Annotated in this window: 53 protein-coding genes (2 of these 53 running past the window's edge); 21 read left to right on the forward strand and 32 right to left on the reverse strand. The window is 36.9% G+C overall.

The window, feature by feature from the left end:
• A protein-coding gene (gene ettA, locus G504_RS0107490) for an energy-dependent translational throttle protein EttA (RefSeq protein ID WP_019669538.1) crosses the window boundary here: on the forward strand, nt 1-424 show its end. It extends 1,268 nt beyond the left edge of the window; the window shows 424 of its 1,692 coding nt (coding positions 1,269-1,692); its start codon lies off the left edge, out of view; its stop codon occupies nt 422-424.
• Nucleotides 425-447: 23 nt separating this feature from the next.
• Here the strand turns inward: ettA and G504_RS0107495 are convergent, their stop codons facing one another.
• Both G504_RS0107495 and G504_RS0107500 read right to left on the reverse strand, forming a co-directional pair.
• Nucleotides 448-1,257 carry an MBL fold metallo-hydrolase gene (locus G504_RS0107495; RefSeq protein ID WP_019669539.1) on the reverse strand — a complete coding sequence of 270 codons (810 nt, stop codon included), beginning with the start codon at nt 1,255-1,257 and terminating at the stop codon, nt 448-450.
• 54 nt (nt 1,258-1,311) lie between these two features.
• Nucleotides 1,312-1,770: a GNAT family N-acetyltransferase gene (locus tag G504_RS0107500; RefSeq protein WP_019669540.1), complete on the reverse strand. Its 459-nt coding sequence runs from the start codon at nt 1,768-1,770 to the stop codon at nt 1,312-1,314.
• 180 nt (nt 1,771-1,950) lie between these two features.
• Between G504_RS0107500 and G504_RS0107505 the strand changes: the two genes are divergently transcribed.
• On the forward strand, nt 1,951-2,838 hold the full coding sequence (locus G504_RS0107505) for a hypothetical protein (RefSeq protein WP_019669541.1): 888 nt from the start codon (nt 1,951-1,953) through the stop codon (nt 2,836-2,838).
• 171 nt (nt 2,839-3,009) lie between these two features.
• Here G504_RS0107505 and fumC read toward each other — a convergent pair whose 3' ends face one another.
• A complete protein-coding gene (fumC, locus tag G504_RS0107510) occupies nt 3,010-4,407 on the reverse strand; it encodes a class II fumarate hydratase (RefSeq protein WP_019669542.1) in 1,398 nt (465 codons plus the stop codon).
• A gap of 150 nt (nt 4,408-4,557) precedes the next feature.
• Here fumC and G504_RS19770 point away from each other — a divergent pair, with 150 nt between their 5' ends.
• Nucleotides 4,558-4,731, forward strand: a complete 174-nt coding sequence (locus tag G504_RS19770) for a hypothetical protein (protein ID WP_019669543.1) — start codon at nt 4,558-4,560, stop codon at nt 4,729-4,731.
• 44 nt (nt 4,732-4,775) lie between these two features.
• On the opposite strand, the gene G504_RS0107520 is transcribed toward G504_RS19770, so the two are convergent.
• The 7 genes from G504_RS0107520 to G504_RS0107550 form a co-directional block, all read right to left on the reverse strand.
• The gene (locus tag G504_RS0107520; protein WP_157473129.1) at nt 4,776-7,310 is read right to left on the reverse strand and encodes an outer membrane beta-barrel family protein; all 2,535 of its coding nucleotides are present in this window, start codon (nt 7,308-7,310) and stop codon (nt 4,776-4,778) included.
• Between the two features lie 273 nt (nt 7,311-7,583).
• Nucleotides 7,584-8,075: a hypothetical protein gene (locus G504_RS0107525; protein ID WP_019669545.1), complete on the reverse strand. Its 492-nt coding sequence runs from the start codon at nt 8,073-8,075 to the stop codon at nt 7,584-7,586.
• A 140-nt stretch (nt 8,076-8,215) separates the two neighbouring features.
• Complete coding sequence (arsC, locus tag G504_RS0107530) at nt 8,216-8,560, reverse strand: arsenate reductase (glutaredoxin) (RefSeq protein WP_019669546.1); 345 nt, start codon at nt 8,558-8,560, stop codon at nt 8,216-8,218.
• A 49-nt stretch (nt 8,561-8,609) separates the two neighbouring features.
• Nucleotides 8,610-9,705, reverse strand: a protein-coding gene (gene prfB / locus G504_RS0107535; protein WP_157473132.1) for a peptide chain release factor 2 whose coding sequence is annotated in 2 segments (ribosomal slippage) — nt 8,610-9,641 and nt 9,643-9,705 — 1,095 coding nt in all. Because the reading frame shifts where the segments join, the coding sequence is not laid out codon by codon here.
• A 72-nt stretch (nt 9,706-9,777) separates the two neighbouring features.
• Nucleotides 9,778-10,635: a transglutaminase-like domain-containing protein gene (locus G504_RS0107540; RefSeq protein ID WP_019669548.1), complete on the reverse strand. Its 858-nt coding sequence runs from the start codon at nt 10,633-10,635 to the stop codon at nt 9,778-9,780.
• A gap of 43 nt (nt 10,636-10,678) precedes the next feature.
• Nucleotides 10,679-11,626, reverse strand: a complete 948-nt coding sequence (locus tag G504_RS0107545) for an alpha-E domain-containing protein (protein ID WP_026348454.1) — start codon at nt 11,624-11,626, stop codon at nt 10,679-10,681.
• Nucleotides 11,627-11,633: 7 nt separating this feature from the next.
• Complete coding sequence (locus tag G504_RS0107550) at nt 11,634-13,097, reverse strand: circularly permuted type 2 ATP-grasp protein (RefSeq protein WP_019669550.1); 1,464 nt, start codon at nt 13,095-13,097, stop codon at nt 11,634-11,636.
• A gap of 193 nt (nt 13,098-13,290) precedes the next feature.
• Here G504_RS0107550 and G504_RS0107555 point away from each other — a divergent pair, with 193 nt between their 5' ends.
• Nucleotides 13,291-15,690 (forward strand): zinc-dependent metalloprotease, encoded by a 2,400-nt coding sequence (locus G504_RS0107555; protein WP_019669551.1) that lies wholly within the window; start codon nt 13,291-13,293, stop codon nt 15,688-15,690.
• Nucleotides 15,691-15,707: 17 nt separating this feature from the next.
• On the forward strand, nt 15,708-16,730 hold the full coding sequence (locus G504_RS0107560) for a threonine aldolase family protein (protein WP_019669552.1): 1,023 nt from the start codon (nt 15,708-15,710) through the stop codon (nt 16,728-16,730).
• Here the strand turns inward: G504_RS0107560 and G504_RS18390 are convergent.
• Both G504_RS18390 and G504_RS0107570 read right to left on the reverse strand, forming a co-directional pair.
• Nucleotides 16,716-17,048: a YegP family protein gene (locus G504_RS18390; protein WP_019669553.1), complete on the reverse strand. Its 333-nt coding sequence runs from the start codon at nt 17,046-17,048 to the stop codon at nt 16,716-16,718. The genes G504_RS0107560 and G504_RS18390 overlap by 15 nt on opposite strands.
• A 111-nt stretch (nt 17,049-17,159) precedes the next feature.
• Nucleotides 17,160-17,486, reverse strand: a complete 327-nt coding sequence (locus G504_RS0107570; protein WP_019669554.1) for a YbaB/EbfC family nucleoid-associated protein — start codon at nt 17,484-17,486, stop codon at nt 17,160-17,162.
• A 62-nt stretch (nt 17,487-17,548) separates the two neighbouring features.
• Here G504_RS0107570 and G504_RS0107575 point away from each other — a divergent pair, with 62 nt between their 5' ends.
• The 3 genes from G504_RS0107575 (at nt 17,549) to G504_RS0107585 (ending at nt 22,182) form a co-directional block, all read left to right on the forward strand.
• Nucleotides 17,549-19,690, forward strand: coding sequence for a S9 family peptidase (locus tag G504_RS0107575; protein WP_026348455.1), 2,142 nt, complete (start codon nt 17,549-17,551; stop codon nt 19,688-19,690).
• A gap of 69 nt (nt 19,691-19,759) precedes the next feature.
• Complete coding sequence (locus tag G504_RS0107580; protein WP_019669556.1) at nt 19,760-20,800, forward strand: PLP-dependent cysteine synthase family protein; 1,041 nt, start codon at nt 19,760-19,762, stop codon at nt 20,798-20,800.
• 122 nt (nt 20,801-20,922) lie between these two features.
• Nucleotides 20,923-22,182: an aminotransferase class I/II-fold pyridoxal phosphate-dependent enzyme gene (locus G504_RS0107585; RefSeq protein WP_019669557.1), complete on the forward strand. Its 1,260-nt coding sequence runs from the start codon at nt 20,923-20,925 to the stop codon at nt 22,180-22,182.
• A gap of 53 nt (nt 22,183-22,235) precedes the next feature.
• Here G504_RS0107585 and G504_RS0107590 read toward each other — a convergent pair whose 3' ends face one another.
• Both G504_RS0107590 and G504_RS0107595 read right to left on the reverse strand, forming a co-directional pair.
• A complete protein-coding gene (locus G504_RS0107590; protein WP_026348456.1) occupies nt 22,236-23,354 on the reverse strand; it encodes a GNAT family N-acetyltransferase in 1,119 nt (372 codons plus the stop codon).
• Between the two features lie 107 nt (nt 23,355-23,461).
• Nucleotides 23,462-24,544, reverse strand: a complete 1,083-nt coding sequence (locus G504_RS0107595; RefSeq protein WP_019669559.1) for a transporter — start codon at nt 24,542-24,544, stop codon at nt 23,462-23,464.
• Nucleotides 24,545-24,630: 86 nt separating this feature from the next.
• On the opposite strand from G504_RS0107595, the gene G504_RS0107600 reads away from it, so the two are divergent.
• Genes G504_RS0107600 through G504_RS0107615 form a run of 4 tightly spaced genes read left to right on the forward strand, consistent with a single transcriptional unit; the run spans nt 24,631 to nt 30,097 of the window.
• Nucleotides 24,631-24,900 (forward strand): DUF4834 family protein, encoded by a 270-nt coding sequence (locus tag G504_RS0107600; protein ID WP_019669560.1) that lies wholly within the window; start codon nt 24,631-24,633, stop codon nt 24,898-24,900.
• A gap of 21 nt (nt 24,901-24,921) precedes the next feature.
• Nucleotides 24,922-27,357 (forward strand): YfhO family protein, encoded by a 2,436-nt coding sequence (locus G504_RS0107605; protein WP_019669561.1) that lies wholly within the window; start codon nt 24,922-24,924, stop codon nt 27,355-27,357.
• Complete coding sequence (locus tag G504_RS0107610) at nt 27,357-28,643, forward strand: glycosyltransferase (protein ID WP_026348457.1); 1,287 nt, start codon at nt 27,357-27,359, stop codon at nt 28,641-28,643. The genes G504_RS0107605 and G504_RS0107610 overlap by 1 nt, the downstream gene beginning before the upstream one ends.
• Complete coding sequence (locus tag G504_RS0107615; RefSeq protein WP_019669563.1) at nt 28,634-30,097, forward strand: lipopolysaccharide biosynthesis protein; 1,464 nt, start codon at nt 28,634-28,636, stop codon at nt 30,095-30,097. Before G504_RS0107610 ends, G504_RS0107615 begins: the two co-directional genes overlap by 10 nt.
• Nucleotides 30,098-30,221: 124 nt before the next feature.
• Here the strand turns inward: G504_RS0107615 and G504_RS0107620 are convergent, their stop codons facing one another.
• Together G504_RS0107620 and uvrA are read right to left on the reverse strand one after the other, a co-directional pair.
• The gene (locus G504_RS0107620) at nt 30,222-31,448 is read right to left on the reverse strand and encodes a hypothetical protein (protein ID WP_019669564.1); all 1,227 of its coding nucleotides are present in this window, start codon (nt 31,446-31,448) and stop codon (nt 30,222-30,224) included.
• A 183-nt stretch (nt 31,449-31,631) separates the two neighbouring features.
• Nucleotides 31,632-34,412 (reverse strand): excinuclease ABC subunit UvrA, encoded by a 2,781-nt coding sequence (uvrA, locus tag G504_RS0107625; RefSeq protein ID WP_019669565.1) that lies wholly within the window; start codon nt 34,410-34,412, stop codon nt 31,632-31,634.
• A gap of 245 nt (nt 34,413-34,657) precedes the next feature.
• Between uvrA and G504_RS0107630 the strand changes: the two genes are divergently transcribed.
• The 3 genes from G504_RS0107630 to G504_RS19775 all read left to right on the forward strand — a co-directional run bounded on the left by G504_RS0107630 (nt 34,658) and on the right by G504_RS19775 (nt 36,607).
• A complete protein-coding gene (locus G504_RS0107630; RefSeq protein ID WP_019669566.1) occupies nt 34,658-35,239 on the forward strand; it encodes a sigma-70 family RNA polymerase sigma factor in 582 nt (193 codons plus the stop codon).
• Between the two features lie 571 nt (nt 35,240-35,810).
• Nucleotides 35,811-36,392, forward strand: a complete 582-nt coding sequence (locus G504_RS0107640; protein WP_019669568.1) for an RNA polymerase sigma factor — start codon at nt 35,811-35,813, stop codon at nt 36,390-36,392.
• A gap of 71 nt (nt 36,393-36,463) precedes the next feature.
• Nucleotides 36,464-36,607, forward strand: a complete 144-nt coding sequence (locus G504_RS19775; protein WP_169336903.1) for a hypothetical protein — start codon at nt 36,464-36,466, stop codon at nt 36,605-36,607.
• Between the two features lie 17 nt (nt 36,608-36,624).
• Here the strand turns inward: G504_RS19775 and G504_RS0107645 are convergent, their stop codons facing one another.
• A complete protein-coding gene (locus tag G504_RS0107645; RefSeq protein ID WP_019669569.1) occupies nt 36,625-37,287 on the reverse strand; it encodes an endonuclease III domain-containing protein in 663 nt (220 codons plus the stop codon).
• A 54-nt stretch (nt 37,288-37,341) separates the two neighbouring features.
• Between G504_RS0107645 and bcp the strand changes: the two genes are divergently transcribed.
• On the forward strand, nt 37,342-37,791 hold the full coding sequence (gene bcp / locus G504_RS0107650; RefSeq protein ID WP_019669570.1) for a thioredoxin-dependent thiol peroxidase: 450 nt from the start codon (nt 37,342-37,344) through the stop codon (nt 37,789-37,791).
• A gap of 57 nt (nt 37,792-37,848) precedes the next feature.
• Here the strand turns inward: bcp and G504_RS0107655 are convergent, their stop codons facing one another.
• A complete protein-coding gene (locus G504_RS0107655) occupies nt 37,849-39,306 on the reverse strand; it encodes a hypothetical protein (protein ID WP_019669571.1) in 1,458 nt (485 codons plus the stop codon).
• Between the two features lie 87 nt (nt 39,307-39,393).
• Between G504_RS0107655 and G504_RS0107660 the strand changes: the two genes are divergently transcribed.
• Together G504_RS0107660 and G504_RS0107665 are read left to right on the forward strand one after the other, a co-directional pair.
• Nucleotides 39,394-40,158, forward strand: coding sequence for an MBL fold metallo-hydrolase (locus G504_RS0107660; RefSeq protein WP_019669572.1), 765 nt, complete (start codon nt 39,394-39,396; stop codon nt 40,156-40,158).
• Nucleotides 40,159-40,207: 49 nt separating this feature from the next.
• A complete protein-coding gene (locus G504_RS0107665) occupies nt 40,208-40,702 on the forward strand; it encodes a hypothetical protein (protein WP_019669573.1) in 495 nt (164 codons plus the stop codon).
• On the opposite strand, the gene G504_RS0107670 is transcribed toward G504_RS0107665, so the two are convergent.
• The 8 genes from G504_RS0107670 to G504_RS0107705 all read right to left on the reverse strand — a co-directional run bounded on the left by G504_RS0107670 (nt 40,699) and on the right by G504_RS0107705 (nt 49,582).
• Nucleotides 40,699-41,358 (reverse strand): alpha/beta hydrolase, encoded by a 660-nt coding sequence (locus G504_RS0107670; protein ID WP_019669574.1) that lies wholly within the window; start codon nt 41,356-41,358, stop codon nt 40,699-40,701. The two genes, G504_RS0107665 and G504_RS0107670, sit on opposite strands and share 4 nt — an antisense overlap.
• Nucleotide 41,359: 1 nt before the next feature.
• Nucleotides 41,360-41,689, reverse strand: a complete 330-nt coding sequence (locus tag G504_RS0107675; protein WP_019669575.1) for a hypothetical protein — start codon at nt 41,687-41,689, stop codon at nt 41,360-41,362.
• A 39-nt stretch (nt 41,690-41,728) separates the two neighbouring features.
• Nucleotides 41,729-42,982: a dihydroorotase gene (locus G504_RS0107680; protein ID WP_019669576.1), complete on the reverse strand. Its 1,254-nt coding sequence runs from the start codon at nt 42,980-42,982 to the stop codon at nt 41,729-41,731.
• Complete coding sequence (locus G504_RS0107685; protein ID WP_019669577.1) at nt 42,979-44,901, reverse strand: BatA domain-containing protein; 1,923 nt, start codon at nt 44,899-44,901, stop codon at nt 42,979-42,981. Before G504_RS0107685 ends, G504_RS0107680 begins: the two co-directional genes overlap by 4 nt.
• Before the next feature lie 161 nt (nt 44,902-45,062).
• Entirely contained in the window at nt 45,063-46,070 is a 1,008-nt protein-coding gene (locus G504_RS0107690) for a glycosyltransferase family 2 protein (RefSeq protein WP_019669578.1), read from the reverse strand.
• Between the two features lie 94 nt (nt 46,071-46,164).
• Nucleotides 46,165-46,854: an SGNH/GDSL hydrolase family protein gene (locus G504_RS0107695; protein ID WP_019669579.1), complete on the reverse strand. Its 690-nt coding sequence runs from the start codon at nt 46,852-46,854 to the stop codon at nt 46,165-46,167.
• Between the two features lie 160 nt (nt 46,855-47,014).
• On the reverse strand, nt 47,015-47,875 hold the full coding sequence (locus G504_RS0107700) for a hypothetical protein (RefSeq protein WP_157473135.1): 861 nt from the start codon (nt 47,873-47,875) through the stop codon (nt 47,015-47,017).
• Between the two features lie 219 nt (nt 47,876-48,094).
• Nucleotides 48,095-49,582: a S10 family peptidase gene (locus tag G504_RS0107705; protein ID WP_026348458.1), complete on the reverse strand. Its 1,488-nt coding sequence runs from the start codon at nt 49,580-49,582 to the stop codon at nt 48,095-48,097.
• A 144-nt stretch (nt 49,583-49,726) separates the two neighbouring features.
• On the opposite strand from G504_RS0107705, the gene G504_RS0107710 reads away from it, so the two are divergent.
• Nucleotides 49,727-50,857, forward strand: a complete 1,131-nt coding sequence (locus G504_RS0107710) for a Gfo/Idh/MocA family protein (protein ID WP_019669582.1) — start codon at nt 49,727-49,729, stop codon at nt 50,855-50,857.
• Between the two features lie 125 nt (nt 50,858-50,982).
• Here the strand turns inward: G504_RS0107710 and G504_RS0107715 are convergent, their stop codons facing one another.
• Both G504_RS0107715 and G504_RS0107720 read right to left on the reverse strand, forming a co-directional pair.
• Nucleotides 50,983-51,747: a TIGR02757 family protein gene (locus tag G504_RS0107715; protein ID WP_019669583.1), complete on the reverse strand. Its 765-nt coding sequence runs from the start codon at nt 51,745-51,747 to the stop codon at nt 50,983-50,985.
• Nucleotides 51,748-51,811: 64 nt separating this feature from the next.
• Nucleotides 51,812-52,477, reverse strand: a complete 666-nt coding sequence (locus G504_RS0107720) for an ABC transporter ATP-binding protein (protein WP_019669584.1) — start codon at nt 52,475-52,477, stop codon at nt 51,812-51,814.
• A 196-nt stretch (nt 52,478-52,673) separates the two neighbouring features.
• Between G504_RS0107720 and folE the strand changes: the two genes are divergently transcribed.
• Together folE and G504_RS0107730 are read left to right on the forward strand one after the other, a co-directional pair.
• Nucleotides 52,674-53,273 (forward strand): GTP cyclohydrolase I FolE, encoded by a 600-nt coding sequence (folE, locus tag G504_RS0107725; RefSeq protein WP_019669585.1) that lies wholly within the window; start codon nt 52,674-52,676, stop codon nt 53,271-53,273.
• A gap of 60 nt (nt 53,274-53,333) precedes the next feature.
• The gene (locus G504_RS0107730) at nt 53,334-53,627 is read left to right on the forward strand and encodes a hypothetical protein (RefSeq protein WP_019669586.1); all 294 of its coding nucleotides are present in this window, start codon (nt 53,334-53,336) and stop codon (nt 53,625-53,627) included.
• A 67-nt stretch (nt 53,628-53,694) separates the two neighbouring features.
• Here the strand turns inward: G504_RS0107730 and G504_RS0107735 are convergent, their stop codons facing one another.
• From G504_RS0107735 to G504_RS0107750, 4 genes are all read right to left on the reverse strand, one after another.
• Nucleotides 53,695-55,938, reverse strand: a complete 2,244-nt coding sequence (locus G504_RS0107735; RefSeq protein WP_019669587.1) for a TonB-dependent receptor — start codon at nt 55,936-55,938, stop codon at nt 53,695-53,697.
• Between the two features lie 419 nt (nt 55,939-56,357).
• Entirely contained in the window at nt 56,358-56,675 is a 318-nt protein-coding gene (locus G504_RS0107740) for a DUF6787 family protein (RefSeq protein WP_026348460.1), read from the reverse strand.
• Nucleotides 56,676-56,701: 26 nt separating this feature from the next.
• A complete protein-coding gene (locus G504_RS0107745; protein ID WP_040443992.1) occupies nt 56,702-57,163 on the reverse strand; it encodes a DUF6146 family protein in 462 nt (153 codons plus the stop codon).
• Nucleotides 57,164-57,248: 85 nt separating this feature from the next.
• Nucleotides 57,249-57,671: the 3' portion of a DUF937 domain-containing protein gene (locus G504_RS0107750; protein WP_019669590.1), read on the reverse strand. It continues 210 nt past the right edge of the window; only the last 423 of its 633 coding nucleotides appear in the window; its start codon lies beyond the right edge, outside the window; its stop codon occupies nt 57,249-57,251.

Below are 57,671 nucleotides of genomic sequence, written 5' to 3' on the forward strand. Positions count from 1 at the left end.
GATTATGATGGGAGGGAGGCAGGTTAACTCCCGGGCATATCTAAGCAGATTTAATTTTTCCGGAAGTGAACAGAATAAAAAAGTAAGCATGCTTTCCGGAGGAGAACGAAACAGATTGCATCTCGCAATGACTTTAAAAGAAGAAGGCAATGTATTGCTATTGGATGAGCCAACAAATGACCTGGACGTAAACACTTTGAGGGCATTAGAGGAAGGTTTGGAAAATTTTGCAGGTTGTGCAGTTGTAATTTCCCATGATCGCTGGTTTCTGGATCGTATTTGTACACATATACTGGCCTTTGAAGGGAATTCTCAAGTTTACTTCTTTGAGGGATCTTTTACCGAGTATGAAGAAAATAAAAAGAAGCGCCTGGGGGCAGATATTATGCCCAAAAGAATTAAGTACAAGAAATTAATTCGATAAACTCTATTTTTAATGATTATTTCCTAGAATTCGTCATTAGGATACCAGTCCAGCTGTATAACGCTAATCTCCGGATTACCCTGATTTACCAATGCTTTAAATTTAATTACGTCACTAACATCCGGTCTGCCACGGTAATGATAAGGATAAACTTCCTTTGGTTGAAATTCAAGTACGGCTGCCGCAGCACTTTCTTCGGTCATGGTATAGGGCAGGTTCATACAAATAAATGCCTTGTCAATATTTTTTAATGCGCGCATTTCCGGAATATCTTCGGTATCGCCGGAGAAATAGTATCGTTGATTACCCATATTTAAAACATATCCATTCCCTCTTCCCTTTTCATGAAATGCTTTAGCTTCTTCCCGCAGATTATACATTGGGATGGCTTCAACAGTAAGACCAAATCGCTCTTTTGAGTCGCCGTTATTCAGTACATCGATTTGGGGTGCAAATTTTGACGGGATTTCATCTGCAACGGCCTGAGGCACCAATATCTTTGCATTGGCCGTATTTAATCCTTCAATTGTTTCCACGCTTAAATGGTCTCCATGTACATCTGTGATCAGAATTAAATCGGGTTGTTTTTGATTTTTAAACACATCAGGTCCGCCAACAGGGTCAATATAAATTGTAATATCACCCCACTCAAGAACTGTGGTGGCGTGTTCTATTGGAATAATTTTTATTTCGGACTGTGTTTCAGGCGGTGCCTGCATTTGCTCACCATAATTAAGATCCGAATCTGCAGTGGATGCTGTTTTAGCCTTTTCTTTGCATCCGGTATTGAGTAAAAAGCAAATAAGAGTAATAGAAATCAGGAAGTTTCTCACGATATTGATTTAAGTTTATAATGCTGTGTTTAATTAAAGATATTTAATAATTATTTAATACAAAACAAGCTGCATCTTTATATTGCTTCTTGCGTAAGGTGTATCCTTTTCCAGGGCTACTTTTCTGAATCCAAATTTTTTATAAATATGAATGGCAGGTTCCAGGATAGTGTTTGAATACAGAATTAATTCTTTCCAATTTTGACTTTTTGCAAAAGCAATTCCATGAAGCATAAGTTTTTGACCAATTTTTTGTCCCTGATATGACTGATCAACAGCCATTTTTCCAAGTTCGTATATAGAATCGTTTAACTTAATCATCGAATAACACCCCACAATTTCGTTGTCTATCTCCGCAAAAAAAATGTAGCCACCTTTGTTAATTATACTGTTTTCGCAATTCTCCAGTAATTCGGTGTCCTTATTTTCTACGTAAAAATACTTCTCCAGCCATGATAAATTCAAATCTCTGAAGTATTTGGCAAGGCCTGGTCTGAAAGGTATGATTTTCATAGATAGATAGTATTTGTATCGAATTTTAGGACTACCAGACCTAATATCAGGAAATACGCGTTAAAATTAATTAATAAATTTTGGCAAGAAAAATCTAAAAGCAAATCTAAACCGTATATAGACTGATACAAACAACTACTTTATAAAAAGTAATAAAAAAGGTTAATTAATATTTACATTATGACTGAAACAAAAAGTAACAATGGATTAAAAGTTATAGCTGGCTTATTAGGCGTAGTTCTATTAGCAACTATTATTTACACTGTTAGTCTCTATCAGGATAAGAAAAAGACAACTATGGCTCTTACGCAGGAGAAAGATCTTGTTGTAGAGGATTTAAATAGTTTAAAATCTGAATACGATAAGGCTATCCTGGAAAGCAATGCTACAAATGAGGAATTGGTATCCGCAAGAGATAGAATTGCTAAATATATTGACTCTGTTAAGACAATGAAAGCTGATATCGCTTCTCTTTCCAGGTATAGAAGGCAGGTAAATGTACTTAAGGCTGAAAGAGAGGAATTATTACGTCAGGTAGATTCTTTGACCCAGTCTAATACTTTAATTGCAATGCAGAGAGACAGTACTTTTGTTGAATTAGAGAAGCAAACGGTATTTAATGATTCGTTAGTTGTTCAAAATACGCAATTGGCCGATGCTGTGGAAAGAGGTTCAGCATTGAATCTGTCTTCTTTCACTGTAGATGCAGTTAGAGAGCGCAACAATGGTAAATTGGTTTCTACTTCAAGAGCAAAGAGTACGGATAAATTTAAAATCTGTTTTACGGTTGCTGATAATGTAATAGCCGAAGCTGGTGACAGAGAATTTCTGGTTGAGGTTTTAGATCCTCAGGGTAACGTTCTGGGCGGTGGATTAAGTAAGTCCAGTGAAGACGGAGCTAGCGTATCTTATAGCAAAGAAACTGCATTCTATTACGAGAATAATAATTTGGATGTATGTGATTTTATAAATAAGCCATCAGGAGATTTCCAAAAAGGAAATTACATGGTGAATGTTTATGATGACAAACTAAAATTACTTGGAACATCTAAGTTCGCATTAAAGTAATAAACACTATCCATAAATATAAAAGGGTCAATCTTAGGGTTGGCCCTTTTTTATTGGAATTATACTAAATCAAATCTCTTTCTCCCGTGATTTGAAACAAATTCACTAAATATTCCCCTGTACATCAATGGAATGCTGATAACTAAACAGGTAAAGCGACAATAGAAAATTCTATTTAAGACCACCGACCATTTCTTCCGGTTTAACCCATTCATCGTATTCTTCTTCGGTAACATATCCCAGATTAACAGCTTCTTCTCTTAAGGTGGTACCATTCTTATGTGCGGTATTTGCTATTTCGGCGGCCTTATAATATCCAATTTTTGTATTTAAGGCTGTTACAAGCATTAAGGAATTATTTAATAACTCTTTTATTACGTCATGGTTGGGTTCAATACCCACCGCGCAATTTAAATCGAAACTTACAGCAGCATCTCCCAATAGCTGAGCAGATTGTAAAACATTTGCAGCCATTACCGGTTTAAAAACATTTAACTCATAATGCCCCTGTGTTCCTCCTATAGTAACAGCAACATCATTGCCCATAACTTGCGCACAAACCATGGTAAGTGCTTCACATTGGGTTGGATTTACCTTACCCGGCATTATTGAACTTCCCGGTTCGTTAGCAGGAATTATGATTTCTCCTATACCGGATCTGGGCCCTGATGCCATCATTCTAATATCATTGGCAATTTTATTCAGGGAGACGGCCAATTGTTTTAAAGCCCCATGACTTTCAACTAGGGCATCATGTGAAGCAAGCGCCTCAAACTTATTCGGAGCTGTTTTAAAGTTAAGTCCCGTAAATTCCGATATATATTTAGCCACAAGAACATCGTAGCCTTTAGGCGTGTTTAATCCTGTTCCCACTGCTGTCCCGCCTAATGCCAATTCACTTAAATGATCCAAAGTATTTTTAAGAGCTTTTAATCCATGGTCTATTTGAGAAACATAACCCGAAAATTCCTGGCCTAGTGTTAATGGAGTTGCATCCATTAAATGCGTCCTGCCAATTTTAACCACATTATTAAATGCTTCTGCTTTTTTATTTAGGGTATTTCGCAATTGTTTCAGTCCCGGGATAGTAACTTCTACAATTTTTTTATAAATGGCAATATGCATACCCGTTGGAAAGGTATCATTAGATGACTGCGATTTATTTACGTCATCATTTGGCTGTATTGTTTTTTCTCCTTCACCAATAGTTTTTCCTGCCAATTCATGAGCCCTGTTTGCAATTACTTCATTTACATTCATATTACTCTGAGTTCCGGAACCGGTTTGCCATATCACAAGAGGAAATTGGTCATTATGGTCTCCCTCAAGGATTTCATCGCAAACCCGGGCTATAAGATCCCTTTTTTCAATAGTTAAAACCCCCAATTCACAATTGGTATATGCTGCGGCCTTCTTCAAATAGGCAAATCCCATGATCACATCCAGGGGCATGGAAGCAGCAGGGCCAATTTTAAAATTATTTCGCGATCTTTCAGTTTGTGCACCCCAGTATTTATCTGAAGGAACTTTTACTTCACCCATGGTGTCTTTTTCAATTCGGAAGCTCATATTTGCATATTTTTATATACCTGCAAAGATAAGATACAAAGGGTTATTTTGACCGTTGCAGCTTGAAATTTCGTGTGATTCAATTTTTTTTGACTTTGATTTGTTGAAATCACTATTTTCAAACTATCTTTGTATTCCAAAGAATAAGATATGTTCGAATTTGATCAGTATTTGGGATTTTTAGCTTTTTTAACCATTGTTACTATAGGATTTTGGTTAATGATGTTTTTATTATTATTTGTTGTTCCATATTGGCTGGGAGGCAATCTTATGGAATTATGGAAAGAAAAACGCGAAGCAAGAAGAGCCGAACGTACTAAATAAAAAAAGAAGCCGACAGGCTTCTTTTTACTTTAAGGATACTCCATTTAAGATCCTTCAAATTCAAAATCTTCACCATTACCATTTCTTCTTCCGCTACCGTTCCTTTGGTTCTTTTGTTGATTGAACCGATATAAAAAAGATAAAGTTATTTGTCTTTCCCGCCCCTGGAATTCACTGTAGGTAAACACGTTTTCTGTTCGGGTTTCACTTCTTCTTTTTCTGCTGTTAAAAAGATCACTTACGTTGAGTGAAAGGGTGGCCTTGTCTTTGATTACGTCCTTGCTGAACGCCAAATTGGTACTTAAAATTCCTTTACTCAGGCTTTGGGCATTTTCCGTAGGGCCTCTGTAAAACAGGTTGGCCTGAAAATCTATTTTCCCCGGGAGCGGAATTTTAGCGCTAAACCTGGTAAACCATGCCAGGTTGTCCGCATCAAAGACCTGTGTTATTTCCTCATCCTGAGAATTGGTATAGGTATAGTCTCCACGTAATTTTTGATCAAATATATTGAAATTCAAAGTAAAGCGCCAGTTCCTTTTAGGAACGTAGACAGTTGTAAATTCCATTCCATAGCGAGTATCCGTTGCCAGATTAATGGGGGTTCTGACCTGTACAGGTACGAAAACCGGATTATCAGGATCATCGGGGTTTTCAATTTCTACAAAATCTCCCGTTTCAAGGGTTATAAATTGAAATACACCTGTTGAATAGTTGTAATAGACCGAACTTGTAAAAGTTACCTTTTCCCATCGTTTCAGATATTCTAAATTAAAGGCATTCGTATAAGTAGGATTAAGATCCGGGTTACCAAGAAATAAATTGGTATTGCTTGATCTGGAAGGAAATGGATTGATAAATCGTGAGCGGGGCCTTCTTAACCTTCTGCTGTAACTCATACTTATTTTATCCATTTCAGAAAAATCATAACCTAGAAAAAGGGATGGAAACCAGTCCACATAATTTTTATTATTTACTTCATTGGTAGTTACCAATTCTATCCCTATATCAGAAGCTTCCATACGCAATCCCCCAAGAGCATTGAATTTATTGAATTTTCTACCTAATTGTACGTATGCCGCATTTACGTTTTCCGTGTAAATAAGCCGGTTACTGAAATTGGGATCACTTATTAAATTGCCGTCCTCAAATAGTCCGAATTTGAAATCTGTATCAAAGGTGTTAAAAGTCCCTCTGTAACCTAATTCAAATTGTGACTGCTTATCCTTGCTAAAGGGAAGCACATATTCCATTTGGACCAATTGATTTATTTGACTTTCATCATTAATGGTCTGCTCTGTCGGAAGTCTCTCGTTCTCATTGAGCACTATTTCATTTATAATGGCATTTTCAACTTCTGAACCCGTTGAAAACTGGTAATCAATTACTAATTCGTGTCCTTCATCATCAAACTTCTTTGCAAAATTGAACGAGTATTGAATGTCATTTTCATCTTCTCCCTCAGTTGTAAACCTATTACGCTGAACAGTAGGATCCCCAATAGAGTCAAAATTAAAAAAATCAATATTTATAGTGTCTTCACCAGTAGAAGTCCTGTAAACAAAAGAATTGGTAATACTTGTCGAAGAGTTTATAAATAGTTCAAAACCAAAATTATTATTAAATCCTTCATTTTGCCTTTGGTAGTCACGGATTTCATTTTGAAAACTATCCGTAGAGCCATCAGGATTATAGTTTTCCTGCTCAAACAAGGCATTGCCAGGTGCATTTCGGTATCTATAAGTTGTATTGAAGAAAAAGTTAAATTTTTCCCGCCTAAGATTTAAACTTAGGGCTCCACCATAATTATCAGGGTAGCCGGCAAAAAGATTCACAGATCCGTTTAAACCTGAACTTTTTCCTTGTTTCAGTATTATATTAATAATACCTCCCGTACCCTCAGCATCATAACGAGCGGATGGATTTGTGATAACCTCCACTTTTTCAATCGTTTCAGCCGGTAATTGCTGCAATGTTTCAGGATTAATTCCTGATAAGGCAGAAGGCTTACCATTAATAAGTATCCTGACACTTTCATTTCCTCTCAAACTAATATTTCCTTCAACATCTACCGTAACAGATGGGATATTGTCCAGAACATCTGTTACAGACCCGCCCCTTACTGTAAGATCCTGGCCTACATTGTATATTTTCTTATCAAGTCGAAGCTCTATAGTTGTTCTTTCTCCTATTACTTCTACTTCCTCTAATTGCTCGGCATCAATTTGTAATTCTATGGTTCCCAAATCTGTTGATTGCCTTATGCTCTGGGCTTTGAGTTCAAATGTTTTATAGGAAATATATTCAATTCTTATGTTGTATTGACCAGGCGCGGTTTCTACACTAAACTGGCCGTTGGCATCAGTTAACCCGCCGGTAATACGCTCCGGATTTTCCGCGGATTGTAAAACCAGGGTTGCATATTCAAGCGATTCGCCAGTTTCAGAATCAATTACTTTTCCGGTAATTGTAATTGGATCCGGTCTTTGGGAATACACATTCAAATGGATAAATAAGCAACTTAAGGCAATTAGAAAACTTATTTTGAATGCTCCTGCATTTTTTTTGGTTTTTCTTCCCATAATTTTATTAATCCAAAATATATATTGATCCATAGTTATTAATAATGACCCAGGCATGTATTATCCTGACTCAAAGTTGTTATAAATAACTAAAGAGCGGAAACATTCTTCCTTAAACGACATAAGGATTCCAGTGAACGGCAGGTTTGCACCTTAAGCTGGCTAAGTGCAATTGTGATTATTGATTAAGAAATGTGCGATTAAATGTATTTAGAACTTGTATGATAGGCAATAACACGGAATAAAGAAATAGTTACTTCGGATTTAGAATTATTATTCTATATCGTCAGAATTCTCTTTCTTTTTCTTTTTCTTTTTCTTTTGCTTTTTTAATTTTTTATACCCTTGCTTTTGAAGTTCTACCAATTTGTTAAATTTTTCTTCCGGAAGACCAGCCTGCAATTCATCTTTTTGATTTTCGCGTATTTTTTCAGCCGCTTCTCTGGCTTTATCTGCCGGTAACTTCAAAATTTGGAGTTCAATGCTTTGTTGCACATACTTCGTAAGTATAGCCGAAACTACAGCCTGCTCAAAATCATTCAGGTCTATTGCCTCAATTATTTTTGGCATTTCTCTATCCACGATTTCTTCTGCGGTAAGGTTTTCAGGCTTTCTTTCAGGTTCCGGGGTGCGAGGTATTGGACTCTGCCGACCCCGGTTATATGGATTGTTATACCCATTATTATAACCGTACTGAGCGTTTGCTAAAGGCATTATTGCCAGGAGCAAAAAGACTAAAACAAAATAGTTGCGATCAAACTTCATTATTTTCAATATTCGATAAAATTAAACTATGTATTATTACCCTGTGCTTAAATCAATGTTAAAAGCACTGGGAGATCAGACAAAATTATAATATAATTACCATTATTACAGGACACCTCTTAAATTTTTCTACTATAGCCTCACTTTAATAGTTCAATTATTTTTTCGGGGGGTCTGCCAATTACTGCCTTATCTCCTTTAATTACTATTGGCCGTTCTATTAATTTAGGGTATTCAAGCATAGCGTCAATAAGTTCATCATCAGATAAAACTCTTCCTTTGAATTTTTCTTTCCAGATTGCTTCATTTTTTCGTATTAACTGCTCCGGACTTAAAGACAAATAACCTAAGACTTTCCGAAACTCCTTCTTTCCGGGTACTTCCTCAAGATAGTTAATAATTTCAAAATCTTCCCCTGAAGCTTCAACTATTGCCAATCCCTCCCGGGATTTTCGACATCTTGGATTGTGATAGATTTTTATCATTATTGGCTAATTATTGTATGCTTGTGTCCTATATTGATATTTTTTTGATCTAAACCTCCTTTTGGCCCATCGCCATAAGGTAGGCCTTTAAGAATTCATTAATTTGGCCATCCATTACAGCATCCACATTACCGGTTTCTTGTCCTGTACGAACGTCTTTCACTAATTTGTATGGGTGCATAACGTAATTTCTTATCTGCGATCCCCATTCTATCTTCATTTTTGAAGATTCTATTTCGCTTCGGGCTTCTTGCTTCTTGCGCAATTCAATCTCGTATAGTTGAGATTTTAGCATTTTAAGTGCAGTAGCTCTGTTATCGTGCTGCGACCTGGAATCGGAACATGAAATTTGAATGCCTGTAGGTTTATGTACCAGTTGTACTTTTGTTTCTACCTTATTTACATTCTGTCCGCCAGCTCCGCTTGATCTGGAAGTGGTAATTTCTATATCCGATGGGTTTATTTCTATTTCAATACTATCATCAACCAATGGATAAACGTACACAGATGCAAAAGAGGTATGCCTTTTGGCATTGCTGTCGAATGGCGAAATACGCACCAGACGATGAACACCGTTTTCCCCTTTAAGCCAGCCAAATGCATATTCACCATCAATTTCTAAGGTAACAGTTTTAATACCTGCTACATCACCTTCCTGATAGTTCAGTTCTTTTACCTTAAAGCCATTTTTCTCACTCCACATCATATACATCCGCATTAGCATGGCAGCCCAGTCGCAACTTTCAGTCCCCCCCGCACCAGCGGTAATTTGTAGAATTGCGGTCATATTATCCCCTTCTTCAGAGAGCATATTTCTGAATTCGAGATTTTCTATGGCCTCTAAGGCAATTTGGTACTGATTGGTTACTTCTTCATCCGAGACTTCACCTTCCTTCGCAAATTCCATCAGAATTTCCAGATCGTTTACGAAACCTTCTGCGGCATTAAAATCTGTAACCCATTTTTTTTTGGATTGTACAAGTCTCATTTGCAACTGCGCACTTTGGGGATCGTCCCAAAAATCCGGAGCCAGGGTTTTTTCCTCCTCGTTTTCTATTTCTATTAGTTTGGCATCTATGTCAAAGATACCTCCTCAACGCGCCAAGGCGTTCAAAAAGATCCTTCTGCTGATCCGTTGTTACCATCTATTTAAATTTTCATTCAAAAATAATAATCTTTTATTTGGTATTTGATGATTATTAAATCATTTACTTTTATTACTGCTGCTGTTGAGCAACAACCTGCACAGAATGTTTGGTTTTATTTTTTCCACTTGCGTAAACTACTCCTTTTAATGGAGAACAATCATTATAATCTTTTCCATGTGAGACTTTAATATGGTTGTCACTTGCAATTAGGTTATTCGTTGGATCAAAGCCTAACCAGCCTATGCCCGGAACATAAGCTTCGGTCCAGGCATGCATTTGTGAATCTCCAAAATATCCATTTCCCTGATGGAGATATCCCGAAACATACCTAGCAGGGATTCCATTTTGCTTGGCTAAAGCACAAAACAAATGGGCAAAATCCTGACAAACCCCATGTCTGTTACTGATAATTTCTATCAAAGTAGTATTGACATCCGTAACATTGGTTGTGTAATAGATGTGATTAAAAACCCATTGATTGAGATCCTGAAGATTTTCAAAAATAGACTTGGATTCATTAAAGCTGAATATTTTGTCATGATTTGACGGAATGGCCGTAAAATGCGTTGTTCTTAGAAAGGGTTCAAAGTCTACTTTAAATTCCAATTCCTGAACTTTCTTAAAAGCTTGTTCCCTGCTGAATTCATCTGCAAAATCAAAAGGATTAACCTTCTTTTTTACTAAACTGAATTTGGCTTCAAAAGAAATGTCTTTAAATTTTTCCCTTGGTTGTACACGGATAGTGTTGAAACCATAACCGTTTACAGAATGTTCATTAATAGCATGAACGGAGTTTTTAAAATCTATTTTGATATGAGTTTGTGTATCATTTTCTTCAGGAATGATGAGAAATTGCCAATGTGCATCTGTAATCCATGAATCATAATGGTTTTCAGCTCTATAAACAATGGAATATTCTAATGACATAAGTATTTTATAGCCGTACTAAGGTAGGTGATAGAAAATGATTTTAGTAGTTGAAATACTCCTTTTCCATTTTTGTGCTGATTTGCACTAAACTGCTAAGTATATCTTCAATAAAACTCTGAATATCCCCTTCTATTTCTTCAATGTGTTTATATTCATACTCTGATCTTACTTTGCCAACCAGGAATGCCGTAGCATTTTTATTGTAGTGTTTGCTTGTGTCTAACTCCCTAATATGTTTATAAACCTGGTTTAGGCTATTCATAATAGATCTTGGGCAGTTTGGGTTTAAAATCAAGAATTCCAAAGTTGAGATGCTGTTAGGAGGTTTTTTATACAAACGCCTCATCATATCATATGATTCAGCACATTTTAATAAGGTAGTCCACTCAAAACTATTGCTAAACTTATCTCCATAGCTGCCTTGTGCTTCCAGTGCATCACGATATTTGGCATTAATCATTCGAATTATCTGAGTAGCTCTTTCAATATTTACGCCCATCATTATTATTGCATAAGCCTCATTGTGTAATAATGTGCCGCGAATTTTACCACGTAAAATGGCCGTCATTTCGGTAACATTTGTTGTAAAGTCATGAAGACCATTTTTTACAAGAACAGCGGGATCGTAGTTTATTATAAAATGATAAAATTTATTTATAGACTCATATAGCCCGGTAGAGATAAGATCCCGGGCGCTATTGGCATTTTCGCGTGCATTTTTTACATTGTTAATTATTGAATATGCTGATTCGGGGTTCAGACCAATATTAAAAAGTACTTCCTCTTCACTAATATCTGCGGATTGATCTAGTTGCGGCTCGCCAACCATAAATAGCATAGATCGCAATACAAATTGCCTGGATTGAGACAAATCATTAGGAGCATCAAGGGAAGAAAAATAATTAACGCTTAGATATCTGGCAATATGTTCAGAGCGTTCAATGTATCTGCCCATCCAAAAAAGGTTATCTGCTACTCTTGCAAGCATAATTTATTTATTTTTTTAGAACCCAGGTGTCCTTGGAACCACCTCCCTGCGATGAATTAACTATTAAATTTCCTTTTTTTAAAGCCACCCTGGTCAAACCTCCCTTAAGTACAAACTCTTTATCTTTACCTAGTACGGTAAATACTCTAAGGTCTACATGCCGTTGTTCAAAGGATTCGTTTTCTGCAATATAGGTAGGGTGCACAGAAAGAGACATAATGGGCTGTGCTACATATCTTCTTGGATCTGACTTAACCTGTTTTTTTACCTTTTCAATTTCTTTTTTGGTCAATCTATTGCCAATTGAGATTCCGTATCCGCCAGCCTCGTCTACAGGCTTGATGACCAGTCGTTGAATGTTGTCCAAAACATATTTTAATTCGTCCGGTCTGTTGCAATGGTATGTATGAACATTATTCAAGATGGGTTCTTCATCTAAATAGTACCTGATTATTTCCGGCAAGTATGTATAAACTGCCTTATCATCAGCGACTCCTGTTCCGGGAGCATTGGCTATCGTTACATTGCCTTTTTTGTATGCTGCGAATAAGCCGGGAACCCCTAATGTAGAATCGGGTTTAAATTCTAAGGGATCAATAAATAAATCATCAATACGGCGGTAAATAATATCTACCTTTTGAGGACCTCTGATAGTTTTCATATACACAAAATCATTCTCTACAAAAAGATCACGGCCTTCAACTAATTCAACACCCATTGTTTTTGCCAGATATGAATGCTCATAATAGGCAGAATTGTACATCCCCGGAGTAATAACAACAGATACCGGTATATCAACCCCATGGGGTTTAGTTGTTTCAAGTAGTTCCAATAAATTTTCGGCATAATCAGTGACCGTATGGGTTTGATAATGGTTAAAAACTCCAAATAGAGCCCTTTTAAGAGCGGTACGGTTACAAATAACATAACTTACCCCGGAAGGACAGCGAATATTATCTTCCAATACATAATAATTACCATCATTGTGTTTGATAATATCTATTCCGGAGATATGATTATATATATCGCCCGGAGGATCTACTCCCATCATTTGGTGCAAGTAATTCCCTGAGGAACTTATTAGTTCCATTGGTATCAGGCCTTGCTTGATTATTTTTTTTTCATGATAAATATCCCAAAGAAAAAGATTAAGTGCTTTACTGCGTTGAATTGCACCACGCTCTATAAAGTCCCATTCTTTTGGATCAATTATTCTGGGAAATAAATCAAATGGGAATATTTTTTCCTGAGACTTTTTCTTGCTATAAACCTGAAATGTAATACCCTGATTAAAGAAAGAAGACCTGGCTTTGACGTTAAGGCTGGCATAATCTTCTATGGAATGCTCCCCATATAAATCAAAAAGCTTTTTGTAAACCTCTTTTACATTTCCATCATTATCATAAATTTCATCATATAATGATGGATTTCTTAGGTAGGATGAAAAGATCTGATTTTTGATTTTTGTCATACAAATTACTTTTTATCAATATAGTGGATTTTACTAAGCTTATGAATGGATAATTCAAAATAATCGTACTTGTTTTTTAGTTATAAATTAAAATAACCCACAAATTAATGCGGATTTAATTATTTTCAATAAGTAGCAAGTTTCGTTAAGTTATTAGTGGAATTTATCTAAATTTAGCCCTTAATTTCCGACTATGAGAAACATTTTGTCCTTTATTATGGCGCTTGCCATATGTCAATTTACCAATGCGCAATTCACTGAAGGAAGCAAAGCATTTCAAAAATTTGAAGGGTTTTATGATTTTTATTACGATGCAGCCAGTGATAAGATTTTTCTGGAAATTGATGATCTTCAAAAGCCTTTTCTATATGTTTATTCCTTGAGTAGTGGCATAGGAAGTAATGATATAGGTATGGATAGGGGGAAACTTGGAAATGAGCAAGTTGTGTATTTTAAAAAGGCGGGAAATAAACTTCTTCTGATTCAACCCAATTTAAAATACAGGGCACTTACGGACAATAATCTGGAAAAAAAATCTGTGGAACAGGCTTTTGCCAAATCTGTACTTTTTGGTTTTGAAATAGTGGAAAAAGTAAACGGTAAGTACATCATTGATCTAAGCGACTTTTTAATTCAGGATGCTTTTGGGGTGGCAGATACCCTCGTGCAAAAAAAGCAGGGGACTTACAAGCTTGATAAGACCAAAAGTGCCATGGCACTTGAAAGAACGAAGGCCTTTCCAAAAAATATGGAGTTTGATGTAACACTTACTTTCAAGGGAGAACCCAAAGGAAACTTTATCAGATCAGTTACCCCGAACCCAAATCTGGTCACTGTAGCGCAACATCATTCATTCATTGAATTACCCGATGAAAATTATAAAGAACGGGTTTTTGACCCAAGAAGCGGATCCTACCCTTTTTCATATTATGACTATGCTACACCGGTCCAGGAATCTATTTTAAAACGATTCATTACCAGACACCGTTTGTCTAAAAAAAATCCGGAGGCTGCAGTAAGTGAAGCCGTTGAGCCTATTGTTTATTACCTGGACAACGGCACGCCCGAACCGGTAAGATCGGCTTTATTAGAGGGGGGCAAGTGGTGGAATGAGGCATTTGAGGCCATAGGCTATAAAGATGCATTTCAGCTAAAGATGTTGCCGGATGAGGCAGATCCTTTGGATGTCAGGTATAATGTTATTCAATGGGTACACCGATCTACAAGGGGCTGGAGCTATGGCAGCAGTATTACAGATCCCAGGACAGGTGAGATAATAAAAGGTCATGTAAGTTTGGGAAGTTTAAGGATCAGACAGGATTTTTTAATAGCGCAGGCTTTGATGAACCAGTCTTTTAAAGAGCGGGATGATAATTACAATGCAATGCTGGATTTGGCATTGGCAAGAATCAGACAATTGTCTGCTCACGAAATAGGTCATACACTTGGCTTTACGCATAATTTCGCGGCAAGTACCAATCAAAGAGCCTCTGTAATGGATTATCCGCATCCTAAGTTTAAAATTGTGAATGGGGAGATTGATTTTTCCGAGGCTTATGACACAGGAATAGGAGAATGGGATAAAACAACTGTAGCCTATTCCTATTCTGAATTTGCAAAAGGAACGGACGAAAAGCAAGCCCTGAACAAAATACTGGAGGAGTCCATCAATAATGGATTTCGCTTTATTTCCGACCAGGACGCAAGGCCTCTGGGCGGGGCACATGCATTGGCGCATTTGTGGGACAACGGTGAGAATGCAGGTGCGGAGCTGGAAAACGTATTGAAGATCAGGGAAATAGCCATTGGGAATTTTTCTATAGACAATATTCGAAAAAATGAACCAAATACCACTTTGGAAGATGTTTTTGCCCCACTTTATTTTTTTCACAGATATCAGACAGAAGCAGTAGCCAAAATGATTGGTGGCCTGGACTATAACTATGCTTTGAAAGGCGATGGTCAGAAAACGGTTGAAACTGTGGATAAAGCTCTGCAGGTTAAAGCGCTTAAAGTGTTACTAAAAACATTAGATGCAAATGAAATTGCCATCCCGGAGGACAAATTATCATTGTTTCCGCCTAGAGCTATTGGATATCCCAGGACCAGGGAATCATTTAAAGGCAGGACAGGAGTTTCTTTTGATGCCCTTTCTGCCCCTGAGACAGCTTCGGATATGACCTTAGGGGTATTGTTGCACCCTGAAAGGACATCGCGATTAATCCAACAGAAAAGCCTGGATACCCAGCAAATTGGATTGGAGTATGTCCTTGACCAATTGGTTCAAAATACCATTGCCAAAGACCTGAAAGACCCATATTTTAATGAAGTCCAGAGGTCAATCAATTACCGGGTACTTTATCATATTATGAACCTGGCAGCCCATAAAGCTGTTCATCCCCAGGTAAATGCCATAGCAAATCACCAACTTAAATCAATTAAGGCAAGCCTGCAGGCCGGCAAAGATGATTTGGATGTCCGGGAAATGATCAGAAGGATTGATTACTTTTATAGCGAACCGGCAGAATTTAAGGTTATAGAAGCACCTAAAATACCGGATGGATCTCCCATAGGGATGGCTTGTATGGAATAGAAAGAAACACCAGACACATGAAAATTAATTTAATCAGTGATACGGTTACCAAACCCTCACCCGGAATGCTGGATGCTATGATGTCTGCAGAGGTAGGTGATGACGTTTTTAAGGCAGACCCCACAGTTAACAGGCTGGAAGAAAAGGTGGCTGCTATGTTTAACAGGGAAGCAGCACTTTACTTTCCCAGTGGCACTATGACCAATCAAACTGCGATAAAACTGCATACCAATCCCGGAGATCAATTGATTTGTGACAAATATGCCCATGTTTATAATTATGAGGGAGGGGGAGTGAGTTTTAATAGCGGAGTTTCCTGTAAATTAGTAGATGGTTACCGGGGCATGATGACCTCAGCCCAGGTGGAGGAAGCTATAAACCCTCCGGATTTTTATCATAGCCCTTTGACTTCTCTTGTGTGCGTAGAAAATACTACCAATAAGGGCGGCGGAGCATGTTGGGATTTTTCTGAACTCGAACGTATTAAAAAGGTTTGTGAAAAGCATGGTCTTGCTTATCATTTGGACGGGGCAAGGATATGGAACGCAATGGTTGAAAAAGGGGAATCTGCAAAACAATATGGCGAATTATTTGATACCATCAGTGTTTGCCTGAGCAAGGGGCTGGGATGCCCTGTGGGCTCTGTTTTGGTAGGCGACAAAGAAATGATAGACCAGGCATTACGAATTAGAAAAATTTTGGGGGGAGGTATGCGCCAGGCTGGTTTTATGGCCGCGGCGGGCATTTACGCACTGGATCACCAAATTGAGCGACTAGCGGAAGATCATAGAAAAGCTAAAGAAATTGGTGTTATACTACAAGGTTTGCCTTTTACAAAGAAAGTGGAACCCATAGAGACCAATATTATAATCTTTGAAATAAACGAAGATTATTTGAGGGAGCAGGCTTTTATTGAAAAACTTCTGGAAAAGGACATACATTTAATTGGAATGGGTAGTTCGAAACTTCGAATAGTAACTCATATGGACTATACTGATCAAATGCACGATACTTTGCTGAAAACTTTAAAAACCCTCTAAGTAATCAGACTTGTTAAGGGTAGCTATTCTTTTTTTAAGGTTTTTTATGCCATTTTCCATTCCCGCTTCGGATCCATAAAGCTGGCTATTTCCAATGAGTTGTCCATTTTTGTTTTTCAGATTAAAAAGAAAGTTTCCATCATGGTCTGTCTTCCGTTCAAAGATGTAATGCTGTTTATCGAGCTGATCCAAACTACTGACAACATTCCTAATCTCCTCTTTACTAGTAAATCCAACACTATAAAACAAGGTGTTGCCATTGGTGGTATTTAAAGAAAAATTATAGGTGTTGTTATCTTCCTTATTAATCTTAATCATGTAGTGCTTTTTTTTAAAAGTATTAAATAATTACCAACTATCATACATAATTAACAAACAAGGAAACGCACAATTCACCTTGTGATCAGGCGTCTAAACCCTATGGACCAATCATTTAAAAAAGGAATCCATACCCGGAATATTAGGCATTCCATCTTTGGCCACTGCTGCCAATTCTGTTTCATTTACCCGTGTTGCTTTATCTATTGCCTTATTTAAAATGAGTACGAGATAATCTTCCAATTGCTCCTTGTCTTTCAGCAGTTCATCATCAATATTAATAGCTTTCAAAGTTCTATTGGCCGTAATGGTTACGGAAAGAAGGTTATCAGACGATTTTTCTTCAACAATGACAGAATTCAATCGTTCTTTTGTTGCTTTTACCTTTTCCTGGGTTTCTTTTAGTTTTCCCATCATTCCTGCTAAGTCTCCAAACATATTTTACGTTTTATTATTACTAAAATCAAAATTACTAAATTGCGCCTTCAAAAATTGCTATAATGACCCACTTTCTTAAGAGGAGAATCGTTTTGTTCTTTGCTCTAATAGTGGCCATTGCTTGTCAGAATCAAAATCAAAATATGGAAGTTATTGAGGCCCCCAAAGCTAATAGTATACCTGTAAAATTAGAAAAACATGGTGATATTCGGGTGGATGACTATTATTGGCTAAACCAGCGTGATAATAAGGAAGTAATCGCCTATTTGGAAGAAGAAAATAAGTTTTACAATGCCTTAACCGAGCATACAAAAACTTTTCAGGAGGAATTGTTTGAAGAAATGAAGGGCCGTATCAAGGAAGACGATACATCATTACCTTATAAACTTAATGGATATTGGTACATAACCAGGTATGAAAAAGGAAAGGAGTACCCTGTTTATTCCCGAAAAAAGGATAACCTGGAAGCCGCAGAAGAGATAATTTTTAATTGTAATGAGCTGGCAATGGGGCACGAGTATTTTGATCTTAGAGGTATCACCGTAAGTCCCGATAATAAACTTGCTGCATTTGGCACAGATACAATAAGCAGGAGGCAATACCACATTCAGATAAAGAACCTTGTTACAGGGGAAATTTATCCGGATAAAATAGATAATACCACAGGAAGCGCCGCCTGGGCGAATGACAATAAAACCATATTTTATACAAAGAAAGATCCGGTTACTTTGCGATCAGATAAAATATATAAGCATGTACTGGGTAATTCTGGTGTGGAGGATGAATTAATATTCCATGAGCAGGATGATACCTTCAATACATTTGTTTACAAATCCAAATCCAGAAAATATATCATTATTGGTTCTTATAGCACTTTAACATCGGAATTTCAAATACTTAACGCGGATGAGCCCAATGGGAATTTTAAATTGTTCTCTCAAAGGGAAAAGGGCCTGGAATATTCTATCTATCATTTTGAAAGCAATTTTTATATCCTCACAAACAGGGATAAAGCCACCAATTTTAAATTAATGAAGGTTGATGAGAAAAATACATCTTCTGAAAATTGGGAAGAGTTTATTGCGCACAGACCGGATATTCTATTAGAGGATATTGAAATATTTAAGGATTACTATGTCCTCACGGAACGAGATAATGGCCTTAATAAACTAAAAATTACCAAATGGGATGATACTGACAGTTATTATATCCCATTTAATAGTGAAACCTATGTTGCATATCCTTATGCAAACCCTGATTTTGATACGGAAAGTTTTCGTTACGTATATAATTCTATGACTTCACCATATGCCATAATTGATTTTAATATGAATACTAAGGTGGAGGAAATAAAAAAAGAACAAGAAGTTTTGGGAGGTAAATTTAATAAAGAGAATTACCTTTCTAAACGAATATGGGCAGAGGCACGCGATGGGGCTAAAGTGCCAGTTTCATTGATCTATCATAAGGACACCAAATTAGATGGGACCAGCCCGCTTTTACAATATGGCTATGGTTCTTATGGCAGTACCTCAGATCCGTATTTTTCTTCGGCAAGGTTAAGCCTCTTAGACAGGGGATTTGTTTATGCCATTGCCCACGTGCGAGGTGGAGAATACCTCGGCCGGCCTTGGTATGAAGAGGGGAAGCTCCTGAATAAGAAAAACACGTTTACAGATTTTATAGATTGCTCCAGGTTTTTGATTGAAAAAAAATACACGAGTAAGGAACATTTATATGCATATGGCGGTTCAGCCGGCGGTTTACTCATGGGTGCTATAGTTAATATGAATCCTGAACTTTATAATGGGGTAATAGCTGCTGTGCCATTTGTAGATGTCATCACAACTATGCTAGATGATACAATTCCACTAACCACCGGAGAATTTGATGAATGGGGGGATCCCAATAATAAAGAGCATTATGACTATATGAAATCGTATTCCCCATATGATAATATTGTGGTTCAGGACTATCCTAATATGCTCGTAACCACAGGTTTACATGATTCTCAGGTCCAATATTGGGAACCTGCAAAATGGGTGGCGAAAATTAGAGTTTATAAAACGGATGAAAATAAACTTTTTCTTTATACCAATATGGATGCAGGACATGGCGGTGCCTCCGGAAGATTCGAGGCATTGAAAGAAACAGCTAAAGAATATAGTTTCCTGATAGATTTAGAAGGTAAAACAGGTAAATAAAAAAAAAATAGTAATTTTGTCGCCAGATAATATTTTGGCAGAAAAGATATATCGACCTAACCTTTCTTTATGAAAAATAAGATAAACGCGCATAACTCGATCCTGGATTTAATAGGAAACACACCTCTTGTTAGGCTAAACCAAATTACAAAACCTTTTAAAGGTAATTTTTTTGCAAAGATAGAAGCCTTCAACCCCGGACATTCTTCCAAAGATAGGATAGCTTCTTATATAATAGAACAAGCTGAAAAGACGGGGATTCTTGAGCCCGGAAATACAATTATAGAGACTACCTCAGGCAATACAGGTTTTAGTATTGCGATGGTGAGTATTATTAAAGGATATGAATGTGTATTGGCTGTAAGTTCAAAATCCTCCAAAGATAAAATTGATATGCTGAGATCTATGGGGGCAAAAGTTTATGTGTGTCCTGCTCACGTAAGTGCAGATGATCCCAGATCATATTATCAGGTGGCAAAACGTTTGCATGAAGAAATCAAGGGATCAGTCTACATTAATCAATATTTTAATGCACTGAACATCTTAGCACATTATAAATCTACAGGTCCTGAAATATGGGAGCAAACAAATGGAAATATAACTCATTTAATTGCGTGTAGTGGAACGGGGGGTACTATTTCCGGTACTGCAAGATTTTTAAAAGAGCAAAACCCCAATATCAGGATCATAGGAGTTGATGCTTATGGATCCGTGTTGAAAAAGTTTCATGAAACCGGCGAATTCGATAATGATGAAATATATCCATATAGAATTGAAGGACTTGGTAAGAACTTAATTCCTGAAGCAACTGATTTCAAGGTTATTGATGAATTTATAAAAGTAACAGATGAGGAAAGTGCCCATACGGCAAGGGAAATTTCTTGTAAAGAGGGTATTTTTGTGGGGTATACAAGTGGCGCAGTTATGCAGGCGGTCAAGCAATTGAGCTCCGAGAGTGAATTTACCAAAAATAGCAATGTAGTTGTTATTTTTCCTGATCATGGTTCAAGATACATGAGCAAAATATACAATGATCAGTGGATGAGTGACCAGGGCTTTTTTGACAGTAAAAATGTTGAGGAAGAGCAAGCCGTTGAATATGTAAAATAGGTTAAATAGTTTATATTTTGAAGGCAACAGTTAGTAACTGTTGCCTTTTTATTTAGAGTTAAAATAATTTATGAATCGTGATCAAAATTCCATAATTTTGTGCACTAACCAAACTAGGCCAGATGAAAGATTTATTTGCCAGAATCATAGAGAATAAAGGACCTTTGGGTAAATGGGCATCCCAGGCCGAAGGATATTTTGTTTTTCCAAAATTGGAAGGCCCTATTTCAAATAGAATGAAATTTCAGGGTAAAGATGTAATTACCTGGAGTATTAATGATTATCTGGGAATGGCTAATTTACCGGAAATTAAGAAGGTGGATGGGGAAACAGCAGCGGAATATGGAGCAGCCTACCCTATGGGTGCCCGAATGATGAGTGGTCATACAGATTTTCATGAGCAACTGGAAAGAGAACTAGCCGATTTTGTCCATAAAGAATCTGCTTATCTGCTTAATTTTGGCTATCAGGGAATTTTATCTACAATTGATGCCCTTGTTTCTAAAGATGATATCATTGTTTATGATGTAGATTCACATGCATGCATAATTGATGGGGTACGTCTGCATATGGGCAAACGATTTACATTTGTCCATAACGATATAGATAGCTTAAAAAAGAATTTGGAGCGCGCCAGTAAAATGGCAGAACAAACCGGTGGAGGAATTCTGGTTATTTCTGAAGGTGTTTTTGGAATGCGCGGGGAACAAGGTAAGCTTAAAGAAATTGTGGCTCTGAAGAAGGAATTTAATTTTAGGTTATTAGTGGATGATGCCCATGGTTTTGGGACATTAGGCAAGACAGGTGCCGGAGCGGGTGAAGAACAGGGGGTTCAGGACGATATAGATGTATATTTTGCGACATTTGCAAAATCTATGGCAGGAATTGGTGCTTTCCTGGCTGCTGACAAGGAAATTATAGATTATTTGAAGTATAACCTTCGGTCTCAAATGTTCGCAAAATCACTTCCAATGATTTATGTTAAGGGTGCCTTAAAACGCCTTGATATGTTGCGTACGAAACCTGAATTGAAAGAAAAGCTATGGGAAAATGTGAACGCCCTTCAAAATGGACTTAAAGAAAGGGGTTTTGATATTGGAACAACTACAAGCTGTGTAACTCCTGTTTATCTCAATGGCAGTATACCTGAAGCTATGGCCTTGGTTAAGGATCTAAGGGAAAATTATGGTATTTTTTGTTCCATAGTAGTATATCCGGTTATTCCAAAAGGAATGATCTTATTGAGAATGATACCAACATCTACCCATACTTTGGAAGATGTCGCTGTAACACTGGATGCATTTTCTGCGATTAGAGATCGATTGGAAAACGGCACCTATAAGAGATTATCTGCCGCGGTTGCTGCGGCTATGGGGGAATAAGTTCAGACGCGATTTCAATTCAAGGTTAGGTCTGGTATTCAATAGGCAGGTTACTATAGCTGTTTTCTGTATGTGCGCCTTCGCTTGTATATTTTAGGGTCAAAGTGTTTCCACATTTGGCGGATAGCAACGTTTTCCTCTAATTCAGGGGTTCTGTAACAATTCCTTATTTTTTTCTCCTGAAAAACTTTGTGGTATTCATTCATAATTATAGCAGTAACTCCCTTGTTTTGGTACTCAGGATGAACTCCAATAAGGTAGAAAATAACATCTCTGCTATTTTTCTTTGCATTTAGAAGATACAAAAAGCCAAATGGAAAAAGCCTGCCATTTGCTTTTTGCAGGGCAGACCCATAGGAAGGCATTACTATAGCAAAAGCTACCAGCCTGTTATTGCTGTCAATTACAAACTTTATATATTCCGGATTAACTAAGCCAATATATTTATTCTTAAAATAGGCTTTTTGCTCATCGGTTAAAGGAACAAATGAAGATAACTTTGCATAAGTCTCATTAAAAAGATCAAACATCTGATCGGCCCAGGGCATGATATCTGCAGATTTTGTAAAATTCATTTCTTTTAAACCATACCGCTTTTTTATCAGGGCTTGTATTTTAACAAAGTGTTCAGGTTTAGTATTACTTGCAGGAAATCTATTCTCCATATATTCCTTCTCTTTAACAAAGCCGTGTTGTTCGTAATGATCTTTATAATAAGGATGGTTATACCATGTAATCATTGTTCCCATATCTTTAAAGCCTTCAACGAGTACTCCTACTTTATCCAGATTCGAAAAACCTACCGGTCCCTCCATAAAAGCCAGGTTATTATTTTTTCCAATTTCAGCTACCTTGTCCAGCAATGTTTGTGAAACTTCATAGTCATCAATAAAATCAAACCACCCAAAGCGCATTTTAGAGTTTTGTTGTTCATTAACCTCTATCCAATTAATAATGGCGGCAACTCTGCCGACTAGTTTATTTTCTTTGTAGGCAAGAAAAAACCTGGCTTCTGCACTGTTAAAGTTTGGATTTTTTTCTCTGTTAAATGTTTCGAATTCGTCGGAAATAAGTGGTGGTACCCAATAAGGTGATTTTTTATAAAGGGCAAAAGGGAATTTTATAAATTTTTTTAGATCCGATTTTGTAGTAGCTTCTTTGAGCCTTACCATACCATTTATTTGTGTGGTCAAGATAAGAGATATTTGATAAAGGAGTCAAATTTTAAGACAAATTTGACGAATTCAGATAACAATGAACTTATAAGAAGAAGTGGTTATCAGAAGTCAATCACTCCATTGTCGGAAGATTTCTTCAACTTTCTCAAATCTTTCTTAGATGGTCCAAGATCTATATCCTCAGCTCCTTTTCCTTTATTTCGCCCTTTGGATTTTTTGTTATTTTTACTTTTTCGCATAGAGTTCTTTTTAATTTCCCCGCCATTTTCACCGGCCTTCTGATCTTCAATAGGGATAAGGACATCCTTATGAAGGTCTAGTCTGTATGACGCTCCAACGGAAACGAAAAGGCGACTTGGAGAATCCTTGAAACTGCCTCCCAGAAATGCATCAACCTGAAAATTTTCATTGACCAGATAAGCTCCACCACCTCTTAACAATACGTCGGAATATCGATCACTGCTTATACCCTGATTTTCCAAAAAAACACTCCATTTAGGATTTCTAAGTGCATGAGAGAGGGAAATAGTGTAACCTAATTCCGGATCATCCGTGGCAATCCTGTCATAGGAAATATTCGAAATCAATACAAATCTGGGCGTAAGCCTGCTCTGTGTTGCAACCATTGCCCTTGGAGAAACCGTGGGATCGGTTGGATGAAATGGATTGTCTCCAATGTTAAAATTGGCTCCTGCATATACGGAAATTGCCGGAAGTAAATTTTTAAACTGAAATTTGTTATTGGCCCTCCAGCTATATAAGTTTGGCTTATTTCTTTCCGGATCTTTGAACGGATCAAATAACAAATATTTGGCACCAATGCGATTTCTTGAAAAATTGGTCCTGGATTCATTAAATCCTAAGGAATTGTACGTGATATTCTGGTTTTGGTAAGTGCCTTCCCAATTAAGTTCCAGAGTTTCGAATAACAATCCATAACGAACCGAAAAATCTAAGCCGTATATATTAGAATCATAATTCAGATCTGAGTGGTCCCGCTTTTCATAAGAAAATCCCAATTCTAACTGGGGCACTCCTTTGCCTACGGCATAGGCACTTACAGATAAACCCGGACGGTTAGAATTTATGACATCTGTGTATTGGCAGATACCTAATAATGGGACTAATAATGCTACTAAAAAGAGAGCATTTTTAGGATTTTTTAGTTCAACAACTCGAAACATTAGGCAGATTTTATTATTATTTTATGAATTTTGTAATGTTAATACAACGCTGGAATTGTATTTTTGATATATAGAATAGAGACATTATGGGTTTTTTAAGAACTATTTTAATAATTCTTCTGGTCTACTATATGTTCAAATTATTTGCTAAATGGTTTGGTCCTAAAATATTTGCTTATGCTGCACGAAGGACTGAGAAGCATTTTAAAGAAAGATTTGAACAGTTTCAAGGCTATCAAAATCACGAAGAAACTATTAACGAAGGTGAAATACGTATTGACAAAAAAACAGTTCAAAAAAGGAAAAAGGATTCCGAACATCTAGGGGAGTTCATAGATTTTGAAGAAATTGAATAACCATTACCACTGAAGCAACCAATGAATAAAGGTACAAAGGCTTTATTTTATCATTTTTTTGCGCTTGTTTTTTTTGTTGTTGCCTCCCTGGCATACTTCTATCCTGTGCTACAGGGTAAAACAATTGTCCAATCCGATATTATTCAATATACCGGGATGGCCAAGGAACAAAATGATTTTAGAAAATATACGGATGAGGAACCCTATTGGACAAATAGTGCTTTTGGAGGCATGCCAACATATCAATTAGGGGCATATTATCCTCATGATTACGTCAAAAAGTTAGACAGGACCATTCGATTTCTACCTCGCCCGGCAGATTATTTATTCCTTTATTTTGTGGGTTTTTATGTTTTGCTATGCTGCTTAAAAGTGGATTATCGGTTAGCTGTCTTTGGCGCCCTGGCTTTTGGTTTTTCTACCTATCTCATCATCATACTTGGAGTGGGCCATAATGCAAAAGCACATGCTATAGGTTATTTGCCACTGCTGTTAGGGGGTATTGTACTTACCTTCAGGAAAAAGTATTTCTGGGGTTTTATTCTTACGGCTATAGCAATGGCATTGGAAATTGGGGCAAATCATTTCCAGATGACCTATTATTTTATGTTGCTTGTACTAGTTCTGGGCGTTGCATACTTAATTGACGCTATTAAAAAAAAGAAAGTAAAGCACTTTTTCATTTCTACAGGCCTGCTTATTGCAGCGGTAGTTTTGGGTGTTTCAGCTAATGCAACATCCATTATGGCTACCAAAGAATATGCAGATTGGAGCACACGGGGGAAATCGGCACTTACCATAAATCCGGATGGGAGTCCCAAAGAAAATATAGAAGGGTTAGACAAAGAGTATATTACGCAATACAGCTATGGAATTGTTGAATCCCTCAATTTATTTGTTCCAAGACTTTTTGGAGGCAGCAATAATGAAGACCTTGGAACCGAATCCAAAGCATATGAATATCTGGTAGAACAAGGATTGCCCCGAACAAGGGCTCTTGAATTTAGCAGTGCTCTTCCCCTGTATTGGGGAAATCAACCCGGAGTCGCAGCACCTGCATATATTGGTGCAATTGTAATTTTTTTATTTGTTCTCGGTCTTTTTTTAGTAAAAGGTCGTCTAAAATGGTGGTTATTAGGAGGGACTTTACTTTCACTTTTTCTATCCTGGGGCAAGAATTTTGGTCTTCTTACGGATTTCATGATAGACTATTTTCCGCTTTACAATAAATTCAGGGCTGTTTCATCTATTCAGGTAATAGTAGAACTGTGTGCCCCTGTCCTGGCGGTAATGGCATTAGCGCAGGTATTTAAACCCTCTGAAGAAAAAAGTAAGAAACTCAGGGCTTTAAAAATGAGTTTCCTTATTGTCATTGCAATTGGCATTGGCCTCTTTTTAATAAAAAGCGTTTTTGATTTTTCGGGATTAAATGATAGTACATATCAAAAATATTTCGGGGATGAGGTAATGACCATGATTAAAAGGGATAGGGAGGCTGTTTATGTTAATGATACTATACGTTCTCTAATCTATGTGTTTTTAGCTGCATTGGCTATATGGCTATACCTTAAGGGTAGGGTTAAGCAAAATTTGGTTATTTTGACGCTAGCCCTGCTTGTGGTTTTTGACCTGGTTGGTATTGATCAGAGATATGTAAATAAGAAAGATTTTGACAGACAGAAAAGAATGAACCAGCCTTTTCAGCAATTGTCAATGGATAAGCAAATTGCCCAAGACAAAGGTGTATTCAGGGTTTATGATCCTTCGGAAGGCCTTAACGGGGCAAGGACATCGTATTTTCATCAGTCCATTGGAGGTTATCATGCTGCCAAACCCGCAGGGATGCAGGATCTATTTGATTTCCATATTTATAAAAATAATCTGCGCGTCCTGAATATGCTTAACGTAAAGTATATAATTCAACAAGATGAAGAAGGTGAGAAATATGCACTGGCAAATCCTGAAGCCAATGGTAATGCCTGGTTCATTAGAAGACTCATTGAGGTGCAGAGTTCCAATGAAGAAATTATGGCACTGGATAGTTTGGATGTCCTCAACGAAGCAGTTGTAAATACAAATGATTTTACCGAAATAGACCGGTTTAATTTTCCAAAGGATTCCCTGGCCTCTATTAGCTTAACGGAATATAAGCCCAATCATTTAAAATATAGCACGAACAATGAAAATGATGGACTTGCAGTATTTTCAGAAATGTACTACCCTGTGGACTGGAAGGCCTATATTGATGGTAAACTGGTAGATCATATTAAGGTCAATTACGTGTTAAGGGCTTTGCATATACCTGCCGGTAGCCATACCGTAGAATTGAAGTTTGAGCCAAAAGTAATTGAAACAGGTAGTAAGATTACTTTAGCGAGCTCCATTTTAATGATTATTTTGTTTTTAGGAGGGGGTGTGGTTTCAATATTTCGTTGGCGAAAAAAGGAGGAGGGATAATGCATAAGGTGCTTATCATTAGTTATTATTGGCCCCCTGCAGGAGGGCCCGGAGTTCAGCGATGGCTTAAGTTTGTTAAGTATTTACCAGAATTTCAAATTCACCCCGTTGTCTATATCCCCGAAAATCCAAAGTATCCTATTACCGATATCAGTCTAAGTAAGGAAATTCCGGACCATGTCATTATTTATAAAAATAAAATCTTCGAGCCTTATCATTTAGCCGGATTTTTAAGTAAAAATAAAACCAAACAGATAAGTGCCGGTATCATTAGTGATCATAATCCTTCTTTATTGGAAAAAACCCTGCTTTGGATAAGGGGAAATATGTTTATTCCCGATGCAAGAAAGTACTGGGTTAAGCCCTCAGTAAAGTTTTTGAAGGATATAATTAATAAAGAACAAATAGACACTGTAATTACTACTGGTCCTCCCCATAGTCTTCACTTAATTGGTTTGGAATTAAAAAAAAGCCTAGATCTCAAATGGCTTGCAGATTTCAGGGATCCATGGACCTCTATTGGTTACCACGGCAAGCTTAGGCTTACTAATGCTTCAAAAAGAAAACATCGCGAATTGGAAAAAGAAGTAGCAAATTCTTGCGACAGGCTTTTGGTAACGAGTAATACCACAAAGGCCGAATTTGAATCAATTACCTCAAAACCAATCCACGTTATTACCAATGGATATGATATTCCTGAAAGCGACCTTCCCTTTAGTGCCCTGGACAAAAAATTTACGCTCTCCCATATTGGTTCATTGCTGACCGGTAGAAACCCGGAAAACCTTTGGAAAGTATTGGCAGAGATCATTGATGAAAATGAAGATTTTCGCAATGCCTTTCAATTGAACCTTATAGGTGTTGTTGGCCACGATGTTTTAAAATGTATTATGGATAATGGTTTAAAACCCTATACAAGTATTAAGGAATATGTATCACATAAGGAGGCGGTGAATTACCAGAGGCATTCTCAATTATTGCTTTTAGCTGAAATTGATTCACCAGATACCAGGGGTATTATTCCGGGAAAGCTATTTGAGTACCTTGCTGCCAAAAGACCAATCCTTGCCATAGGGCCCGAGGATTGGGAAGTATCGGAAATTGTAAATAGCACAAACTCCGGTTTTGTTTTTAATTACATGGCTTTATCAGATCTTAAAACTGTACTTTTAAATTGGTTTCATCTTTATCAGGAAGGTAAATTAATGGTCTCTTCAGTAAATATAAAAGCGTATAACAGAAAGATGCTAACCGCAAAACTGGCCGAACTGTTAGAATGGGAATAATTTTTAAACAATCCTTAAAGAATACTACTATCACTTATCTTGGATTTGCGATAGGAGGAATTAATGTTCTTTTCCTTTATACCCGTTTTCTCACCGAAGAGTACTATGGCCTTGTAGGAGTAATTTTATCCACATCTGCAATTCTAATGCCTTTGATGGCCTTTGGCGTGCCAAATACACTGGTTAAATATTATAGTAATTTTAATGATGCAAAATCCACCGATGGTTTTCTCACCCTGATGGTTCTTCTTCCATTGGTTATTGTAATCCCACTGGCAGGCATAAGTTATTTTGCCAATGAAATAATAGGCAATTTCCTGGCCAGAGAGAACATTATTGTTAAAGACTATGTCTGGAATATTTTTTTAATAGGTATGGCTATGGCTTATTTTGAGATATTTTATGCCTGGTCTAAAGTTCAGATGAAATCGGTTTTTGGAAATTTCATGAAAGAAGTGTTTGTCAGAGTAGGGGTGAGCCTGCTTTTAATTCTTCTATATATGGGGTCTATAGGTGCAGACTTTTTTTTAAAGGCCCTGGTAGTTTTATATCTCCTTAGAACTTTGCTCATGAAGCTATATGCATTTAGTCTCAGAAGGCCAAAAATTAGCTTTAAGTGGCCGGAGAATGCCGGTTCTATAGTAAATTATAGTATCCTAATCATTCTCGGCGGATCTACGGCTGTAATCCTTTTAGAGATAGATCGTTTTATGATAAACCAGTTTATTCCTATTCAAAATGTTGCCTATTATACTGTGGCTATTTTTATTGCAACTGTGATTGCGGTCCCTGCAAGGGCCATGCACCAGATCACTTATCCAATGACAGCTGAAATACTTAACAGGAATGATGTAACTGAGCTAAAAAAACTATATCAGAAGAGTTCTTTAACCTTGTTCATTGTATCAGGGCTTATTTTTATTCTAATCCTACTCAACCTTAATGATTTTTTTGCCCTGCTACCGGAAGCCTACAGGGGAGGATATATCATTGTTTTATTAATTGGATTTACTAAACTGCTCGATGCTCTTTTGGGAAATAACAACGCAATACTATTCAATTCTGATTATTACAGAGTTTTGTTATTTATGGGCGTTCTTTTGGCTTTCTTTACCATACTTTTCAATTGGCTCCTTATTCCCTTATACGGATTAAACGGTGCGGCTTTTGCCACTTTTATGGCTATTTGCATCTACAACGGCCTAAAATTGGTATATGTAAAACGAAAATTCAATATTACGCCATTCACGGGTGAAACTGCAAAAATTGCCGGTCTTCTCATTTTGATGATGGCTATATTCTATTTTATAGAATTAGATTTTAAACCTTTAGTCAACATTATTTTAAAGAGTATACTAATCACGGCAATATATATAGGCGCCCTCTACCGTTATAAAATTTCGGAGGATGTATATGCCGTTTTATCGGGGTTTTTCAGAAAGGGAAATAAGTAATGTTTACTTCTTGAGATTAGGATTTCAGTTGGAATTGTTGGGGGTTTAGGGTTTAGAAAAACCCCACCAGGACTTTTTAAATCCACAGTGGGGTTAAACAACTAACCAACCTAAAACTATAACTTTATTTCAATTTTGTATTTCTGCTTCGTGTAATATTACTTTTACTAGAACTTCTGGAAGGGCTTCTGCTTGTTATTCTGTTGGCATTGCCTGTCCTTTCATTTATTTTGCTTTTTGAAGTCCTGTCCGATGACTTATATGCAATATTACGTTTGTTTTCAGTACTTGTTTTAGTTGTCCTGCTGGTTGTAGCCAATATTTGTGGCCTTTTATAAGCTGAACTGCTTCGTTGAACTGTATTGCTCCGGGGAGCTGCTGTTATTTCCCTTTTTGTTACAGTTCTACCGCCTGCCAGGGAACGTGCAGATCTTTTAGCATCATTTTTAACCATATTACCCTCAATATTTCCGGGGGTTTTGGCAACAGTTCTTTTTGTGCTATTGGATGCAGTCCTATTAGATCTGCTAATAGCTGTATTGTTTACAGTTCTTTTTGCGCCATTCCCAGCTCCTCTTTGTGCAACCGATGTTGCATTTCTCATTGAAGTGCTGCTCCTATAGCTATCGCCTCTTCGGGAATTATTTTCCCTGGCAACTACGCGTGTATCATTTCTGTAAACCTTGCTGCGCCTATTGTAATTGTTGCTATGGTCATAATGATGGCCTACTTTGGCATACGCTCTCCTGTAATTATGGTAATAAGGTCTGTAGTAGGTATATCTAACAGGGTTATAATATCTTCTGTACGGACTGTTATAAACCAGGCAGAAGCCAACAGCCGGTCTTACAAAATAGTTGTAATATGGTCTGTAGGTATAAAATTGATTGTATACATTAACATAGCCCGTGTAATGACTGTAGTATCCTCTGTTGTTATAATAAACATGCATGCCACCCACACGTCTTACCCTACCGTTTCTATACCAAACGTCAACACCGCCAATTCGATTAACACGTCCGTAATAATCGTAAAACACGGGTACATTTTCAATTTGAATTACTGCGCCATAATCATCGTACTGTACAAATGCGTTATAATTATAGCCTGAATTGAATGTAATGTTGGCACTTCCGTAATTTACATTAGCTCCTGCATTAATACGGTTGTCTATAAAGAAATCGAATTCACCATCCGGATATACAGAAAACGTAATGCCATTTTCAACAAAAATGAAAGAATTGTTGTATCTATAAGCATTGCGTATCGCAACCTTATCTTCCACTGTGGCCCCAAGAGTACTCGCAGTACCTAAAACTATAGCCGTAAAAAGGAATATTAAATTTCTCATGATATAAGGTTTTAAATTTCCGAATGCAACTATTTACATTCATCTATTTAATACCAAACAGCGTGCCAGAAATAGTAATACCTATGTAAAATACTGATTATCAATTATTTAATAATAATAAATATTAAAGAATAGAACTTTTGCTTAGGTCCTTAATGAGGAAAAAGGGGTATTTATCGGGTACTAATGTAATTTTTCACGAAGGTAGCGTGCTGTGTGGGAATTATTATTTGTGGCGATTACCTCTGGTGTGCCAAACGCAATAAGATTACCTCCATTTTCACCTCCTTCGGGTCCCAGATCTATAACATGATCCGCACATTTTATAAATTCAATATTGTGCTCAATTACAACCACGGAATGGCCTCTTGCGATTAATGCATCAAAAGATTTTAAAAGTTTTTTAATATCATGAAAATGAAGCCCTGTAGTAGGTTCATCAAATATGAACAAAGCTTTTTCTTTGGTGGTTCCTTTTACAAGGAATGATGCCAGTTTAATCCTTTGAGCCTCTCCACCCGATAAGGTAGATGAGGATTGACCTAAAGTGACGTATCCCAGACCGACTTCCTGAAGCGGCCGTAATTTACTGACGATTTTTGTTTGCAAATGAGTTTCAAAGAATGCAATGGCATCATCAATCGTCATGTTCAATATATCATCAATATTGGCATTTTCAAATCTCACCTCCAGTACTTCTTTCTTGAAACGCTTACCGCTGCAGGTATCACATTCCAGGTGCACATCTGCCATAAACTGCATTTCTACAGTAATCTCCCCTTCGCCTTTGCACTTTTCACATCTGCCACCATCTACATTAAAGGAGAAGTGTTTGGCTTGAAACCCCCTTAGCTTACTTAATTTTTGTGAGGCATATAATGCCCTGATATCATCATAGGCTTTAATATACGTAACCGGATTTGAACGAGACGACCTTCCAATCGGGTTTTGATCTACAAACTCTACATTTCTAAGGGTGTCGAATTTGCCGGATATTTCTGTATACTGACCAGCTTTTTCTCCGTAACCGCCTACTTCTTTAAGCAAAATGGGGTAAAGCAATTTTTTTACCAGAGTACTTTTTCCACTCCCTGAAACGCCTGTTATTACCGTAAGCATATTAAGTGGAAAAGTGACATCAATATTCTTTAAATTATTTTCTCTGGCTCCTTTAATTTCAATATAATATTTAGAGGTTCTGCGTTTTTCGGGAATTTCAATTGTCAGGCTTCCATTCAGGTAACTTGCAGTAAGCGAAGACGATTTCAGGATTTCCTTCATAGGGCCATGGGCTACTACTTCGCCCCCGTGAGTACCGGCTTCCGGACCAATGTCAATCACTTCATCGGCTGCAAGCATTATGTCTTCGTCATGTTCAACAACAATAACAGTATTGCCTAAATCCCTTAGAGACTTTAATACATTTATAAGATTTTCCGTATCTCTCGGATGCAAACCAATACTTGGTTCATCTAAAATATACATTGATCCAACCAAACTGCTTCCAAGCGAAGTGGCCAGGTTTATTCGCTGACTTTCACCCCCGGACAGCGTATTGGATTTTCTGTTAATGGTTAAATACTGCAATCCAACCTTATCCAGATAACTTAATCTTGTTTTGATTTCTGCTAATAATCTTTTTGCAATTTTTAAGTCGTGTTCACTTAATGTAAGCTGGTCAAAAAATGTAATCAAATTGTCAATTGACAGCTCAACCAGATCTGAAATAGACTTGTCACCAATCTTAATATAGTTGGTTTCCATTCTGAGGCGTTTTCCTTTGCAATAGTTGCACCTTGTTTTACCTCTATACCTGGAGAGCATAACCCTATTCTGAATTTTATAACTCTTCTCCTCCAATTGCCGGAAAAATTTATCAATACCCATAAAATGCTCATTTCCCTGCCAGGCCACTAATTTTTGTACTTCACTGAGCTGATACCATGGTTTATGAATAGGAAAATTAAATTTATATGCAGAATTTACTAATTGATCCCTATACCAGCTCATACTCTCGCCTCGCCATGGAAAGATGGCATTTTCAAATACAGACAATCCCGTATTGGGAATTACAAGATCCTCGTCAATACCAATTACGTCGCCATATCCTTCACACTTCGGACAAGCGCCATATGGGTTATTAAAACTAAAAAGGTGAACGTTGGGTTCCATAAAGGCCATTCCATCCAGTTCAAATTTATTGCTAAACCGGGTCACCTTTCCATTTGAAATTTCTTCGATAAAGCAATATCCCTTGCCTTCAAAAAAGGCGGTATCCACTGCATTGGCTAATCGATTTAGAAAATCCTCGTCATCTTTCTTAATGATTCGATCTACAACTAATTCGAATTTATAACCAATATCCTCCAGGGCGTCTTCAATCCTGCAGACTTTGTTGTTGTGCTTTATCCTTGCGTATCCTTGTTTGGATAGCAGCTGCAATGATTTCGCAGGATCTCTGTCTTTGGAAATTACAATAGGAGCCAATAACAGGAGCTTGGTGCCTTCTTCGAATGATTTTACATGATTTACAACATCTGTGACATTGTGTTTCTTAACCTCTTTACCTGAAACTGGCGAGTACGTTTTGCCAATTCTGGCATAGAGGAGTTTTAAATAGTCATATATTTCTGTTGTAGTGCCAACGGTGGACCTTGGATTAGTAGAATTGACCTTTTGTTCAATGGCTATGGCAGGAGCGATTCCTTTTATATAGTCTACTTTGGGTTTGTCTAATTTGCCAAGAAATTGCCTTGCGTAGGAGGAAAGGCTCTCTACATAACGACGCTGACCCTCAGCATAAAGAGTATCGAAGGCCAAACTAGACTTACCTGAACCGGAAAGTCCGGTAATAACGACCAGCTTATTTCTTGGGATTACTACATCTATATTTTTGAGGTTATGCAGTTTAGCCCCTTTGATTATTATATTTTTCTTTGGATTAACTTCGGTTATTGCGGACATTTCTAATATTAGGTTGGCAAAGATACAATATGTTGAATTCAAACACCAATAGGTGGCTTTTTACATCGGAATTGTGTAAAATCACAACATTGTTTATAGGAGAATATATATTTTTTCTATATTTGGGGTATAATTATTAAAACTTCTGCCTATACAAGAAAATTACTTTTTTGAGATAAAACCTGAATAATGAAAGTCCTTTCCCAAAAGAAAGGCCCCTAAGTTTAACCAAAAAAGTAATTAGTATGCAACTACCTGCAGAAGATCCAATATTAGTTCAGAATTACATTAGCGGCGATGAAAAAGCCCTTGAAATTCTAATCAACAAACACAATCAGCGTATTACCAGTTTTATTTATTCCAAGGTCCTGGATAGGGCTATTGCAGAGGATATCTTTCAGGATACCTTTATAAAGGTAATTAACACTTTAAAAAGAGGCGCATATAATGAAGAAGGCAAGTTCTTGCCCTGGGTAATGCGCATAGCACATAATCTTGTCATTGACCATTTTAGAAGAAATAAGCGAATGCCTAAATTTGAAGGTACCGGAGATTTTAATATCTTTTCTGTTTTGGGAGATGATAAACTGGATGCTGAGAGACAGATAATTAAAGACCAGATTGAAAATGATCTGGGGTTATTGATAGAAGAACTTCCTGATGATCAAAAAGAGGTTTTAATAATGCGCATGTACAGGGATATGAGTTTTAAAGAAATATCCGAAAATACGGGCGTAAGCATTAATACTGCTTTGGGGAGAATGCGGTATGCCTTAATTAACCTTAGAAAGATAATAGAAAAGAACAATATTGTTTTAACGAATTAATAGGTTCTATAACGACAAATCCAATTGGTTCCATAATAGTTGCGTTATTTAGGCATAACAAATTAATTTATGGAACAGATTTACCCCGAAAATCAAAACAAATGCCGACTTGTAAAGGCTAATCCGGAAAGTGTTCGCTTTTTGCTACAGTATTCCAAGTCGCTGAATATTGTAAATCATAAAGGAATGAAGTTCGAGAACAATTTGAATTGAGCAATTCCTTTATTTAAAGAATAAACAACTGTCCCTTTGATATCATATCAAGGGGATTTTTCTTTTCCAGCTGCTTCTTCAGTATTATGCTTAGGCGATTCGCATTAATCCGTGAATAGTCCTGGCCAACAGAAAAATTCCATGGTAACTAATATTTTATGGATTTATTGTGCTTAAAATTACCAAACCGCGATTTGACATCAGAAATCGGGGGTTTGACAACATAGTTTTTCACGGGCCTCTCTATTTCTATACTTTTAAATTGTAATTATGAAATCATAGTTACTCAGGAAGTAAACTAATAACCAAAGGCACAACAAAAAAGCTCCTTTATAATAACCAAAAAATATTACCGACTATGGAATTTCAAATTGATGATTCAGAATTAGTAAGAGACTATATCAGCGGCGACGAAAAAGCCCTCGAAGTCCTTATAAACAGGCATAATCAGCGCATTAGTAGTTTTATTTATTCAAAGGTATTGGATAAGGATATTACGGAGGATATCTTTCAGGATACTTTTATCAAAGTAATTAAAACTCTAAAAAAAGGTTCTTATAGTGAAGAGGGAAAATTCTTGCCCTGGGTAATGAGAATATCACACAACCTTATTATTGATCACTTTAGAAAGAATAAGCGTATGCCTAAGTTTGAAGGGAGTGATGATTTCAATATTTTTTCGGTTATTGGTGATGATAAGCTAAATGCAGAAAAGCAGATTATCAAAGATCAGATAGATAGTGATCTGGGTGCTTTGATTGAAGAATTACCGGATGACCAGAAAGAGGTTTTGCTTATGAGAATCTATAAGGACATGAGCTTTAAGGAGATTTCTGAAAATACAGGAGTAAGTATAAATACTGCACTTGGAAGAATGCGATATGCTTTAATAAATCTTAGAAAAATAATAGAAAGACACAATATCGTTTTAACAAATTAAGAGCAGAGAATACATTAAAACAATATTTCCATTTAAGTTGCGTTATAAGTTTATAACAATACTATACTAATATGGAAAAAATTTACTCTGAAGAACGAAACGCTTGTAAACTGGCCAAAACCAGTCCTGAGACGATCCGGTTTTTACTGGATTATTCCAGGTCCTTCAGAATAACGAAGTACAAGAAATTCAAATTTGAAACAACTTTGAATTAAAACAAAATGGCCCGCATTTAGCGGGCCTTTTTTATTCTAAAATAATCTTCTAACACATTTTTTCTTCCGATCGTTTTGGTTATCAAGTCTTTATCTAAATCCCAGCCCCTGGCCGGAGAATATTCACGACCATACCAAATTATTTGAAGATGCAGATCGTTCCATAATTCTTTAGGAAATAGCCTTTTTGCATCCCGCTCCGTTTGAACTACATTTTTCCCACTGGAAAACCCCCAGCGATACATAAGACGATGAATATGGGTATCCACAGGAAAAGCAGGAATGCCAAAAGCCTGCGAGACCACAACACTGGCAGTTTTGTGTCCAACACTGGGTAATTCTTCCAAAAGACTTATTTCAGACGGGACATGTCCATCATATTTTTCAATCAAAATTTTGGATAGGCCATGGATTCCCTTCGATTTCATTGGAGAAAGACCTACCGGCTTAATAATTTCTCTTATTTCCTCAACAGACATTTTAACCATATCATAGGGGTTGTCAGCTCTTCTAAATAATAATGGTGTTATCTGGTTTACACGGACATCCGTACTTTGGGCCGATAAAAGTACGGCGATCAACAATGTATATGGATCCTTGTGCTCCAGAGGAACCGGTATTTCCGGATACAATTCCTGCAGTTTTTTTATTGCGAAAGAAACTTTTTCCGATTTAGTCATATTTGTTTAACTTTACAATGAAAAAAATAAACATAAACTTAATTTAATAAAAATATGAACACACTTAAAGAGGGTGATAAAGTCCCTGATTTTTCATCTGTCGATCAGGATGGCAATTTGGTAAATTTAAGCGATTATTCCGGTAAAAAGTTGGTGGTATTTTTTTATCCCAAGGCTAATACACCCGGTTGTACTGCTGAAGCCTGTAATCTTAGGGATAATTATGCAGAACTGCAGTCAAAAGGGTATGAACTTTTGGGGGTCAGTGCAGATTCTGAAAAGAAACAGGCTGGTTTTAGGGATAAATATGAATTCCCATTTCCGCTTTTAGCTGATGAAGATCATACTGTAATTAATACGTTTGGAGTCTGGGGTCCCAAAAAATTTATGGGCAGGGAATACGATGGTATTCACAGAATGACTTTTATTATTGATGAAAAAGGATTCGTTAGTAAAGTAATTGAAAAGGTCAAAACTAAAGATCATGCCGCTCAAATTCTTTAATACGGAAGAAGCAACAATTTAAAAGGCCTTATATTTTAGGCCTTTTTTATGGAATAATCAGGCTTTTTCTTTTAGTTCAGGTGTAGTACGCATAAAAAGGTGTTCTTTCTTTATAGTTTCTGCAATACCTTCCGGAAGCATTTCCTCCCAGCCACCTTCTCCATTTTGGATTTTTTTAAGTACATCTCTGGAGAATATATCCATAATTTCGGGATCGTAATCTATGATATCCATTACTTTCCCATTGTACTTAAAAAACTTATACAACTCTTTCATTCGCGGATGAACCTTCACGTTATTACTAGTCATAATCTGACCGGTATCGGGATTCTTCATCGGATACAGATATACTATGAGCTCTTTAAAGAATAGTTTGCCAAAGGCTTCCAGAATACCACCGCTTAAATGCCTGTAATATTTCTCATCAAAAATGTCTACCAGGTTATTTACCCCCATAGTAAGACCAATTTTTGCCTTTGTATAATTGTTGAAGTATTCAACCAATTTATAGTACTCCTGAAATTTAGAAATCATTACGGAATGCCCCAGAGAACACAATAATTTGGCCCGGGCCATAAAATCACTTTCATCTATTTCGCCAGAAGCTTTCAAATTAGACAATGTAATTTCAAATATTACTATAGAATTGTCTTCATCAACTGCCGGATCACGAATAAAAATCTCATAAGATTTTTCAAACATCTCCATGTTTACCTTGGTCACCGGCCTAAAGCTGCCTCGAAGTGCAAGGATATTCTTCTTATAGAGAACAGCCGCAGGAAGAAGATTATTTCCATCAGGACCAAACATGACCGCATCAGTCATATCATTTCTGATAAGCTGAAGACTCATTAGCCTGTTGTCAACATTTTTGAAATTAGGTCCCGAGAAATTTACCATATCAATTTCCAGAGTATCCCTGTCTATATGATCATAGAGGTATTTGAGTAATTTTCTTGGCTTGTGATACTTATAAAATGCACCATAGATAAGGTTTACACCAACGATACCCAGGGTCTCCTGCTGTAATCTTGCTTCATTTTGCTTGAACCTGACATGTAATATTATTTCGTCAAATTCCTTTTGAGTGGGATCTAATTGAAAACGGATTCCTACCCAACCATGTCCCTTATATCGCTTTGAAAAATCTATGGTAGCAACTGTATTTGCATAGGTAAAGAACAATTTATCCGGATTTTCATCCCTGCTGATTCGTTCTTCCATTAGATGCATTTCATGAGAAAGCATCTTTTTCAGCCTGCTTTGAGTAACGTACCTGCCTGCTGATTCCACTCCATAAACGGCATCGCTAAAGGATTTGTCATAGGCACTCATAGCTTTTGCTATAGTTCCGGAGGCTCCACCTGATCTGAAAAACCACCTGGCTGTTTCTTGTCCGGCCCCAATTTCCGCAAAGGTCCCGTATATGTCGGGATTGAGATTTATTCTTAGGGTCTTTGCTTTTATTGAAGGAATATTTTCAAAAGCCGGATCCTTTTTGAAGACTGAAGCCATATGCGTTGTTTGCTTTCAGCAAAGTTAATAAGATTGGGGTATCTATTAAATAAATAAGTTATAAATTTGAAATAAATAGATGACAGGTTGAGAATAACGTTTTTAGGCACCGGCACATCGCAAGGAATACCGGTTATTGGCAGCAAACATCCGGTATGTTTAAGTAAAAACCCCAAGGATAAAAGACTGCGAGTTTCAGTGCTTATTTCATGGAAGGACTTCAATTATGTCATTGATTGCGGCCCGGACTTCAGGCAGCAAATGTTAACCCACAAGGTAGAGAAATTGAATGGTATTCTCTTTACACATGAACATGCAGATCATACGGCAGGCATTGATGATATTCGGCCATTTTTCTTTAGGCAGGGTGATATTCCGGTTTATGCGCATAAAGATGTCATTCTTTCATTAAAAAGGCGATTTGACTATATTTTTGCAGATGAGAACAGGTATCCCGGTGCACCGGCGGTAAAGGTTAACACAATACAGAATAATGAACCCTTTATTATCGGGGACAAAAAAGCCATACCAATCGAGGCATTTCATAATCGATTAAAGGTTTACGGATACCGGATAGAAGACTTTGCATACCTTACGGATGTTAAGACTATTTCCAATGAAGAAATAGAAAAGATAAAGGGAGTTAAAGTGCTGTCTGTAAATGCATTACGAATAGAGCCACATCATTCTCACTTAAATCTGGAAGAAGCCCTGGAATTAGTCGATAAAATTAATCCGGAAATAGCATATCTTTCCCATATCAGTCATCATATGGGTTTTCATGATGAAGTAGAAAAAAAATTACCCAAAAAGGTACATTTGGCCTATGACAACCTTGTTGTCTCAGTATGAGTAACTTAATTAATACATTAGATAGTTTGATTTTTGATTCTTTAAATTTATGAAAAGTAGAATTTTTATTTATCTGTTTATTTTTACTGCCCTGTTAGCACTTTACTTATTTGTAAGCAGCAATACGATGCTGGAGGATAAGGATTTAAAAATTAAGAATCTTGGTTCTGAAGTTGGCATGCTTCAGGATTCGGTTCAAAAATTACAACTTCAGGTTTTTGATATGCAATATTTTTCATTGGAAAATAACGATGACGCACTGTCTTATTATGATCACCTTGGTCTGGACAACCCTTCTCGCTATATTTCGGATAAGTTGTTGGAAACCAACGAACAAAAAGGGGATAATCCATTGGTTCCCTATGAAGGTATGGAAAGTGATTTTAAGATCAATAAGATAAAAATATTAAATCATCAGTGGATTATAGCCGATTTTTCAGATGGTAAGTACTGGGGAGAACTACTGGTCAGATATGAATTAAAGGATGATATGGGTGTAGACTTTACAATGATGGACCACCTTTTATATACGCGGAGCAATTAAACATTTTCTTCAAGCCATTTTCTAAAAGAGTAAAAATTTTCAGCCGAAACTCCATGACCCACCGGAAATTCTTCATATTTAAAGTCAATTTCTAGTTTTTTTAATATAACCGGGGCTTTTTGGGCCCATTCAGGCGGGATTATCTGATCTACCTGACCATGGGATGCATAAATTTTAAGATTTTTATGATCTTTTTGATTATAATTCTTCTCCAGGATATTTTCATCTATATAACCACTCAGGGCTACCACATTTTTGACCTTTTCCGGATATGAAAGTGCAACGGCATAACTCAGAACTGTCCCCTGGCTAAAACCGAGTAAAGTAACATTGTCTTTGTCTAACCGATAGGCTTCACAGGCTTCATCAATAAAACTGACAATTTTATTCCTCGATGAGACAGCCTGGTCAGTATCACTCCATTTGCCAAATGATGCATCAAAGTTAATGGCATACCACGCATTGCCAAAAGGTGGTAACTGGTAAGGAGCTCTCGCAGAAATAATAAAAAATTTAGATGGTAATTCTGAAGCAAATGAAAACAAATCTTCTTCGTTACTGCCGTAACCATGAAATAAAAATATCACCGGGGGACGCTTATCTTTAAGCGATGATGGACGAATTAAATGATATAGGGATAAGGGAATTGTATCCATTCTATTGAATAAAAGTAAACCATTGCTGAAACGAAGTTCCCAGGAATGGAATCATTTGTTTTTTATTGTTTAAAGCTCCCAAAAGCCCGTAAAACCATAGAGCAAAATAAAATATATACAAGCCCACCCAAACATAAAAGTTAAACCACTGGCTTAAAAAAAGAGCACAACCCATAAAAACCAGATGTAACCCAAAAGCTTGCCTCGTATGGAACCGGGCAAATTCATTTTTTGGTTCCATATTCATAGTAATAGCTATTAAAGATCCAATAATTGTAAAATATGCTATTATAGCGGTTGTTTTTCCTTCGGCTACTGAATTTTGTCCCAAAATATAATTTTTCTAATTCGCACTTAAAATTGTAATGTTTCAAACAAAGATTTGATTATTCGCGATAATACCATATACCTTACCCTTCATTTTTGTACCAAAAAACATACTATTCTTTGATGTAGAGTAGCAATGGCTTTTTGTAAAAATATATTCGGACTCCGGATCAAAAAGAGTGAGATTGGCCGGGGCTCCTTTTTCTATTGACACCGGATTTATTGAGAAACGCTCTCTTCCTTTAGACAAGAGCTTCACAGCCATTTCCGTGTCAAATATCTGATTTAAAATGCCAAATGCATTCTCAAGACCTATTGTGCCATAGGCAGCATTGTCAAATTCTATTCTTTTTTCTTCAATATCTATTGGCGTGTGATCCGAGGTTGCAAAATCTATGGTACCATCTTTAAGACCTTTTATCAAGGCACTGATATCTTTTTTTGTTCGGAGTGGCGGCAGTACTTTATAATTACTATCAAAGCTGTCCAGAACATCATCAGTAAACATTAGATTATGAATAGCAACGCCACAACTCACATTTAACCCCTTCTTTTTAGCTTCGCCAATAATCTTAACAGATCCGCCAGATGATATGGTTGGGATATGAAGACACCCACCGGTGTATTCCAGGATAAAAAGATCTCTGGCAATTTGAAGCTCTTCTGCCAGTGCGGGAATTCCTTTTAAACCGACCCTGGTAGATGAAATACCTTCGTTTACAATGCCCTTGCCCATAATTTTATCATCCATTGGAAAAGAAAAAACTAATCCTTTAAAATCCTGTGAGTATTGAAGGGCTATCTTTAGCAGATTGGAATTTGAAATAGATCTCTTATAATCGTAAAATCCAACAGCACCTGAATTCTGCATGTCATAAAGCTCGGCAAGATCACTACCTTCAGCTCGCATGGTGAGTGTACCTAAGGGGTGTAATTTTGTGGGTTGTCCTTTAGCTTCATTTTTCAAAAAAACAATTGCACCACTGCTATCCGGCGGAGGGTAAGTATTTCCATTAAGAACAATATCTGTAAAACCGCTTCTGGCCGCTACATGGAGTCCGTTTTTTATAGTTTCACGTTCTTCAAATCCCGGTTCACCAAAACTTACACTGCTATCAAACCAGCCAGCAGAGACATGTAAATTTTTGAATTTTACTGTTTTTAGATTTCTGGCAGGTTTTATCAATGGTGAAATTTCTTCAATAATCCCATTAGTAATAAGAATATCCCGCTTTTTAAAATGAAGTTTCCTGTTGGTATGATCAACAATCGTGGCAGATTTTAGAAGTATGTTCATTTAAATATTTTTTGAATAAGAACTTCGGCCAGCATAAAAAGCAAAGCAAAAATAGTAAACCATTTCCATAGCTCCGTTACACTATCGTCTTTTTCCATGGTTTCAAAGACTTCCGTTAAATTATTTATAACAGCATTGTTTTCTAATATGTCTAAATCCAGGTATTTTGATTCACTTTCAGCTCTGGGGTAGTTAAAACTTATATTTTGAATAAATCTGGATTGTTCACTTATGTCATAAATACCATCTTTTGTAGGATTGAAAGCAAAGCTTAATATAGTTTTGTTTGCAAAAGACTGCTGTTCAGGAATAAATTCATAGTCTTTCTGTGTGACTTTCAGGATATTATCACCTGTCATGGTGGCTTTTACATCGACTGTGGTTAGTTGGCCAAGGGTGTTGTATAATTCGGGAGATTTAAGACTATTTGCCCCAATGCTGTAAAATGTAGGTACTATGAGTGGCGAATTCTTAAAATTAGAATTATTGGTATTGATTGCGGCTGTAAACAAGTATATACCATCTAGTCCAACAAGGAATGCAGACTGATCTTGCAGAGAAAGAATTTTTGGTGCTGTTGTTCCAATCTTGAAATAGCTTGTTACTCTTGGATATTGAAAGTTACTGACTCTTTGAACAAACACATTCTTATAAAGAGGGTGATCAAAATTTATTTGTGTAATGTTTCGTTCCTCATCAATTCTATTTGAAATAGAAGTAGAAAAATATTTTCCAATAAAACTATTATAGTTTTCAATATTTGCCTCAGATGCTGGTATAATTATCAGATGCCCTCCTTTTTGGGTATAATCCCCCAGCGTGTTTTTAAGGGAGACAGGAATAGTTTTTAATTCATTTAGAACTATCAGATTTTGCGACTCTAAAACGCTGTAATTTATAGTATTAATTCCAACATCCGTAAATATGAATTCATCTTCGGTAAATATTCTTTCTAAAAATCCGCTGTCCGCTTCGCTTATGGATAATACTTTGACCTTCTCCTTTTGGTTAATATTAAAGAATAGCTGATTGTCATAAGGCAAACCAATATCCGATATTTCAATTCTGCCTTTGATAACCTCATCAGAAGGTAAGGTAAATATGATATTTGATTTTCTGTTTTTATCAAAACTTGCCGCGGTCTTAGCAATTAATTTATCATCATTATATAATGAAACAGGGATAGATTCTAATGCCCCGGTTGTACTTAAATTTACAGAAAGATCTGTTGTTGTCGGATTTTCTTCAGCTATATATGCCGAATCCAAAACAGTATTATTTGTATTTTCCGGTTTTAAACCAACCAAAAAAGTTTGGATATTTCCAAGAGTATCGGATTCCTGAATAGCTGTTCTGTTTTGAAAATCAGAGATAAGCACCAAGTATTTAATGGATTTTTCGTCTTTGCTAAAGAAATTTTTTCCTTTAAGCAGAATGTCTTTCAGTTCTAATTGATCATAAGTATAGGGAAGCATCAAAAGTTCATTGCGAATATCCGGCAAGGTGATGTCAGAGAAAACTTTATCATTAGTAAAAAGGGTAAAAATCTTATCCGTGGGAAGATCTTTTAGTAATTTCTGAACAGCGTCCTGCAACAAGGTCCCATTCTCAGTTTTGGCTTGCATGCTAAATGAGTTATCGAGGTATATTACCGTTTCTTTGGCAAAGGCAGCCGACTCACTGGCGAAATAGGGTTGTGAAAAGGCAAGGATCAGTCCTGAAAGTAATAATACCCGGGAGATAAGTAAAAGCCATTTTTTTATTGCACTGCTTTTACGGGATTGCGCAACTACCTTTTGTAAGAGCTTTACATTGGTAAAAGGAGTTTTTTTGAATCTGCGAAGTTGAAACAGGTGAATGAATATCGGAATCAGTAGCAGAAAAAAGGCCCAAAGGAGTTCCGGATATTTAAACAGCATTCCCAAATTTGATTTGACAAATATATAAAGTATTGAGAAGAAATTGCTTAGGAATTATAACAAAATTGGGAAGGAACCGATATAGCATATAACTGCATTAAATATTATTGCTCAGTACATTACTTTGAAATTCCAAAAGACCGGACCAATAAACAAGTTCTTTAGCAAAAGAAATAATAATCGACCATGGGGTGTTGCCCTAAATTGAAGAAGAAATTTTTAATCATTTTCTGAGCTTCTTCATTGGCAACAGTAACTATGCTCTTTGGGTTTTTCAGTTTATGCAGATAACTATAATGTCGCAATTCATGACCATAAATGTTTTTACCAATTTTTTTTGGGTTATCACATAACCAGTAGAAAGGAATCTTTTGTTCTATCAAATCTCTGGCAATGCTTTTTCCTTTATTTCCGGCACCCCATACTGTCAAAGGCCGTTTTTTGTCATGGTGAAGTTTTAAATAGTAATATAGTTTTATATGCAAAAAATAATTCTGTGCGTAGTGTTCGCTGGTTCTTGAGGTTCTGCTATCATAGTCGCGCCATCGGTGTAATACTTTGCTACAAGGAATACATTCCAACCCACTCTCATAAAAGCGAAATGTAAGATCGTAATCCTCCGGATATCTATTGTGTTCAAAAGCGCCACATTCTTCTAAATCCTCTTTATGGACCATCCAGCAAGGGGATGGAATGACACATTCCTTATAGATTTCAGAGTAGTTATCACCTTTTGCGGTAAGCTTGTTCAACCAACTTTCATAACGCTGGTAGCCATTGCTTATTCCCCGGTCGGAAAAATATTGGACACCACCTACGGCTATGTGTCCTTTTCCATGTTTTGTTAATGCCGAAGCCAGGATATATAACTTATTGGGATACATGATATCATCAGAATCCATTCTTGTCATGAATTCTCCCTTACTTAAATAATAGGCAGTCCTAAGTGCCGAAATAATGCCTTCTCCTTTATTAGTATGGACTTTTATCCTGGCATCCAACGAAGAATAATTCTCAATAATAACCCTGCTGTTATCTGAGGAGTGATCATCCACAGCAATTATCTCCCAGTTTTGGTAATTCTGCAACATAATGGATTCAATACATTCCGGCAAAAAAGCAGAAGTATTCTTGAATGGGATTAATATGCTAATAAGCTGATTTTCCATTAATAGCTCAATCTGAGCTTTTATATTGCTATTTTCAATATTTGCAAGTGAAAAGGGAGATGGCCGGCCTAAATATCAATGAATTGAAAAGTTACTAGCTGCCCAATGCATTTGCGATCGCTTTTTCAGCTAAAGGCGCCATTAATTCATACCCCTTTTTATTAGGATGGACCCCATCGCTGCCAAGATCTTGCCGCAGGCCATTGTTTCCGTCAGTCATTGCTGAAAAATAATCCAGGTAAACATAGCCTTTACGTTTGGCGTATGCCTCTATCATATTATTCAGGGCCGGAATCTTTTCATTTGGCTTAAGTCCTTTGCGCCAGGGATAGTCAAAAGCAGGTAAGACGGAACATAAGACAACTTTTATGTCATTCGCTTCTGCCAATTCTGCCATGGACATTAGATTATCGGCAATCATTTCTAATGAAGATGGTCCTGTATTGCCGGCAATATCATTAGTTCCTGCCAGGATTACTACCACTTTTGGATTTAAATCAATCACATCCTGCCTGAAACGTACCAGCATTTGGGGAGTTGTCTGTCCGCTTATACCTCTATTCACATAAGGTTTACCCTCAAAAAACTCCGGTTGGTGATGAGACCATCCGATAGTAATTGAGTTTCCCATAAAAACGACACGATTTTCATTGGTTTTGGCATTGGGCAGTTCCTTGTTGGCAGTGCTAAAGTGCTCTAGTTGTGCCCAATCCTGGGCACTTAAAAAGGAAGACGTAAAAAACAGGCAGATAACTAAAGTGTTTTTAAATATGTTTAAAATCATAATTTGCAGTTATATTATATTGATTCAAAAGGTACAAAATGTTATAAATATAAGTGACTTAAATTAAAAGGTCTATCAGAATTTGCTATACTGTACATATTGAAATTAAAAAACCCCGCATTTAAATAAATGCAGGGGACTATATAACTAAAATGCCCGATTACTGACATGGAGCATCTTCTCCATTGCCATCCCAGCAATGCCATTCTTCATCTTCAAAATAATCCAATGATTTTACTCTGCCAAAAAAGGTCTCTCTATTCCATTCAATTCTTATATCACTAAAACCCTGCCTGCTGCTTTCGTATACATATGCTTTGAAATAGGCATCAAAATCACCATCCTGAAGTCCGTACTCGAAATAGCTGTCTTTAAACATATCAGCATTCTGCTGTTCATCCAGCTCTCTAACCCATGTATATCGGATAGTGCCAATTTCATCATTTGTTCGCTTCCAGTCTATCCTTAACATTGCTTCCGGATTTTCTGCACTTTCATTTAATAACCAAAACCCGCTATTACCATCCATTGCCGAACTTCCGGTAAACCACAGGAATTCTTCAAAGGCTCCAATTCCAATCTTTGTAATATACATTTTCCATAGGACTTCTTCACCAGTTACTTCGGCTATAAGACGTGCAGAATATTGGCTTGCAAAGCCATCTACTGTGTAGGTCCACTGCCATCTATTATCTCCTAAATCCCGAGGAGAATATGCGAATGCAGACTTAAAGGAGGCTACAGGTACGGCCAGGGTTGTAAAAAGGGCTGAATTCCAAACATCAACCACAATTTTTGAAAAAAACCAGTTTCCATTAGGGGCTTTGTCATAATAAACCAACGCCGTACTTTTTCCGGAATTTGAATTATCGGTAAAATCACTAAAATCTATTGCCATAGATTCATAAAGCGGTAATGCCAAGCTATTGGATGTAGCCGCAGTTTCATCAGATTTCTCGCAGGAAACTGCAAAAAATAATGCAATTAGAATAGCTAAGACATATACTCTCCTATTTTTCATAACATTTAAGTTTTGATTAGGTAACCCCATTGATATACCTTTTTAACGTTCAAGTTGATCTAAAAGTATGGGAGAACCGGTGAATTGCGAAAGACTTTAAAGCAAAAACCTGCGAAAAAGAAAAACAATTAACCCGGACTTCTATTCGCTAGTTCAATTAAGAGAAATAAACGTTATTGCTTCGAATTATTGATAATTCATAGCGTGAGTACTGTTATCCTAATACTTGGCAGATTTTCCTTTTGACATGGTCTTTTCAATAAAACTTCTAATGTCGGAGTTTGCTTTTTCCAAATCTTCTTTACGAAGGTACATCATATGTCCACTGCGATATCCCTTAAACTCAAAACGGTCTTTCATGCGTCCGCTGGGGTCTATTTGCCACATCGTATATTTTGCATTAAAGTAAGTGGTGGCACCATCATAATATCCGGATTGAACCAACACGTGCAGATAAGGGTTTTGTGCCATGGCCTGTCTCAGATTATCTCTGGTATTATCATCTTTATTATCCCATGGGCGTACAGGGCCGAACATATTATATTTGATATCTGTTTTAAATTGAAGTTCTTCCTGCAAATAATAATTAATAGCAGGGGTGAAGCTGTGTAACCAAGAAGTTAGCTCAGAGTTATAATCTGGCCTGCTGCCCGAAATTTGCTTATCTAAGCCCAGGTATCGACTATCCAGCCTGCCAATGGTATAACCGCTGCGATCTCTTAATAACCCTTTCCAGAAATATGAGGTAGGCACTACAAGATTATGATCTAAAATTTCCTTTTTAGAGAGCCCTGAATAGTATGCCATTTTTTCTGCTACGGAATTCTTTTCCTCCTCACTTATAAATCCCCCTTTTGCTATGGCGGGTATCAATGTGTTAATTGTATAAGCCTCGGATTCTGGTAAAATATCCAATAAATCTTTTTGTTGAAGATTGTTATCCAGGGCTTTTTGATACCAGGCTGCCGCAGTATAATAAGGCAAATTTAAAGCGTTACTTACAGGACCATCTGTGCGAATTACCTTGTAATCAGCCGGGGAAACCATGATTACCCCATTTAAATACATCCATTGCTGGTTTTGGAGTTCAAGGGCCAACCCCATTACCCTCGTACCCCCGTAACTTTCACCAATAATATATTTTGGAGAACTCCATCTGTTGTTGCGGGTAACAAAGGTATTCAGCCATTCTGCCAGATATTTAATGTCCGCATTTATACCAAAAAATTTGCTGCGATCTACTTCCTTGCCACTTTCCGGTATAGTTCGTGAATATCCGGTATTAGCAGGATTCACATAAACTATATCTGTTACGTCCAATATGGAATAGGGGTTTTGCTTCACACCGTATGGCTGGACAGGATACCCTTCATCATCAATCTTTAAAATTCGTGGTCCTGTATATGCCAAATGCATCCAAACTGAGCCAGAACCGGGTCCGCCGTTAAATGATATGAGTAACGGACGACTTGCTCTATCCTTTACATTGTTGCGGGTGTAATAGGTATAATGTAACGATGCTATTGGCTCACCCAGCTCATCCCAGACAGGTTGAGTTCCGGTTTTGGCTGTATACGTAAATGCACTCCCGTTAACAGTCACATTGTGCTGTGTAATGACAACGGTGTCTAAAGGTAATTTACGATTTTGGGCTAATGAGATATTGAGACTTAGTATGCATAAGACGAATAGGGTTAATCTTTTCATTCCTGAGTGATTTTTGATAGACCTAAAGTATGGAATTTGGCCGAAAAACCAGATTATCACTAACACTAAAATTGAAAAGAATAGAAATTTGTTCCCTATCTTTAGCTTAGCACTAAAACAATTCTAATAACTAAATCTAAGAGTATGAGAAATATTTCCAGAAGATCTTTTAATAAAACACTGTCTAAAGGTATTGGTGGTGTTACTCTGCTTGGCGGAATGCCCTTTGCCTGTGCAATAAGTGGAGAAAATCAGGAAAAAAAGAAATTAGGTGTAGCTCTGGTAGGATTGGGGAGTTATAGTACTTATCAATTAGCTCCCTCTTTAGCAGACTGTGAATTGTGTTATTTGGCAGGAATTGTTACCGGGACTCCTGAAAAAGAAAAGATATGGCAGGATAAGTACAATATCCCGGATACGAATATTTATAATTATGAGAATTTTGATAATATCGCATCCAATGATTCAATTGATATAGTATATGTAGTGCTTCCTAATTCTATGCATGCCGATTTCTCAATCAGGGCGGCCAAAGCCGGTAAACACGTAATTTGTGAAAAACCAATGGCCGTAAGCGTAGAGGAATGTGATGCAATAATAGATGCATGTAAAAAAGCGAATGTTAAATTAAGTGTTGGTTACCGTCTGCACTCAGAACCGTATACTCAGGAAATAAAGCGAATAGTCGCTGAGAAGGTTTTCGGGAATGTACAATATATATCAGCTGAAGCGGCCTACCGTTCTGGTGGTAACCCGGATCAATGGCGATTAAATAAAGCGCTTTCAGGGGGTGGGGCATTAATGAATATGGGGGTTTATGCAATACAAAGTGCAATTTACGGAACAGGGGAGAACCCAATATCTGTAACCGCGCAGGAATTTAGTTCGAGACCTGAATATTTTAAGGATACAGATGAGACCATTACGGCACAATTTGAATTTTCAAGCGGGGCATTTGGTAATATTATGACATCGCATAATACCAATGTAAATCGAATGTACGCCAGCTGTGATAAAGGGTGGTATGAATTAAACCCAGCCAGTTCTTATGGCCCATTGGCAGGTACGACTTCCAGTGGGGATTTAAGTTTTCCTCATGAACGCCAGCAAAAATTACAAATGGATGATTTTGCACGACATATTTTAAGTAACACCCCAAACATTGCTCCCGGCGAAATGGGCAAACGAGATATGATTATTGTTGAAGCGATCTACGAATCGATAGAAAAGGGAAATTCTAAAATTCAATTGAATTTAGGCACACTAGGTCTCTAGTTAAATATGTATTTTCCTGCAGCCGATGTTGATTGCTATAAGGTCTGTATATAAATGCTGGTAGAATTTTTTTTTAAAGGTTAGGATATAACTAATTGGCCTAAAAAGAGTTATTAATAAATAAACTAAAACTTTTCAAATACCCCTAGTCCAAATAAGGCAAAATCATATTTAACAGGATCCAGGGGATCCATTTTACGCAGCTGTAAATCGAGTTCAGCAACGGCTTTTGAGTCATTTTGTTTCCTGGTTAATAACCCGAGTTTCCTGGCTACATTGCCGGAATGGACATCCAGGGGACATGATAAAATTGCCGGGGAGATTGATTTCCAGATCCCGAAATCTACATTGGTGGTATTATCTCGTACCATCCACCTTAGAAACATGTTCATTCGTTTTGCTGCAGAACCCATTGCCGGATCTGAAACATGCTTTGTTGTTCTTTTAGGATGTCCTAATTCAAAGAAAAGTTGTTTAAATTTTGTAATTGCGGGCTGTGCAGATGTATCTGAGGTATATTGGCTGAAAATACCTTCTAAGCCGTTGTATTGTTTATATATATATCTTAAAGCTTTAAGGAAATACATTAAGTCGGTACTATTAAAAGTACGGTGAACAAAGGGCTCAAGCTTTAGTAAATCTGATCCTTTATGGGCTACTATAAAATTATGAGGGTCATTGTCCAATAATTCCATTAAGAAGTTTGCATTATTGATAATACTTTTGCGATTACCCCATGCAATAGTTGCCGTGAGAAATGCGCTAATCTCAATATCTTCTTTTTTTGTGAATAAATGTGGAATCTGAATAGGATCTGAATCCAGAAACTGGGGGTTGTTATATTGGACAACTTTTGCATCCAAAAAATCTCTTAACTCATCAAATTTCAATGATAATCCGTTTTAGTACAATTCTGGAAAAATATTTATTGAGAATTCCCAAAGCTTCTTCAACTTATTGGTCTATGATTTGTCCGTCTATCATCGTTAACTTCCTATCCGCCATTTCCGCTAATTCTTCGTTATGAGTAACAATAATAAAAGTTTGCCCAAATTCATCTCGTAATTGAAAAAAGAGTTGATGCAGTTTGTCCGCACTTTCCGAATCCAGATTGCCGCTTGGCTCATCTGCAAGTATAACAGAAGGACTATTTATCAGTGCCCTTGCTACTGCAACTCGCTGTTGTTCGCCACCAGACAGCTCGTTCGGACGGTGATTGATCCGATTGGAAAGTCCCAGAAAATTCAGTAATTCAGTGGCCCTGGACTCCGCCTCCGCCTTCGCTGTTCTTTTAATGTATGCGGGAATACATACATTTTCTAGCGCTGTAAACTCAGGTAATAATTGATGGAATTGAAAAATAAATCCTATATGATTATTTCTAAAAGCGGCTAATGCTTTATCTTTTAAGGAATTAATGTCGACGTCATTTATTTTTAGTTCACTTTCCCCTTTGTTAGACTGTACATCCAATGTGCCTAAAATTTGTAACAAGGTTGTCTTACCGGCTCCCGAAGGTCCAACAATAGAGACCACTTCCCCGGCTTTTACATGAAGATTTACCCCTTTTAAAACCTGAAGATCTCCGAAATATTTTTGGATATTAATGGCCTTAATCATCTACAAATTATTAGGGCATGAAAGTAAACAATACGGCTAACACTTCAAAATGTAATGCATAGGGAAACTACCAACAAAAGGCTTATGGAAAAGTATAAATACTTTGAAATTATTAATATTAGAATAATTTATGATTTTTAATACAGAAACCTTTAAATTCGAATTACTTTAAATTAAGCTATTTATACTATTTGCTATGAAATCGTACCATTACCTGGAAGAATATAACATAAAAGTTACTAATGAAATAATGGAACGTTTTTCCGGAATAATCCATGAAATAGGAGAGGAGGCAGACCGGGAAGGATTAGCAAAAACACCGGAAAGAGCGGCAAAAGCAATGCTGTTTTTAACGCAGGGTTATAAACAGGATGCAGCAGCAATCCTAAAGAGTGCAATGTTTAAAGAGTCTTATAACGAAATGGTAATTGTTAAGGATATTGAATTGTATTCCCTGTGTGAACATCATATCTTACCGTTTTTCGGAAAAGCACATATTGCTTATATTCCAAATGGTCATATAGTAGGACTGAGTAAATTGCCAAGAATTGTTGATGTTTTTGCCCGCAGGTTACAGGTTCAGGAACGTCTGACCGAGCAGATTTTGGATTGTATAAATGACACCTTAAAACCACAGGGAGTTGCTGTTGTTATAGAGGCAGCACATATGTGTATGATGATGCGCGGTGTTCAAAAACAGAATTCTGTAACCACAACATCCGGATTCAGGGGATCTTTCGAAAAAGAAGAAACTCGTAATGAATTTTTAAAATTAATCAGCTCAGATTTGTCTTAAGTTTTGAAGTTACCGATGCAGATCAAACTAATAACCGGTGGCCTTGTTTTAACTTACTAAATGATTAAAAAGAAAAAATATAAACTCCTTCTATTGGGTCTCCTTTTTGACGGAATTGGTATGCTTTCGCTTTTAATGCCGGGTATTGGGGAGTTTACAGATTTGATTTGGGCGCCTGTTGCCGGTTGGTTAATGACAAAAATGTACAAAGGGAACCCTGGTAAAATAGCCGGATTAATTGCTTTTATTGAAGAAATTGTACCAGGATTAGACATCATTCCTTCTTTTACTTTAATGTGGCTCTATACCTATATTTTTAAAGGTAACAATAGCGTTACTATTGAAGAAAACTAAGCCTTTTTGTTCCCTTGTTTATTGCAATCAACCTTTTTTAACCTCCTTTTGACCTAAAACACAATTCTTATAAAGGAATACTTAGACCAATATTTATGTTCCTTCCTATATTGGAGATATTATCTACCTTAAGCCTGGATAAATGGGAAATATAATCCTCGTTAAGAATATTTAATGCAGTTACCACCAATTCCATATCTTGTTTAAAGATGTTTAGACTTGCCCCAAAACCGGCATTTAAAAGATTATAGCCTTCAGTGGAAGTTTCAAAGGTCGCTACTTTATTTTGATCAAATATGGTATTCAGGGTAATAAACGCGTAACCCTTTTTTATCCATTCTTGGGAATTATTAAATTCTATCCGCAATGTATTACTTAGCTTATTTGCCGGTATTAAAGGCAGATAATCATCATTATCCAATTGTCCGGTCACCGATTCAAAACTACTCTGTACATGCAGCCAATCCAGAGGGTGAGGATGGAAATGAAATCCAATTTCGCCGCCGTATAAAGTTGCATTCTGTTGTATATAGTTATAAACCGGATTATTATCGACAAACTCGCCATTGGGTTCAATAAAAATATAATCACTTATACTATTGTAAAAACCATTGGCAAAAAATTCAAAATGTTGACTATTGTATTCCAGGGCAATGTCGGTTTGCAGATTATTTTCATTCTTAAGGTTTGGATTACCAATTTCAAACCTGTTCGTTCCCTCATGTATTCCGTTTGAAGTAAGTTCCGCCAAATTCGGGGCTCTGAACCCACTTGCAATATTAATTCGGCCTATAAAATTCTTTAAAAGATCTATTCTATAACCCAGGGCTGCATTGAAGCTGTTAAAGTTTCTATCTAATTGTGCGATATATCCTTCTTCGCCCAAAATTCCTGTTTCCTCACCTTTTATGGACCGATTATCAAATCGCAGACCTAGTTGAATATCACTTTTTTCGAAGTGTATATGGGAGGTTGCCAAAAGGCCAATATCATTGGTAATGGCATCAGGGATTAATACTTCCTCCCCAAAGTTTTCATTTTTCTGGTTCATCCCCTGAATACCGGCAATTGTTTTCCAGCGGCCAATGCCGGGTAAATTGTATTGGAGATTGTAACTAAATGTTGAAAGTTGCATGTCCAGGGCCGGAATCATTTCTGATGGGTCCTCCGAAGGTGTTTCTTCTTCTTCCTCCTCAAACTCTTTCCGACTATTGAAGATATAGCCCAAGGTTAACCTTAAACTGGAATTATTAAAAAACAAATCACTTTTTGAGCTTACTATATGGTTGTTTATTTCCTGATACGGCGTTAAAGGGGTCCTTCCTGAATCCTGTATGCCAATTTCTTCAGGAATACCCAGATCTGAGCTATTTAAATTATAGCGCAGTTCTGTCTTAAATATCCCGAATTGGTAACCCATGGCCGTTTTAATGTCAAATTCATTAAATCGGGAGTTTGTTACTCTTATATCATTTCCCCCTTCATAATCTGTGTGGGATGCATAGGAACCCCGCAGCAGGAATTTGAATTTTTCACCGGAAGTTTTAAACCCGGCATTAGCATCCATGCCCTGCGTATTCGTAAAATAGTTTAAATTGATACTGCCTTCAGTTTCATTCGTATTGGCAAATTGTTCCGGATTTAAATAAAGTACTCCACCCAGGGCATCCGATCCATAAAGGAGCGATGCGGGACCTTTTATAACTTCAACACTTTCCAAACCTGAAGCACTTATACCAAGGCCATGTTCGTCACCAAATTGCTGGTTCTCAAGTCGTATATTCTGAGAATACACCAATACTCTGTTTGAACTCAAGCCCCTGATAACAGGTTTTCCTATGCCTATACCCGTGGAAACACTTTCCACACCGGGAATATTAGTGATACCATCGGATAGTGTTATTGCCCCCATTTTCCTTAAAGTTTCAACCTTAGCCTGTTCTACTTTCATTACGTTTTCTCGTTGTAATTTGTGGAATGGGGTAGATACGATGACTTCTTCCATCTCTATTGCACTTGGCGAGAGGATAATATTCAAAGTATTTATTCCTTCTGTAAGCGTTATTTCTGAGGAAAATGTTTGGTATCCCATAAAAGACGCGACAATTTTGTAGGTGCCAAGGGGAAGATTGCTGAGAACAAAGGCCCCATTGCTTCCGGTTACACCGCCTTTTTCTATTTGAGGAAAATAAACAGAAACCTGTTCTAAAGGATTATTTGAATCTTCTGCAGAAACATTCCCTTTAAGAGTACACTGTGCGTAACTGTCAAAATAAAATAACACAATAAGTATTGGGAATAAATATTTCATAACATGGTTTTAAATTAAAAAAAATATGATAATTCGGGTTATGAAAACGAAGGGGGAGCTCTTAGGGAAAATAAGAGGAAATCTGATTCAGGATTATAATTATAATAGATTGAGAAGTCATTATTCAGGACGCTCTCAGCGATTAATTTAATTTTAAAAACAGGCAGGTAAAAGTGATGCGAAAAAGTAAATTTATCGAAATCGCAATCCAATTCTTTAAGGTGTATATGAGACTCAAAGGCGCTGTCGCAGTTTGTTGATAAATGTTCTGAAGCATGAATTAGTTGAATTACCGAGGGGAGTGCCAAAAAGAAAAGTAGCGCTAATGAAACTATGGAAAATGAAATTTTCTGGTATTGCCTAACCACGCATCAAAGAAATCAAATAAAGTGTTCCGGATAAGTTAAAGAAAGCTTAAATTACTTAAAAAGAAAGCCCAACCCGATTCTGTCTAACATTTTTTTTTCAAAGTTCCAGAAAAATTTGAACTGTCCAAAAAGCCATCCGAACAGAACCAAAAGAATCTGGTAAAATGGAAAGATCAGCAATATTCTCAGTGTCCAGTATACCCAACCACTCCACCAGGTTTCAGGAAAATTACCTCTTTCCAGGCCAATCCAACCCAGAAATGGTTTTGCAATGTAAACGGCTGCCGAACCTGTTATCGAGAATACAATAAGAATTATAATGAGTTGAAAACTGGATTCTATTCCCCAGCGTTTTTTAAGTTTGTCCATAATTAATAAAATCGCTGCAAATATATTCATTTAATTCTCGGCACAAATGGCCCAAGGCGTTGCTTGTATTTGCGTTGAAAATAAATAAAATAATTATAAAGTTGGTAGTTCACTTCATACCCGTAATCAACATTGGGGTCATAGTTAATCTGAAGCTCATATAAATTGGGATCATACCGCATTGGCTGCAAAACTCTCTGGTTCCAGTTGATAACAAAGATTCGATTTCTGTTTTCCATAAACTCTTGCGTATAGTATCCTCTTGGTTGTGCTATACTTTGAAGCCAGGTGTTGAAACCAATCTCCATGATAATAATTTCGTATTCAAGGCTATCATTTTTAATCGCAACAGTGTCTTTGCCTTTTTGATTAAATACTTCCTTTTCCTCTTTAGAAACATCAACAGCTTTCTTAGAGCCGGAACATTGCATGATAAATAATGACAAGCCCAAACCGGATAAAACTTTAATTATAATTTTAAATTTCATTTTAGTAGAATAGAAAATATAATGTACAAAAAAAACCATTCGCTAAAAAAATGGTTTTGTTAATTAATATAGAAAATACGTGGATTTATTTTCCAAACAAATTTCCTAATAATCCCCCGATACCGCCTTTCTTTTTGGGACTGTCCATTACCATTCCGGCTACATCGTCAAGAATACTGCCATCGCCATCTGCATCCAGTAGCGTAGTAAGAAGGCTTTGGTTTTCTTCTGGCTGTCCTCCCAACATACTACCGAGTAGATTGTCCATTCCACTCGCATCGCTAACTTTATTTTCAGAAGTTTGCTTAGCTAAAATTCCCATAACGATCGGAGCTACAATTTTTAAAATATTGGCAACGGAGTCTGTATCTATTCCCGAGCGCTGGCTTAGAGTGTTCTCAACATTTACCTGCTTTCCTCCAAATACATGGCCTAATATGCCTGTTCCATCGTCCATTACGGATTGATCCACACCCCCGTTAAAAAGGCCTCCAAGATCATCCAGTAT

The sequence above is a fragment of the Eudoraea adriatica DSM 19308 genome, assembly GCF_000382125.1.
Lineage (GTDB): Bacteria > Bacteroidota > Bacteroidia > Flavobacteriales > Flavobacteriaceae > Eudoraea > Eudoraea adriatica.

Coding starts and splice junctions, on each gene's coding strand:
- G504_RS0107595 (WP_019669559.1), bottom strand. CDS start 24,544: ATGTTTCGAGTTGTTGAACTAAAAAATCCTAAAAATGCTCTCTTTTTA.
- G504_RS0107600 (WP_019669560.1), top strand. CDS start 24,631: ATGGGTTTTTTAAGAACTATTTTAATAATTCTTCTGGTCTACTATATG.
- G504_RS0107605 (WP_019669561.1), top strand. CDS start 24,922: ATGAATAAAGGTACAAAGGCTTTATTTTATCATTTTTTTGCGCTTGTT.
- G504_RS0107680 (WP_019669576.1), bottom strand. CDS start 42,982: ATGAACATACTTCTAAAATCTGCCACGATTGTTGATCATACCAACAGG.
- G504_RS0107695 (WP_019669579.1), bottom strand. CDS start 46,854: ATGATTTTAAACATATTTAAAAACACTTTAGTTATCTGCCTGTTTTTT.
- G504_RS0107540 (WP_019669548.1), bottom strand. CDS start 10,635: ATGTCATTAGAATATTCCATTGTTTATAGAGCTGAAAACCATTATGAT.
- G504_RS0107570 (WP_019669554.1), bottom strand. CDS start 17,486: ATGTTTGGAGACTTAGCAGGAATGATGGGAAAACTAAAAGAAACCCAG.
- G504_RS0107645 (WP_019669569.1), bottom strand. CDS start 37,287: ATGACTAAATCGGAAAAAGTTTCTTTCGCAATAAAAAAACTGCAGGAA.
- G504_RS0107730 (WP_019669586.1), top strand. CDS start 53,334: ATGATTAAAAAGAAAAAATATAAACTCCTTCTATTGGGTCTCCTTTTT.
- G504_RS0107500 (WP_019669540.1), bottom strand. CDS start 1,770: ATGAAAATCATACCTTTCAGACCAGGCCTTGCCAAATACTTCAGAGAT.
- G504_RS0107690 (WP_019669578.1), bottom strand. CDS start 46,070: ATGGAAAATCAGCTTATTAGCATATTAATCCCATTCAAGAATACTTCT.
- G504_RS0107555 (WP_019669551.1), top strand. CDS start 13,291: ATGAGAAACATTTTGTCCTTTATTATGGCGCTTGCCATATGTCAATTT.
- G504_RS0107670 (WP_019669574.1), bottom strand. CDS start 41,358: ATGGATACAATTCCCTTATCCCTATATCATTTAATTCGTCCATCATCG.
- G504_RS0107710 (WP_019669582.1), top strand. CDS start 49,727: ATGAGAAATATTTCCAGAAGATCTTTTAATAAAACACTGTCTAAAGGT.
- G504_RS0107665 (WP_019669573.1), top strand. CDS start 40,208: ATGAAAAGTAGAATTTTTATTTATCTGTTTATTTTTACTGCCCTGTTA.
- G504_RS0107610 (WP_026348457.1), top strand. CDS start 27,357: ATGCATAAGGTGCTTATCATTAGTTATTATTGGCCCCCTGCAGGAGGG.
- G504_RS0107655 (WP_019669571.1), bottom strand. CDS start 39,306: ATGGCTTCAGTCTTCAAAAAGGATCCGGCTTTTGAAAATATTCCTTCA.
- G504_RS0107575 (WP_026348455.1), top strand. CDS start 17,549: ATGACCCACTTTCTTAAGAGGAGAATCGTTTTGTTCTTTGCTCTAATA.
- G504_RS0107525 (WP_019669545.1), bottom strand. CDS start 8,075: ATGAAGTTTGATCGCAACTATTTTGTTTTAGTCTTTTTGCTCCTGGCA.
- G504_RS18390 (WP_019669553.1), bottom strand. CDS start 17,048: ATGATTAAGATTAATAAGGAAGATAACAACACCTATAATTTTTCTTTA.
- G504_RS0107735 (WP_019669587.1), bottom strand. CDS start 55,938: ATGAAATATTTATTCCCAATACTTATTGTGTTATTTTATTTTGACAGT.
- G504_RS0107580 (WP_019669556.1), top strand. CDS start 19,760: ATGAAAAATAAGATAAACGCGCATAACTCGATCCTGGATTTAATAGGA.
- G504_RS0107590 (WP_026348456.1), bottom strand. CDS start 23,354: ATGGTAAGGCTCAAAGAAGCTACTACAAAATCGGATCTAAAAAAATTT.
- G504_RS0107545 (WP_026348454.1), bottom strand. CDS start 11,626: ATGCTTGCAAGAGTAGCAGATAACCTTTTTTGGATGGGCAGATACATT.
- uvrA (WP_019669565.1), bottom strand. CDS start 34,412: ATGTCCGCAATAACCGAAGTTAATCCAAAGAAAAATATAATAATCAAA.
- G504_RS0107505 (WP_019669541.1), top strand. CDS start 1,951: ATGACTGAAACAAAAAGTAACAATGGATTAAAAGTTATAGCTGGCTTA.
- G504_RS0107720 (WP_019669584.1), bottom strand. CDS start 52,477: ATGATTAAGGCCATTAATATCCAAAAATATTTCGGAGATCTTCAGGTT.
- arsC (WP_019669546.1), bottom strand. CDS start 8,560: ATGATAAAAATCTATCACAATCCAAGATGTCGAAAATCCCGGGAGGGA.
- G504_RS0107550 (WP_019669550.1), bottom strand. CDS start 13,097: ATGACAAAAATCAAAAATCAGATCTTTTCATCCTACCTAAGAAATCCA.
- G504_RS19770 (WP_019669543.1), top strand. CDS start 4,558: ATGTTCGAATTTGATCAGTATTTGGGATTTTTAGCTTTTTTAACCATT.
- G504_RS0107620 (WP_019669564.1), bottom strand. CDS start 31,448: ATGAGAAATTTAATATTCCTTTTTACGGCTATAGTTTTAGGTACTGCG.
- G504_RS0107640 (WP_019669568.1), top strand. CDS start 35,811: ATGGAATTTCAAATTGATGATTCAGAATTAGTAAGAGACTATATCAGC.
- G504_RS0107630 (WP_019669566.1), top strand. CDS start 34,658: ATGCAACTACCTGCAGAAGATCCAATATTAGTTCAGAATTACATTAGC.
- G504_RS0107685 (WP_019669577.1), bottom strand. CDS start 44,901: ATGCTGTTTAAATATCCGGAACTCCTTTGGGCCTTTTTTCTGCTACTG.
- bcp (WP_019669570.1), top strand. CDS start 37,342: ATGAACACACTTAAAGAGGGTGATAAAGTCCCTGATTTTTCATCTGTC.
- folE (WP_019669585.1), top strand. CDS start 52,674: ATGAAATCGTACCATTACCTGGAAGAATATAACATAAAAGTTACTAAT.
- G504_RS0107520 (WP_157473129.1), bottom strand. CDS start 7,310: ATGGGAAGAAAAACCAAAAAAAATGCAGGAGCATTCAAAATAAGTTTT.
- G504_RS19775 (WP_169336903.1), top strand. CDS start 36,464: ATGGAAAAAATTTACTCTGAAGAACGAAACGCTTGTAAACTGGCCAAA.
- G504_RS0107705 (WP_026348458.1), bottom strand. CDS start 49,582: ATGAAAAGATTAACCCTATTCGTCTTATGCATACTAAGTCTCAATATC.
- fumC (WP_019669542.1), bottom strand. CDS start 4,407: ATGAGCTTCCGAATTGAAAAAGACACCATGGGTGAAGTAAAAGTTCCT.
- G504_RS0107740 (WP_026348460.1), bottom strand. CDS start 56,675: ATGGACAAACTTAAAAAACGCTGGGGAATAGAATCCAGTTTTCAACTC.
- G504_RS0107560 (WP_019669552.1), top strand. CDS start 15,708: ATGAAAATTAATTTAATCAGTGATACGGTTACCAAACCCTCACCCGGA.
- G504_RS0107745 (WP_040443992.1), bottom strand. CDS start 57,163: ATGAAATTTAAAATTATAATTAAAGTTTTATCCGGTTTGGGCTTGTCA.
- G504_RS0107700 (WP_157473135.1), bottom strand. CDS start 47,875: ATGAAAAATAGGAGAGTATATGTCTTAGCTATTCTAATTGCATTATTT.
- G504_RS0107585 (WP_019669557.1), top strand. CDS start 20,923: ATGAAAGATTTATTTGCCAGAATCATAGAGAATAAAGGACCTTTGGGT.
- G504_RS0107615 (WP_019669563.1), top strand. CDS start 28,634: ATGGGAATAATTTTTAAACAATCCTTAAAGAATACTACTATCACTTAT.